The following is a 56002-nucleotide window of genomic DNA, read 5'->3' as shown; positions in this document are numbered from 1 at the left end:
CAGGCCAAGTCTGTGTGAACGCACGACCAAAAAGATATTTTCGCCAAATCTGTATGCGTATCTGAACCCTCACATCAAACTGGTATCGTCTGCTCAACTTCCAGACCTCCCGCAAAAATCACCTTAATCTTCTCCTTCGACTCCACCACCACACATTCCAGCACCTGCCTCACCAACCTGTCATCATATACCATCGGATGATTCTCCATTCCAGCCAGGATAGTAAAAATCTCATCCAGCCGGGACTCTGCATTCTCTTTTTCCTGCTGTGCATTGTCATACTGAGCCAATTGTTGCTCCATCTTGTTCCTCACCTCCCATGGTCTTGTGGTCTTGCCAGCGGCGTCACCTGATGCGCCCGAAGCACAGGAAATGGCTCTGCCAATAGTTACTCTCGGTGCTGGCGTAGGAGATGGGGTTGCCGCAGTGGATCATCATCCCATCGCCCACATAGATGCCCACATGGGTGGCGTCGCTGGGGTCCGGGGCGTCGTAGGTGTGGTGGAAGAAGATCAGGTCTCCCGGCTTCGCCTGGTCGGGCGGGATGATGTCGCAGATATTTTTCAGCCCCCTGGCGCCCAGCCGCCCCACGTTCCAGCCGTTGCCGCTGTGGTTGATGACCCACGACACGAAGCCGGAGCAGTCAAAACTTGTGCTGGGGGAACTGCCGCCCCAGACATAGGGGTAGCCCAGGTACTTCTCCGCCTCAGTTATCATCCTGCGGAATTTCTCATCGGTCAGCGCCTCGCCGGGGATGTCATAGTCCGTGTACTCGCCCCCGGACACGCCGTACACATCCTCCCCGAACAGCTCCGAACGGTTGCCGCTGGTGGTCATCAGCACATCATAGCGGTCGGACTGCTCTGTTGTCAGCCCGGAGGCCCGGATCACGGCCCCCAGCCCCTTGTTGGTCAGCTTCACATTGAGGATATGATAGTTGTACGGCACTTCCACATCGTAGTCGTTGCCCTCACTGTCCGTCCTTGTTTCTGTGCGGTAGCGAACCTCCACCTCCGGCGTGAGGGTGAGGGTGTACTGCTGGGCGAACAGGCTTTGCAGGGTGCTTTGGACCTCCGCCCTGGTGTAGTCCTCGAACAGGACGGTCAGGTAAGAGGCCAGCTCATAGGGGTTATGGCCGATCTCCGCCAGGTCGTAGCGGTACTCGTCATAGCCGGGGTGGGTGCTTTCGATATTGCTTATCTGGTTGTCCAGGCCACGCTGTATCTCGATGAGGTTCTGCGCCAGCGGCAGGGAGGACATCAGGCCCTGCTCCTGCTGGAAGTCCAGCCGCCGCAGGACGCAGTTGTGCTTCTGGGCGATGCTCTGGGACTGGAACACGTTGGTCTCCAGCTCCTGCTCGGTGCGCCCGGTGTTCATCACCAGGAACGTCACCATGAACATCCGCTCGTTCTGGCTCTGCAATTCCTTCAGGAGCGCCTTGGCGTCCCTGCCGTAGGTGGCGAGGTCGGAGGGGATGATGTCGATGTCGTACCCGGCGCGGACGGCCTTCTTCTGTTCCTCGATCTTGCTGCGGTCCAGCTCCGTGATGTCCGATTCATCCTTGCCGGTCGTTCTCAGGTCCCTATCCTCGTCGGAGATACGCAGATATTTTGCGATAGTCATGTTGACACCGCCTTATCCGCGACTCCCAAGAGCCGTGCCAGTTCCTCATATTCGTCCCGGTATTTCAGCTTGATTTCCAGGCGGTTATCGCTGTGGACCTCCACTCGCTCAATAAGCGCGTGAGCCAGCTCGTCCGTCAGTTCCTTTTCCTCCTGAAAGCCCGAAAAGGCTTTCAGCCAGGGGTTATTGACCGTTCGCCGTTCCTGTTCAAACTGCTGTTGTTCAAGCTCTGTGATAGCAGCCTGTGCCCGCTCTATCTCAGCCCGGTACTGGCGTTTCAAGTCCACATACTCCCCCTCATCCATCAGGCGGTCAACGTAATTTTGATATAAACTGCCGTACAGAGATTTGGCGCGAGCCAGCGCCTGTTTTGCGCTGGTTAGATTGCGTTCCTGCGAGTTGTACTGACGGACAGCCGCAGGAGAGCGTGAGTATTCCTTTATCAACTTTTGTGTGTCCGCGCACAGCTCTAGTTCATGGCACAAAGCGGACAATAGGGCCTTTTTCAGCTCATTTTCATGAATATACTTCTTTGGGCAAGCGGTGATGTCAGCGCTGTGGGAGGGGCAAATATATACATAGTACCGATTTGTGCCCTTATTTGTAACGCTCTTGTAACGGACAAGCGGCCTGCCGCAGTCAGCGCAAAAAATCAGGCCGCGCAAGATATTCGGGGTCGTGCCAAGATGGTCATGCTTGCCAAGGTTCGCATTATAGCTTTTGCTTGCCTGCTCCGACATGGCTTGTACCGCCCGAAAGGTATCTTCATCGATCAGCGGTTCATGGGTATTCTCTACAATTACCCAATCGGACTTTTGTGTGTGCTGCTGCTTCTGTCCCTGGCATAACCCCGATTTCTTTCTTCCCTGCACCGTGTGGCCCAGGTAAACCGGGTTGTTTAAGATACTTTTAATTACCTGGGGCTTCCACTGGCTTTGATTATACTTTTTGGTTTTTATCAGGCCAATTTGGTACAAATACCTGGAAGGAGTTATAATCCCATCATCATTTAACCGCTTTATCGAACTTTGCGACCACATCTTCCAGGAATATCCTGGGCTTTTAGCGGACAGCAGCCACAGGGCGGACCTTATCCGAGCCATGCAGAAATTGAAACAATACATCCTGAACATTGAGGGAGGATACACAGAATGAACACGAAAAATCTCTTTTGCCGGGAAGTGATGCTGGGCAGCGAGGAGCTTATCATTCCCCGCACTACTTACCAGCGCACCCTGAACGAGGACCGGGTCCGCAGGATCGCCGCCGAGTTCGATGAGCGCATCGCCAACGAGCCGAAGGTCAGCAGCCGGAACGGCCGCTACTATGTCTTTGACGGCCAGCACACCATCGCCGCCCGGAAACTGCTCAACGGCGGGCGGGACCTGCCCATCCGCTGCAAGGTGTTCTACGGCCTGACCGAGAGCGATGAGGCGCTGCTGTTCGCCCAGCAGACGGGCGCGTCCGCCAGCCTGACCGCCGGGGCGAAGTTCCGGGCGCTGGTCTACGGCGGCGATGAGGACGCGATGGCGTTCCTGAAAGCAACGGAGGCCGTGGGCCTCTATGTGGACTACAGGCAGACCAGGGGGGCGAAGCGGCTGGCCTGCATCAGCACCGCCTTCGGCCTGTTCCAGAAGGTCGGGGACGGGGTGTACCGGGAGGCGATGCAGTCCATCGTGGACGCCTGGAAGGGAGACCCGGACTCCCTCCGGGCGGAGACGGTGCAGGGCGTGGTGGAGTTCGTGGACCTCTACCGCGGGGAGTACAGCCGCAAACGGCTGGTGACACGGCTGCGCCAGGTGGACCCGGTGGTGATCTTCCGGGAGGGCCGGGCCATGACGAGCCTGCCGGGGTACAAGCGGTATCTCTACCAGGTGTACCGCATCTACAACGGCTCCAGCGCAAAGACCGCCCTGCCCATGAAGTTCTGAGACAGTTGACGGGAGCGTCTGCCCTCCGGGGCGGGCGCTCCCTGCTATTCCACGAGGAGGTGGGCTTTTGAAGATCGGGCTTATTGATGTAGACAGCCATCGGTGGCCGAACCTGTGCCTGATGAAGCTGTCCGCCTGCCACAAGGCCCAGGGGGACGATGTGGAGTGGTGGACCCCGGAGGGACGGTACGACCTCGTTTACAAGAGCCGGGTGTTCACGGACACCTACTCCAAGGACAGGATCACCGTCACCAACGCCGACAAGCTGGTCTGCGGCGGCACCGGCTACGGTCCGGGGCCGAACCTGCCGGACGCCGTGGAGCATACCCGCCCTGACTACGGCCTTTATCCGCAGTTCCCGGACACGGCCTACGGCTTTTTGACAAGGGGCTGCCCCAACCGCTGCGGCTTCTGCGTGGTGTCCGGCAAGGAGGGCGCAGAGAGCGTCCATGTGGCTGACCTGTCCGAGTTCTGGGACGGCCAGAGGGAGATCAAGCTGATGGACGCCAATCTGCTGGCCTGCCCGGATCATGAGCGGCTGATCGGGCAGCTTGCCGACAGCCGCGCCCTGGTGGACTTCTCCCAGGGGCTGGACATCCGCCTCATCACGCCGGACAACGCGGCGCTCCTGAACAGGGTCCGCACGAAAACCATCCATTTCGCGTGGGATAACCCCAATGTTGACCTGACCGGCTGCTTCCAGCGGTTCTCGGAATTGTCCAAGATCAGGGACTTCCGCCGCAAGCGGGTCTACGTGTTGACGAACTACAACAGCACCCACGAGCAGGACCTTTACCGGGTGGACACCCTGCGCCGTATGGGGTACGACCCCTATGTGATGGTCTATGAGCGGCCAACAGCGCCGCCCATCACGAGGCATCTCCAGCGGTGGGTGAACAACAAGCGGATATTCCGCACCGTGGAGCGTTTCGGGGACTATGGGCCGGTGAAGAAGCTGCGCGGGGATGGATAGGGCGGTCTGCTCCATGCCGGGGCAGATCGTTGTCATTTTCGGGCCTGTCCCTCCCATAAGATGTTGGGAGAGGCCAAAGGACGCAGTACCCAAAGGCTGAAAAGCCCTTTTGGGGGATCGGAGGTGTTGCCATGACAGAGGCGATGAAGGACATCGACCTCCGCAAGGTGGATAAAGCGGCGCTCCGTGACCGCAGTACGGTCCATATCGACCCGGAGGCTCCCACCGAGGAGCGCATCCGGGCGTGGATCGAGCAGCTCGGCAATCCCTATGTCTACCTGGACGGCGGGGTGGTGGTGAAGCTGAGCTTCGCGGACAGGGGCGAGACCATTGAGGAGCGTATCAACTCCCTCTAGTAGTCCAAATCTTCGTGCCACACAAGGTCTATTATCATGTCATAGGTGAGTACCCGGCGGGGATTCATGATGAGCAGGGCAAAGATGTCAAACTCTTTTACCGTCAGCATGATCTCGGTCTCACGGACATATACAATTCTGTTCTCCAGACAGAAATACAAACCCTCGGCTTGAACTTCTGTCAATCGGGAACCCACTTCAAGTGAAGGAATCGGGAACATTCTGCCGCTTGTGGAAATAACAGAACATTCCCGTTCTTCTTTTGTTAGGACATATTGGATCAATTCCTGCTGCTGCTTTGAGTTTAGAAGCGCAAATAATTTCTCACCAATCTGTTCACCCGATTTAGATATATCTAATACAGTTAATTTCCCATGTCACCACCTCCTTCAAATATCCAAGGCGTAAGGAATCATCATTCTGTATTCTCTGCGTTATATTTTAGAAATCGTATCCTATCTTTATTTGTAGGAATGCTATTTGTCATGGCTTTCCATTCACCATCTTGAAATATCTCATATTCTTCAAAAGCACAGGGCAAACCATTTGCAACGCTTATGTCGCAACTATCCATTAGTTGAAAATGCAAGTGCGGGGCAAAGGAGTTACCAGAATGACCTACTCTACCAATGAAGTCCCCTTTCTTTACAGTTTGCCCGACAGAGACTTGAATAGAGCCAGTTTGAAGATGCACGAGAGCAGCATATATGTTATCAGCATATTCAATTATTATATAATTGCCTGCGACTGATCGTACATCGTCTTTTGCTGGGTCGAAATAATGAGCATTTTTATAAGCGTTAGCTAAATCTGAAAACAAGTTCGTTCGTGCGCGTTCCTTATAGTCATCCTCCGCTTGAACGACAACACCATCACAGGGGGCATATACTTCTTGCCCCCAGCAATAATATTCATTTAAGGGGACTCCAAACAGAAGGTATTGAGGCAAACTGGCACGATAGGAAGGATAACCTGCTCTATCCCAATCAACCTGAATGAAGTCATAGGCATATCTTGTACCTAACTGATCTGTTCCGTGACTTGGGATTTTAGTTCCTGGCGTGTTTGGAGAGTACCATTCTCCCCTTAAAGGAAACGCAACAATTATCGGATTATACATTTCATTACTCCTATCTACCCATTGGTCATTAGAATAAATAATAGTGCATAATGTTAGAAGAATAATCGCAAAGAAGATACTCTGTTTTTTCATACCGCATTTGTTAATCTGTTCCTTCACGATCTGCCACATAGAAAACTTTCCGCAATTCGTCAAGGTAATCATCCAGTGTTGTAATGATATGGTTATAATCAGGATTCTTGTCTGCTGAATTCCTTATATTGTCCAAAATCTGATTTGTAAAACCGACATTCGCCCATAGAATAAATTGCTTGCACTTTTCGACATTAAGATCGACCCTAAATTTTGAAACATCAATCATATCAAAAATTTCAAAGGTTTTCTTTGCGCTGGCTCTATCTTCAAGAGCCTTATTGATTTCGTCGGACTTCGTTTTAGCAGAAAGTTTATTAAAGTCAATAATCCAAGGATATTGTTTCATTAACTCGATTTGAAGTAGATAGGATGTTCGCAGCCTTTCAAATATATCTTTGATTGAATAATCCATTCTACTGAAATACTCCCTATCAAGTAGCTCGTTGAAATAATCGTAGGTAAACAAAAAGAGTTCTTGCTTGCTACCTACATAATGAAACATGAGCGCTTTAGAAAAGCCAGCTTCTTTTGCTATTACATTTGTTGAAGCATTGTCATATCCTTGTATTGAAAATTCCTTTAGCGCTGCATTGAGAAGCGCATCCCGCCTTGAGGCGTCTAAATCTAATAATTTTGTCAATGGTCTTATCTCCTTTGCATAGTGGCATTAACCTGTTAGGTCAATGCTATTATATACCCATTTACCTAAAAGGTCAACATCAAGATGAGCTGAAAATATAAAAATTTGTGGCCCATCGGTAGAATGTATGGGCAACAAATTATGCAAAGGCCATCCATAGCAAAGCTTTTCTGCATTTTGAGTGACGCACAAAACAGGGCTGAAAATAGCACCGTTTCACAAGATTATCAAGGCATCACTATGTCCCACCTGCGGTGGTCTTGACAGTCTTGCGCCCCAGTGCTTTAGGGTAGTCAAGAGAGGCTAAGATCCTCCCTGACAAGTGTTGCCGAGTCTCAATTTGGGGACTCATCCACAGGTTACACTATAATCCCTTTGCTCGAAGAATACAGAGGGTTTCAATTTCTATTACTCATCTTGGATTATCGCCAGTATAGGAGCAGGACATATCCTGAATATCATCGGGTACAATACAAAATGAAGCGGCCAGTCGCTTGGCCGCTTCATTTTGTATCATTCAGCTTTTTCATGATGCCGAGGATGTATTCCAACGATTGGGAATCCAGCTTTTTCGCCTCTGCTATAAATGCCTGGAGCGCCTCTGGGTGGGCGTTCCCTTCATCAAAAAACTCCTGGGGCGTCACATCGAGGTACTCACAGATGTAAAAGAAAGCCTGCATGGAGGGCAGAGCCTTCTTGTTTTCGATGTTGTTGATATAGTTGTTTGCCTGTCCCAGCGACAGGGACATATCACGGGCAGATACGCCCTTTTGCGTCCTTAGCTTTGCCAGCCGCTCCGGGAGAAAATCTTCATACATCGCCCTCACCTCCACCTTGTATTAGATTGTACCTTATGAGACGGACATATTCGCAAAGTGAAAAAGGGTATTATCATTGACTTGCTAAATCATATCTACTATTATTGACAAGAGTAAAAGGTTATATCTACTCATGCGTGTTGCCCTGCGACATCCTTGACTGTGGGAGCTGTGGCCGGGTATGTTGAAACAGAGCCGCTTCAAACGGAGGGAACCGGCCAGTCCATCAATATCAAACGGAGGAAAGACAGATGCAGAAAAAGACTTGTTGTGTCACAGGACACAGGGATTTGCCCCAAAAGGAGATCAACCGCATAAAGGCGGCTCTGCGGAAGGCGATCGAGAAGGCGGTCGCTGACGGCTTTACTTGCTTTATGAGCGGCTTTGCCGAAGGCGTGGACCAGTATTTTGCCGAGATCGTGCTGGAAATGCAGAAGTCAAACCCGGCGCTGGAGCTTGTGGCCGTGATCCCCTACCAGAAGCGGCTTGCGATTTTGTTATAGCTCATTTTCTCCAACCGCCACATGAAAATATCTCTTACAACAGGTGCAGTGTCCGGGTTCGGCTCCACTCTGTGCTTGTCCTCCGCACATTTGCGGTAGCCGTATGCCGCCCAGGAACCGATAAACTCCCCTGCTTTTTGCTTTACAGCTAGGGCGCTACTCACTTTGCGGGAAATGTCCTTGCTGTATGCGTCGTTGATGATATTTTTCAGTGGGACAATGTAGCCGTCGCTCCCACGCTCGGCGGTTAGGGTATCAAAACTTTCGTTGATTGCCACAAACCGAACGCCCAGGAAAGGGAATACCTGCTCCAGATAGTTGCCGGTTTCGATATAGTTCCTGCCAAACCTGGACAGGTCTTTTACCACAATGCAGTCGATTTTCCCGGCGCGCACATCTTCCATTAACCGCTCAAACCCCGGCCTTTGAAAGTTTGTCCCTGTGCGTCCGTTATCACGGTAGAGGTGACACAGGTTCATATCAGGCTGGGCGGCGATATAGTGTTCTATCCACTCTTGCTGGACTTCAATGGTATCGGGGTCTTTCTTCCCGCTATCCTCAACGGAAAGACGGACATATCCGCCCACATTATAAATACGCGGCAGGGGAGCAGCCTGCTCCGCAACGGGAACCAATGGATTGACTTTTCTCTTTGTCCGTGCCATCAGCCCGCCCTCCTTTCGGAGAGCGCCTGCTCTACGAGCTCAGTTTGTAGTATAAACTCGTCCTGCCAACGGTAGACTATCTCCACACGCCGGTCGCGGAAAATCAGCACCCGCTCAATAAGCGAAACCACCAAACGCCGGTCCAAAGCGGTGATACTGCCCTGTCTGCTGAAATGCTCCATCCAGTCATGGGGCCGCAGTTCCATATTCATTTCTTTCTGCAATAGCTCAATTTGCCCTTCGGCTTCGTCCCTCTGCCGCTGGTAGGTCTTTTTCCATTCCAGGTAATCTTCACGGTCGATGATACCATCCGAAAGGCTTTCAAACAGGGAGCGCAGAAGGGTTTGGCAGCGGTCAATTTCCTGCTGTTTCCGTTCAATCCTGGTTCGTAGCTTCGCCGCTTTTGCCTGCTGTAAGCGGGCTGCATCGGCTAGTTTCAGCAGTTCCGCAAGGTCGATAACCTCCCGGATATGCTGCCCAAGCGACTTTAACACAATATCACTTAGTGCCTCAGTGCGCAGGCTGTGGGCATAACATGATTTCTGGTTCTTGTGGGCGGCACAGACATAATACACATATTTCTTGTTCCCGGAAGGGACTGTTTTGCGTATCATCGGCCCACCGCACTCGCCGCAGTATACCATGCCGGAAAACAGGTCTACCGGCTGACCCGCCTCGGCTGTGCGGGTGTCCATGGCGAGGACGCGCTGGGCAGTTTCAAAGTCAAATGTGTCAATAATCGGTTCGTGGCAATCCTCTACCACGGCCCACTGGTCCCGAGGCTTTTGGACGAGGCGTTTTACACGGTAGCTGGGTGTTGTCACCCGGCCCTGTTCCAACACGCCGGTATATACCGGGTTTTTGAGTATGCGCAGCACCATTCCGGCGCTCCACTCTGAGCGCTCCTTTATACGGAAAGCGGTGGTATAGCGCATACCTTGGGACAGCTTGTAATCCATGGGCGTGGGGATTCCGCTGGTGGTCAGCCGGGTGGCAATGTCAATGGCGCTGATACCGTCCAGTTTCCAGTTGAAAATATCCCGCACCACATCGGCGGCGAACTCGTCAATCACCAGCTTATGATGATCGCCGGGGTCCTTTTTGTAGCCGAAAACGGCAAAGGAGCCAATGAAATCCCCGCGCTGGCGTTTGATTTCAAGCTGGCTCCGAATTTTTATGGATGTGTCCCGGCAGTATGCCTCATTTATTAGGTTCTTAAAAGGGACGATAATTTCATCGGATTCAGCGTGGCTGTTCATACTGTCATAGTTGTCGTTGATGGCGATGAAACGCACACCGAGAAACGGAAAAAGCCGCTCGATGTACTCTCCTGCCTCCAGGTGGTCGCGCCCAAACCTGGATAAATCTTTGACAATTATGCAGTTTATCTTCTTGGCCCTGACAAGCTCCATCATAGATTGAAAACCGGGCCTTTGAAAATTGGAGCCTGTGAATCCGTCGTCCACCTTCATGCCGCACTCCCGGAGCTCCGGGTGGTGCGACAAATAGTCCCGAATCAAGTCCTTCTGACCCGTGACGCTGTTGCTTTCCTCTTTGTCGCCGTCCTCCTTGGACAAGCGAACATAGCCGCAGGCGTTCCACACCTGGGGTGTCATTTCTAGCATAATTCTCTCTCCTAACTGTTTAAGTGAATCAAGGAGACACCTAACAGCGGAGAGCACTGATTTGTCCTGGCTCCATCGTATCATAAGTGCTCTGGCCTGTCAAGTGCCTTTTTCCTCAACATTTTGAGCGGAGGTACGCCAAAAGGCAGTCCTCCAATGTCCTTTCGCTGTTTGAGAAGCTGACCTTTACCGCATATTTGCCACAGCGGTAACAATATGGGTTACCAATTTGCTGAAGGTAGGATTGTATTCGTTCTTCCTTCGGCAGAGCCTGATTGACCGTGACCTCCTGTATGTCCTGCAAGCTGGCAGGGTCGATAGTGCGTATGTCAGTATTCCTCATAGCTGAAAGTTCTTCATGAGTATAACTTAGCTGTTCCATATAGCCTCCGTCATTTTTTGAAACGGTCGGGCAGCATTTTAGCGCCCTGTTCGTTGTACTTCTTGCGTATCAGGCGGGCATAGCGCACGGCGGGGCGGTCCACATGGGTGAGCTGGGCTATCTCTGCCGGGTCCGTTTCCGACAACCGCCGGATAAACTCATGGTCTGTCAGCTCATTCTCATGGGTCTTGAGAAACAGCGTCATGCCCGATATCATGTCAGATTTTAACGAGGTCTGTGTACCGTGCCACGTCCCAGCCATAAGGCCCAGCATACGGCTGAAACCGGGACCGCCTAACTTCTGGTAGGCGCCGATTACAGCCCGAACAGGCTTAATCTCATAGGCCACGCCGGTGGGCTTGTCCAGCGCCCAGGTGAAGCCCTCCCGCTCAATGCGCTGTCTGATATCGATAATCTCCGGGTCGGTGCCGGATTCCAGCAGGGCTTTGATGGCGTTTGCCAGCTTCAAATGCCCGGAGGTCTTGTCCAGGAGGTAGTACATGGCGGCTTCCTGTTCGTAGGTCATGCCGGTGTAGACCAAGCACCTGGCTACTAAATCTTCGCCGCCGTTCATCCGGCGCATAGCCGCCAGACGGTGCTGGCCGTTCACGATGTTATACTTGCCGTCGCGGTAGCTCACTTCGATAGGGGTCAAATATTTGGGGTCCCACTTTCGTATGAGCCGGTTTACATGGGCCTGCCGCACAGGGCGTTGGTAGGGCAGGCCGGAATGAAGATGTTTTGAATATATGAGCTGGATTTTGCCGGGGTTGGAAAACCTGTCCAGTATTCCTTGCCCGTTATGTTCAATATTATTCTTCAATATTCATACTCCTTTCTATGTCTTGCAAGAGCTTCTCAATCTCTGTGACAACTCCCGCAAAGCGTTTCTTGATGTACTCTAGCTGCTCCCGGTTCACCTGTGGATAGGCCACGGTACACATGGGCGTACTGTACCAGGAGAAATTGTGATGAAAGTCGTCGATGAAACCGTCCATGCCTGCCAGGAGAGTATCAGCAGTATACGTTGCGTCCTTGTTGGGATTTTTGAGGTCGGCAACGGATTCCTCGAAAGTGGCGTAGCGTTTGCCGCCCAAGGAGTAGGGTTTTTTGTACTCGTCCACAGAACGGATTTCACCTGCCGCAAGCTGAGTGGCGGCTTCTTCCTGCTGGGGCGGCTCCAGGCGGGAGAGCTTGAGAGCGTCTTTATAGCCAAACTTGTTATCATGCACTAAGTTCTTCGCCGCAGGAGTCAGATTTTTCGCTGTCTGGATTTTTTCACGAATAGTTCGCGGCGATAGATTCAGTTTTTCAGCAGTATCTTCGACAAAGGATTTTAACGTGGTGGCGCTTAGCGCCGTCACGTTATTACCAATAGCCGTATTCATTCCAACTGCCTGCGACACCCCGGATTTGGTTTCCGGGTGCAGTTCCTCATAAATCTCTTTGCGTCGGAGCAGCAGGTCGCCAAACTCAATGGGCGATAGGTTCACGCGCACAAAGTTCTCGTCGATCTCAGCCAACTCAGCTAATAGGCCGGATAAGTCACTGACGGTACATTCAATTTCCGTCCACCCCAGCACCTTTGCGGCTTCCAGCCGATGGAGACCGGCAATGAGGGTATTGTCCGGCGTGACGGTGATGGGGTTGAGCAGTCCAATTTCTGAAATGCTCTTTGCAAGGTCATTTATGTCCTTGGCTTCGACTTCCCTCCTGCCGGGATTAACTTTAATTTTGTTAATGGATACAAGCATAGGCGCTCATCCTCTCTGTTATGTTCTCCCATGATATAGGGTGCAGCACGAAAACCATCGTTGGCACGATGCGCGATACATTTATATCCCCCTTTGACCCTGCGGTACGGGATTTGCGGGTGCTCCACTACGCTTCGGACAGTGCCGGGGCCGGTCAACAGCCAGGGGGCGCTCGTGCCTTTGAGATTATCTTTGGACGGCATACTTTATTGCCGCAGGCAGTCTTGGCGGCTGGGCTGTGGTGCAGTGGGGCGGTGTTTGGGTGCTGCTATGAATATTTCAAGGTCCAATAACGGAAAAGTGTTGATACCCCTCCATAGTCTTTAGGAACAAAGGCAGAGTTTTTTCAAAGAAATCATGAGTTTTTTTCGAGATATTCTTTCAGCTTCCTCAACACCTTTTTCTTGCGATAATAAATCGTGCCTACCGCAGTATGGAATAGCTGGGCCACTTCCCTTTCTGTTTTTTCCAGGTAAAACAGTTCTTGAACCAGCCGACGTTCTTCATCCGGCAGTTTGTCAAGTGCTTTATCCAGCAAAATGAGTAGTTCAATATCATCGACCTTATCATCAGGAGAAGGAGCTGATGTGTCAGGAAACTGAAGCCCACACTCTGTCAACCGCTCCAGAGAATCTTCTTTGCTGGGAGTGACTTGTACCGTTTCATTTTCCTGGTTGGCGACAAACTTCTCCTGCTTGAGCTTGCCCATAAAGTATTTCTCTTTCTCGGTATAGTGCCAATAGGCGCGGTAGACTTCCTCCGACACCTCAATTCTTTCATTGCCAACAGTTATGTACCATTTTTTCTGTTCGTTCATTTCTATTCCTCCAGGATTTGAATTTGTCGAAAATCAAATCCCGGAGGTGGTGAACGTGGGCCAAAGGGCCAATGAACTTGCTTAAAAGCATCAGTTGATACTCTTATGAGTCCAAATGGGCAAAAAAATAAAAGAGATATGAAAAAATCATATCTCTTTTCACGGCAAACTATTTTTGGGCATACCTCTATGCTGGCAGAAAAGATTTTTGCAGCGAAAGAGGCGGTGCTATAATACATATGGATTCATCTCAAAAGAAAAGCCAGTCAGGTGTGTCTCCTGACTGACCATTTCTGTTGAGCTTACTTCTGGAGCTCTTCGGGGACTTCGGGCTCATAGCCACACCCATTGGAAGTGAGCCCAGCACCCAAGTTCGCAAATGCCTCAATAATAGAGGCGATTGCTGCCCATACACTATTCATACTTATTTCTCCTTTCCTTTATTTTAGGGACTATCATCAATACGGCTACAGCCATAAGTGATGCAGATGAGTAGGCTATCCAAAGAAAATTGTTTGTTAAGAATGAGATGCAAGGGAAAAATAGCTCAAACACCACTACTAACCATCTTGCTACTTTTTGATTCCTTATGTAGACAGTTTCAGATAATGGATGATTTTTGTGGCGAATTGGAGAAAGCAAAAAAACGACTATACCTGAGACAATTTGTATGAGCAATGCCGGAAAGATAGATGAAGTCATAATAAGAATTTCAGAAAGTAGCACTACCAGAAGATAAATCGCGTTTGTTAGTATAAAACATTTCAAATAAGAACTAGCGTGAAAGCCGCCGGAAAACAACCTTACCCAAAAGAAAACGATAAAGAAGTTTAGAGCAGACAAAGGACGATCCAAAATGATTGCGACAAATAGAACAGAGATAAGTGAGCAAAAAGTCGATAACGCCAACTGAAAGCCATAAATAAATACTGGACGTTTTGAAGACAATATAACGCCTTTTTTATACATGAACTCAGTCAATATAGTTGCAGCTTTCTCTAACATGTGTATCACCAACTTTTCATCTGCGGTTCGATGACTTTATTCTACAACGGAATTGACAAGAAATCAGGTGTTTTGCGCGAATTGTTGGATTCTATGTATTAAATTGTAGGCGAGCAAATCAATACAGTGGATATGAAGAACCCTTCTGCATATTCATTCTTTAATGAGCCATTATACTTTTCTGCAATGTCTTGTATGTTTTTCAGCCCAAATCCATGTACTACTGTGGAATCCGGTTTTGTTGAAGCAAGATTTTTGTTATTCATAAAAGGGTCTGCGGCAACTCTATTTGTCACATTGAACAGCACAAAACCTTCCTGCTGCCGAATATCTATCTGAACTTCGCGCCCATTCTCTATCTTTTCAGAGGCTTCAAAGGCGTTTTCTAGTTGGTTAGACAAAATAGCGCAGATATCTGCCTGTTCAAATGAAGACAAATCTTCTACGCATACTATATAGCTGACATCTATTTTCTTTTGCTTGGCTTCACTTAGTTTTGCGTTTATCACTGCGTCTATAATATTGTTTCCGCTTTGACATAACGGTTCAGGAATGAGTGAGGCCGATAAAACTGAATGGATGTATTCTGTAACGGGGCCACTGTCCTCCTTTTTCGCAAGTGCATCAATAACAGAGAGATGATGATGAAAGTCGTGCATTGCTTTTGCGTTAGAAGTGATGCTTTCATTTAATATATAGTAATTGATTTCCATATTCTGGTTCAAGTTAGCTAACATTTGATTGGTCGCTTTCTCTTTTTCAGAAACAGTAACTGTTATCATAGAAAAAGCCAGAATGAGGAGAAAACATAACAAAATGAAAAGCGATACCATTGCGGCTCCTTGAAGTTGAATGAAATCCCCATGTAATACCATGGCGAACAAATACTGCATAACGATGTATGATAAGGTAGTGCATATCAGTAATTTAGCAATACTTCCTCTCCGCAACTCGGAAAGTTTCGTAATATATTTGCGAAGCCAACAATATAGGATTATATCACTCGATTTATCAACTGTAAGATAAATTATGCGCATCAGTCCGGGTTCCAAGTATCCATAGAAAAGTTCCCTGGGGCTCCCATGTAGTAACGTCAATCCAATTATAAGGATATAATCTATTGATTGAATAACGAAAAGAGCCAGTACACATGAGGTCGACCGTAATAGTATGTTTCCATCAGAAATCAATTTCCCGACTATAAAAATTGAGAACAACATTGTCCCGATCGGTGTTAGAAACGAGAAAGCAGATAAAGCGTTCATAAACATAAGATACAATGTTGACAAAGTAGCGCAGAGAACTGTAAGTAGAACGCTTTTCTTTATAGGATATTTTGGGCTGGATGCAGCAATTATAGTGCTAAGAATCAGAACGCTTTCAACAAAACTGGCAATGATTTCAGCACAGGAACAAAGCAATTCCATTTATTTACCTCCCCATAGTCGCATAATGGCCTCTTTTACTTTGGGCATCATAGGTCGGCTGATTGGCAAGCGTTCTCTATTCTTCATAACCATCCAGTTGCCGTCTATCGCACGAGCGAAATCAAGATTAATAAAACAGCTGCGGTCTGTAAACACAAACCGAGGATCGTTGATAGATTCAAAAAGTTCCTTGATTCCGCGATTATCAGACAGAGAGCCTTGTTCAGTGGTAACGATCTGCAGGCTGCGGTAACTCTTACGCACATAAATAATATCATTATAAGGCACTCGGGTCACGTTACTATAATGAGACACCAAGAAGCACAATTTGTCTGCCTTTGCCAAAGATGTTAGTGCTGTTTCCAGTGCCTCCGGTAAGTCTTCAGCCATCCTATTTTTCAGTATGTACCTAAGCGCTTTAACTGTATATCCCTTTGTGGCATACTCGAGATATGACGTTAGAAAAATTATTATAGCCAATGGTTGAACTTTTCGGATAACCTCGGCTACATCCATCCCATTTGACCCCGGCATATCCACATCCAACACATATATATCAAAGCGGTCTCCATCAATAATTGATGATATCAGGGCCAATGATTTGGTATACGCCTTGATTTGAAATGAATGACTAGCTGTCTCCATATACTTTTTCGTGAGGTCCTCTACCTCGTTCAGAATAACCTCATTGTCATCTACAATAGCGATTTTAGTCATCCAGATTATCTCCTAATATAAATTTGTATGTGCATCTTCTATTTATATCAAACCAGTACTTTACAGTATCTGTGATAATTAGAACGTATAAATCATTTAAGCTCCTCCGATTCTTTGGGTTTAGATTGCTGTTATAACAAAACATTCCCGGGGCACCTGATAGGAGCCTTCCTTGAACTTCGCTTAAAACACTATCTATGGTTGCAGAATGATATCTTGAGGCAGTCCACCGCGGTATAGCTCTACGAATATCACCTTTTGTAAATGACAGAATTGCCAAAGGCTTGCCCTGCTGTACCAGAGTTACACCCAGATTGACCGCCGTGGTGGTTTTGCCCACACCGCCTTTCTGATTGGTTAAAGCGATTACTTTGCAATTTGACATGGGTGCGTCCTCCTTTCGCATAGATTTAGCCGCTTTGTCAAAGGCGGCTATGTAACTGTACCAGAGGACGCAGGATGCAAAAAAGCCGCTTACTCTTAGCTTCAATAAGAATAAGCGGCTTCATGGTGATGTGCCTTAGACATATTCAATTTTTACTTTCTTGATGGGGGTATTGGCTACCTTAAAGATAATCTCGTCAACGCAGTCCCCGTATCTGCCCTGCTGTATGAGCTGATTTTTCAGCTTCACAAGGCTATGTAAAAGTAATGTTCGCTCCCTACTGTCTACATATAAGTGATAAGGTTTTTCCCTCATACAGTCCACCGTCCTTTCTTGGCTTCATTATACTGTTATGGGGAAGTCCCGTCAAAACTGTAACTTTGTATTTCTTGGTATTTTACCGTATCAAGGCTCATTCCCCAGTAGTAAATAAATAGTAAATAGGGGGTGCAATCCTCAAGAAATGCGGGGAAATGCTTTGTTTCGGGGAGATAATCACGCATTTACTTGATTTTTAGCTTCAAACATGATAAACTTCTAAATAGAGAGGTGTTGAAATATCTCTATAAAACAAAGCAAGGTGAGTATGCAGATTCAAAACTACTATTTCAGCCACATATATAGTGATGTTTTACTCTGTTACTATAGATGTCTGGCTTATAATAGTAGTTGATATAGGGGGTGAAACAAGACAAGGACAGAATAAAATTTGTAATCGTAACCTAACCAACTACATTTAGAAAAGGAGAAGAACATGAAACACTCTATGTCAGCTCAAATCTTTAGCTTACTGTTGGCGGTGCTCTTTGTCTTTTGCGGCATTCCAGCGATAGCCGCTGAACCGCAGCAGGAATCGACCGACCAAGTTGTCTCTACAAATATTCCTGCTATTGATAAAAATGGCCCCAGTATCGAAAAGGACCAAGGTAACATCGTTTTGCAAGAAAATATAACGAGTAGCACTGCGCGGCTCGAACAAATTGAGCTCTCTCCAGAGCTCAAAGAATCACTTTACTCAAAAAGCAATATTCAAACGCAAGGTGACAGCATCACTCCTCGGCAGGCTCCTATCAATAATTCTGATGTATATATTATTAATCAAGAATCACTCCGCGATGGTTTCCTGACTACTGGTACGAATCTGCTTATAGCAACCAAAATTGGTGGTGTCATATTGGCACCAGGCCCTGACGAAGCTCATCTAGAGACCTCTGTTTATGATGGGTTTGTTATAGGGTATGAAGATGATGGATCAACGGCTGGTTATATAGTCAATTTTTTTATCGAGGGCCACTATGAGTTTGCCTATGCTTTTGTTAATTCTAACGGGGAGTGGTCTGAGGCAGTTGGCTATGAATTCGATGTATTACCGCAAGGTGTTTTCGAAACCATTGAAGGTACGTTGCCAGATTCCGATACAGTTGATACGCATGAAATAACTGTAGATTACGATGCCAGCAGTTCATATACTATTGGAATGTTAAGGACAGGAACGAATGGCTTTGTAACAACTGTTTACGATGAAGCTGGTGAAAAAGTTAACTCGGCAGAATGCTCTGATCCAAGCTCGTCACAGAGGATTAGAACATCCATTGACTTACCAAAACCGGATGGTATCACTGGAGATTATACGTATACGGTTGAAGTAAAAGCTAAATCTTCTGGCAAAACTAATATTGGGTATAAGCTTGCATATGGTTCTTACACTGAAAAAGCACATTTATTTGAAGGCTTTTTTAACATGGTCTATTTGCCGTACTACCACACGGTAAGAGATACCTCAAAAGTGGAAGCAGAATATAGTAGTAGTCATCTCGCGAGTGATATTGGAGATTACTATTTGTTCGATGTTAGTGGCAATGAAAAAGAAACTATTACAATGACCACCACATATGATAACTATCGTTATAAAGTACTGAACGCACATACACTTGAGACAATAATTGATACAAAACAAGCTGCTGCATTCCGCGATCCTGATTTGGGAAGATCATACTATTTACGGACTGATCGTCCCCTTGACAAAGGGACGTATATACTTGTAGTATACAAGGTGCGTGATACTGCATACCCAGGTATTTATTCAATCGCTGTCGGACAGCCTAAAGTTAAATTTGCGGAAAGTAAAGTAACTATTTCACCCAAAAGTGTTGTAAAAGGGGAAACATACGAATGGGACTTAGAAATGGCATCCCCTAATGGCAGAGCGGCATATTTAGATGTGGTTTTTTATTCTGCATCTGGCGCTGGTTGGCCGATTGAGGGAGGATATTATTCATTTAGACCGTCAAATAGTAATACTTGGTTTAGAAATCCGCAAACATTTTTCCCGGAAATTAAATTTAACTTCCAAGACCCGTCCAAAGCGGTTTACAGAGCTGATGGAAAATTCTCTTTTGCTTTTACTGCAAATAAGACGGGAGCCTATAAAGGAAGCAAGCTTTCAATCCGATATTATTACGAAATTGGTCAGCCAGAATCGTGGCCACAGTAATAACCACAATAAAGAAGTGTTCGGTTATAAAGTTGTAAAAAGGAGATGATCGTATGTCCACGGTAGGAAACACCTCCCTTGACGCCTACCTCGGCCCGCCGAAGAAGATCAATGGGGTAGATGTCTATACAATGGACCGCTATAAGATGGAGCCGCCGCCAGGTGGTTTTAACAAAGACAGCTATACCTGGCATACCGTAGACTTTAGCTCCTGGACACATATGTCATCTGTCCAAAACGCGGCGGAGAGGTCTTTCTCCAGCACCCATATGTCACTTTCAGAGCATATCGGCTCCGTTGCCCAACCGCTTCTAAATGAGGTGGTATCTTCCGCGAAAGAATTCTTTTCCGGCAGGATATCTGCTGACAGCTTTGCAAAGCGTTTTACACAGCTTACTGATGAGTTTGTCAATGCCTGCAAGGAAAGGCAGTACCCCAATGCGCTGGCCGCAAGCTTCTCGGGTGAACCGGCGCTGCTGGGGTTTTATGAGGAGGCCCGGCGTCTGGTCTTGAAAACTGCGGTTTCTGCTAATTTCGAAGAAGGAAAGCAATTCTTGACCGGAGAGATGAATTCTCAGCGGATCATGATCTACTACAACTCGGATTACTACTATATGAGCGAAGACGCTATCAGTGCCATTGATGAAAATATCTTAAGCTATGCAAAGGGAAAGGGCATGGAGGAATTTGAGATCCCGGATTACAACGCGCTGGGATGGAACCAATACGATAACTTCAATTCCGTTTTTTCCTGCAATCCAAATGGCCGCTGGAATAATGGTATTCTCTATGACGATTATATTCTGGATTATGATATGGTCCCGCCAAAGGGGTTCCGCTGGTTTTACCAGTCCGGCGGCAGTGCAGGAGGAGATATACGGGAAATATCTCATTCGGATAAGCATGGCAAGCATTATATCGATTATAGCAAGTTTGACCCCACCAATCACCTGACGGCAACAACATGGGCCGCCTATACGGATTCGCGGGGAAAGCTGAATTACATCAGCACAGATTTCAATTTCGGTTCAATCGGGAAAGACCTCTACAACCTGAGCGAACTGCTGACTTTCCCGGGCGGTAAGAACAAAGAATTTGCAGAGGTGAATAACTTCTTAAAGAATTTCCGTGTGTTTCAACAGGGGTACTGCTCCTGGGACACCACGCCGCGTACTGGGTGGAGCGCCAAAGCCTAAAATAGTTTTAAAGAGCCGCCATCGGACTTTTGTTTCGGTGGCGGCTCTTTTTCAATCTGGAAATTTCTATCTCAAAAATGACTTCGCTAATCACATCATTTTCCAGTATACTGCGGCCAAGCCAGTTCCGCGAAATTTTGCCCTCCAATACCAGCGTCACCATTATGGTATAACGCCAAGTGCAAATGTGGCCCGGTAGAGTTGCCAGTGCTGCCAATATATCCAATGAGCTGCCCTTGAGTGACAGTTTCCCCGCTCGCAACCGCCAGCGCGGAAAGGTGCCCATATGCGGAAATCCACCCGTCCCCATGCTCAATAAAGACACTGTTGCCAAAGGACCACATTCCATCCACGCCATACGCCGGTGTCCAGCCGTCCTGCACATACCGCACGGTCCCAGCGGCTACCGCATAGACCGGCTCGCCGTAGCAGTTGGCAAAGGAAATATCTATGCCGTTGTGACCTGAGTAGGTGTCCCAGGGGTGCCCGGGGAGAGGGTAAGCAAACCGTCCATCAGCAATCGCGCTTGCGTCACCCATGCCGCCTACACTGGGCAGCTTGCAGGGTGACGTACTCGAACGTCTTGTTCTCGCTCTTTTTGCCCAGCGCTGCGCCGAAATTCTCATATTCTACGGCAACACCGCCGATCTGCTTTTCGTTACCAGCGGTCAGCTCCACGTCAGGGGAAAACTTCCCGGCAATCAGTACCTCGCTGTCTCCGGCAACAATCTTCTTGCCCTCGCTGGTACGAATCTCTTTATCGCCGCCAGAAATTACCAGCCCAGTGACAGAGAATTTCACGCCAGACGCAGCCTTGTACCCCTTTGGAGTAGAAGTAGGCCGCAGCTCATACTCGCCGGGTTCCAGGCTTCCCAAAAAGGTCTAATCCACGTTCTTGCCCGGTTCGTCATTTACAACCATTTTAAGGTTGATTACGCCAATTCGGATACTTCTCTTGCATTTCGGGCAGTAGAGCGGGAAGTTCAGCAGAACTGTATCCGGGTCAACTTTGGTATGCGTTTTGGCCCTACAGATAGGGCAGTGAATCCAATGTTCCTCTTTCTTTTTGTCCATATTCACACCTCCTGCGGCGCTGGCTCTGTATCTGGTAACTGGCTCGGGCCGCTTTTTTCTAAAATATAGCGGGTAAAAGTGGAGTACAGGTGGAGTTGAGGGGGAGTTTTGATAGAGTTTTTTAACGGTAGTGCGCGCCGCAGGAATAAGAAAAACAAAAAAGGAGTACAACCATCTTCGAACCGGTTGTACTCCTTCATTTTCCTTTTTTAAGAAAGGTGAACTATAAAACGCACCCCACCCTCTATATTGTTAATGTCATATACCATTCCATGCTGATCTAAAATCGCTTTAACAATATACAGCCCCAGCCCGCTGCCACCGGTCTTTCTGTTGTGGGAGGACTCAACCCGATAAAACGGCTCGAAAATGCGCTCCAACTCACCCTCTGGTATGCGTCCGGTGTTGAGGACTTCCAATACGTTCTCTTTCAGCGACGCCCTGATGACAGAATTATTTTCCGAATGGATGACCGCATTCCCAATAATATTCGACACAGCTTTTTCCAGTAAATCGCGGTCGCCCATGCAGGTGCATTCTTCGAGGTCAGCTATCAGCTGCTGCCCCTTATCCTCTGCCAGCCCCTTCCATTTCCGGAAGCAGGACTGGACGAGGGCGGTCATGTTTACTTCAGCCTTGTTCAAACTGAAATCACTGCCTGACATCCGGGAAACGGAGAGGATTTCTTTGACCAAATTTTCCATTTCTTTTACAGTCCGCATGGAGCCGCGAAGGTGCTTATCCCTGTCTTTATACTCGCCAACCATGTAAATCATCCCCTCCAACTCGCCTTTCAACACAGTGATAGGGGTTTTCAACTCGTGGGACACAGCCCGGAAGAAATCCATTCGTACTTTCTCCTGCCTATGTTCCTGCTCAATATCCTCCTGCAATTTTGCGTTGGCGGTGGTTAACTCCCGGAGCGCGATATCCAAGCGTTCCGCCATAGTGTTGAGATTCCTCGCCAGTATGCCCACCTCGTCCGTGCGGGTAGTATCGCATCGCCAAGTCATGTCCAGCTCGGCAAGGCGCTTGGAAATATCGCTGATCTTCAAAATCGGTTTTGCAAGAAAATGTGTGTACGCGCTGGCGGCGATGATGGAGATAGACAGGATCAGAAGGCTGATAATGGGTAGCAGATTCCAGAACGCTTTGGTAAGCCGATTTACCAGCCTGCCGGATATGGTAACGGAAAGCTGATAGGTTTCTTCGCCAATTTTCAAATTTGCGGTAGCGGTCTGAGCAGGCTGCTTTTCATCCGATGTGGATCCTTCTCCAAAGGTGACAGTATTTAGCTTTCCGTTCAGCGTGGCGACAGCATTGTGGTTCAGGCAAAATTCATAGATATGGTTTATGGCGTCATCCACAGTACCGTTTTCCAATTCCGTGACCAATCGGCCCATCTGTTCCGTGTAGCCCAGAGTCTGCTGTGAACGGTAGCTGGCTGGCATGACCGCCGTGACAATTCCATAGAGGAGGAAAGTGACAGCAAATAGCAGAATGGTCAGTGAGAGGAATGTTTTCATCCATAGGCTGTTCTTAATGGTTTTTATCAATGCGATATCCCACCCCTCTTATAGTTTCGATACAATCTACCCCCAGCTTTTTGCGGATATTTTTGATGTGGGTGTTGATGATTTTATCATCTCCCAGATAGTCATAATTCCAGATAATATCCAGCAGCTGCTCCCTGGTGAATACCCGACCCTGGTTCTCCATCAGCAGGCGCAGGATGTCAAACTCCCGGGCGGTCAAAGTTACCTCCTTGCCCTCAACAAAAACCTTATAGTTTTCTGTGTCCAGCTGGACGTTTTGATAGGCCAGCACACTGCTTTTCTCTCCGGACCGGGCTCTTCGAAGCACGGCCTCCATCCGTTTCAAAACCAGCGGCATAGAAAATGGCTTTGTGATGTAATCGTCCGCCAGCAAATTAAAGCCTTTCATCTGGTTATCCTCGTCATCCAGAGCGGTCAGCAGGATAACAGGCGTACTGCTCTCGTTGCGGATCATCTCGCAGACCGAATAACCGTCCAGCCGGGGCATCATGATATCCAGCAGCACAAGGTCGAAGCTGTCCTTGTGAAAGGCGGCAATACCGTCCATGCCATCATCTGCCAGCGTGACTTGATACCCGGCGTCCTCCAAAAATATCCGTAGGATGTTTTGGATGGACGCTTCATCTTCTATGACTAAAATGCGCTTTCCCATCTGATTCGCCTCCCATATCTCTCACCTTATTATAAAACATGATTGTGAAGTTGAGGTGGAGAAATCCTATATTTTTCTCTCGGACACAAGGGATTGTACCCTTATTTTATGGGCAAATCAAGCTATCAAATGTTAAGAATCAAAAACTCTATCGAATCTACCTCTTAACTCCACCGCAACTCCATCTTCACGGCGTATGATTGGGTCATTCCACTCAAGGAGGTCGATAAAATGAATTTGTGGAAACGGGCCTGCCTATATTCCATACGGAAAAAGGGCAAGGCAATCACGCTTCTGGCGTTTCTGCTGGTCATGGCAGCCATGATGCTGACCTGCCTCTCCATTCAGTCCGCCACAGAGACCGCAAACGCCAACATCAAAAAGGCCCTGCTGGGGTATTTTACCATCAACGCAAAGCATCTGGAAAGCGGTATCCCGGAGGATGCGGTGAGCAGCATTCTCGCCATAGACGGCTTGAGCGGCAGACATACCCTGCGTTCCTATTCTTATGCGAGTTACTATGACGCAAACGGAACCCCGCTGAAAATCAACACCGAGGGCGCGGCCCAGGTGCCAGAGGGATACGAGAACGCCGGTAAGATCGTGGCGAACTCCAATTCGCAGGAGGACAGCTATTTCACAGACGGGGGGTTCGTGCTGACCGGCGGCAGCGCCGTCACCGCCGGAAGCAGAAATGAGGTGCTGATTCATGAGAAATTTGCCCAGCGCAATGGACTGGCTGTGGGCGATACCATGCTGCTGGGAAATATATCGGAGAATGCTCATACAGTCCCGGTGACGGTGGCTGGAATCTTTACCAACACAAAGGAGCAGGATTCCATTGGAATCGCTCCATCCTACGATCTCTATGACAACATCGTGTTTACCGACCTCTCCACCGCTTCTTTCCTGCTCTATGGTGATGGCACGGACAGCAGCCAGTACGGAGACTTCTATGTGAACGACCCGGACAATCTTGACCGCATCATGACTGAGGTGCAGGAACTTCCAGGAATGGATTGGGAAAGCTGTACGATAACCCGTTACGACAACGATTATCAGAACGCAAAGGAATCCCTGGAGGGCCTGCGGAACATCGTCTTTATCGCCATCGTCGTGGTGTCGGTAATCTGTCTTTTGGTGCTGGCGCTGTTTCTGACCCTGCGGCTTCGCGGGCGCGTCCACGAAACCGGCGTCTATCTGGCAATGGGCATTTCAAAAGGTTCCGTGTTGCTGCAATATCTGCTGGAGGTCATTTTGGCGGCGGCTATCGCCTTGCTTCTTTCCTATGGCGTCAGTTCGGCTATATCCAATCAGATCGGGATCCGTCTGCTGTCCCAAGTGACTACGGAAACCTATGAAGCAGTAGATTTGACCGGGAACTCTGAAAGTGGCGGAGGACCTGCCGAGGATTTGGGACTGTCGGAGATCATAGTGGCGGTTTCGGCAAAGGACTACCTGACCGTGTGGGCCTTCGGCATGGTACTTTGCACGGCATCCACCGCCTTGGCCGCTTACCCGGTCATGAAGATGAAGCCCAAGAGCATTTTGTCACAGATGAGTTAAGGGGGCGCACAATGAATTTCATCACACGAGCGGTCTTGTATACCGCAAGAAAATGGAAAAAGACCCTGCTGCTGTTCTGCCTGTTGCTGGCAATCACCACTCTGGTTCTGTCCGGGCTTGCCATAGCAGATGTTCAGGAGGAACAGGCCGAGGAGGTCAGGGGAACGACAGGAGCAAGTTTTACCGTCAGCCGTAATACTGCGACAGGTGGCTGGAGCAGTGATAGAGGCGGCTCATTCAGCACGCAGGAATACCTTACGGCTGACAAAATGGAAAGCATCGCTGCTATCAATGGAATAGAGGGTTACAACGCTTCGATCCGCACCATTCTATGCCTGTCTGATCGTCGGGGGCAATGGCTGGAACAAATGGAACCTACAGGTCATGCGATTGTTGACTGTCAGTTTTACTCTTATAGCTGCATCAATTCAAAATACCATTCTCTTTTCCTGTCTGGGGCTTTGGTTATGTGCGAGGGGAGGACGATTGATTCCTCTGTTAAGAATGGAATCGTTATCAGTAAAGATATTGCGGATAAACATGATCTTAAAGTAGGCGATACCCTCCAGGCAGTCAATACCCCTCTATCCGATGACAAAACAATGGATTTGGAAATTGTTGGTTTATTTGAAGTCGTGGCTGATAAAACAGACGAGCGCAACCATTACAACGAATCTTCTTACTACGAGTATACGAACAATGCCTTTGTCAGTGAAGCCGCCATGAAGAAGCTGTTGGAAAATTACGCAGATGTGGGCTATGCCTCCGCAGATTTCTTTGTTTCCGACCCGGAACGGCTTGAAAGTATCCTCCATGAGGTGCAAAAAATCAATACAATCAACTGGAACAACTTTTTTATTACAGCCAACGATGAAGTGTACCAAAATATCTCCAGCGCCCTTTCTGACACAGGTACTTTGATTACTACCTTAATTGTTGTCATTACCGCCGTGAGCATGGTGCTGATGATTCTTATTCTATCCATGTCCGTTCGCAGCCGGAAAAGAGAAGCCGGAATCTTGCTGGCGGTTGGTATCGCCAAACCTGTGGTTGTTCTCCAATATCTGCTGGAAGTCCTGTTGATTGCAGCGGCAGCGTTTCCTCTGGCCTATCTGTCCAGCAAACAGGCAGCTGGAACCTTGGGAACACTGTTCGGCAAAACGGCTGAACACATCATCGTTACATCGGAGCACTTTATGCTGGTTGTTGTTGTGGGCAGCGTCCTATTGGTGACAGCAGTGTTAGCCTCCTGCATCCCCGCCATGCGGTTGAAGCCGAAAACAATCCTGTCACAAATGGAATGATTTTACGAAGAAATGAGGTAGCCTTATGAATATCATGGAAATTCAAAATGTGCAATATCCTATGACGGCAAAAAGAAAGTCCTGAAGGGCATCAACGCTCAAATGGAGCTGGGCAAGATGTACGCAATCCTCGGCCCCTCCGGGTGCGGCAAGACCACGCTGCTGTCCCTGCTGGGCGGTCTGGACAGCCCCACCAGCGGTCAGATTTTGTACCAGGGGAAGGACATTGCAAAGACCGGACTTGCCAATCACCGGAGCAGTCATGTGGCGTTCATCTTCCAGAGTTACAACTTGATCGACTATCTGACCCCGATGGAGAACGTGGCTTTGACCTCCAAACTGCCGCCACTTCCCATTTTAGAGCAGTTAGGGCTGACCGCAGAAGAAGCGAAGCGGAATGTGCTGAAGCTGTCCGGGGGCCAGCAGCAGCGTGTAGCCATTGCCCGCGCCTTGGCCAGTGATGCGCAGGTTATCCTGGCCGATGAACCGACCGGAAACTTGGACGAGGACACCGCCGCCGAGATTACCGCCATTCTGAAAGACAGCGCCCATAAATCCGGCAAATGTGTGGTGATCGTGACGCACTCCAATGAGTTGGCGAAAGAGGCTGATGCAGTCTTTCAGCTAACAAAAGGGGGATTGAAGTTAAGTAAGCTTTAATCACTATTTTCTATCTGCTTGTATTTCTTTTTCACTTGGGTAGTTCACTAGACCTGCCATGGTGACAGGTACCACCTTCCACCGAGAGGGCGCACTCCATTCTTGGCGGGAGGTGTTTTTTTCACAATTTATATAGCAACCCCTGGATATTTGCCGTTATACAGCCATTTATGGCTTTGTGCATGGCAAGGTTTATGAGGTGGAGCATGAAAACGTGGGAACCGAGGGGGCCCACCGCTCCGAGCTTATGGGCGAGGCCGTGGGCCGGGCGGCGGTGCATACCGTAAAAAAGCGTATCCGGGAGCACCCAGCCCGGGCCGTCCATAAGGCCGAGGCGCAGTACATCAAGGCCCGGGCGGACTACCAGTTCCGCATGGCCGCGCAGGAGAACCCGGAGCTTGCCAAAAATGCAGTTACCCGCTACTGGCACAAGCAGAAATTAAAAAAACAATACGCCAAACAAGCGCGGCAGGCGGCGAAACAGACCGCGAAACAAGGGGCCAAGGCCGCCGGGAAAACCGCCGCCGCCACGGAAAAGCTGGCGGAGCGGGCCGTGGCTTTCGTGAAACGGCATCCCGTGGGGGCGCTTATCGCGCTGGCCTGCGTGGTGCTCGTTTTATCCCTCCAGTCCTGCGCGTCCTCCCTTATCACTTTGGGGAACGCCGCCGCAGGCGCGGTTGGGGCCACCACCTACCCCGCCCAGGACGGGGATATGCTGGGGGCCGAGGCCGCTTATTGTTCGCTGGAGGCGGAGCTCCAGCATTATCTCGATACCTACGAAAGCACACACGACTATGACGAGTACCATTTTGATTTGGACGCTATTGAGCACGACCCCTATGTGCTGATTTCCTTATTGAGCGCATGGCATGAGGGCGAGTGGACGCTGGCGGATGTCCAGCCTACGTTGCGGATGCTCTTTGACCGCCAGTACACGCTGACAGAGAACGTGGTAAAGGAGCGGCGGTACTACATCGAAACGGATACATGGACGGACGAGGACGGCAACACCCACACCGACAGCTACCGGGTGTATTACGATTACTTCATCTGCTATGTGACGCTGGATAACTTTAACCTTTCCCATCTCCCTATCTACATCATGGGGGAGGACAAGGTTTCCCGGTATTCCCTCTACATGGCTACGCTGGGGAACCGCCCCGACCTCTTTCCCGGCTCGTCCTATGTGGGGAAATACACCAGCCCGCCGGAAGGCTACGAAGTGCCGGGGGAATATCTGGACGATGAAACATTCGCGGCGATGCTCTCCGAGGCCGAGAAATACCTCGGTTATCCCTATGTATGGGGCGGGAGCTCCCCGGCCACGTCCTTTGACTGCTCCGGCTTTGTTTCGTGGGTAGTCAATCATTCCGGCTGGAACGTGGGGCGGCTGGGGGCCCAGGGGCTTTACAACATCTGCACCCGCACCAGCTCCCCCCGCCCCGGAGATTTAGTTTTTTTCAAGGGAACCTATGACACCCCGGGAGTCTCCCACTGTGGCATCTATGTGGGGGACGGGATGATGATACACTGTGGGGAACTATTGGGAGCGGCTGGACGCCTATGAGGAGGAGGGACTGGAGGAGCTGAAACGGCAGACAGGGCAGCGCCGGGCGAAGCGTACAAAGCAGGTGAAAAAGGACAAGCGCCGTTCCCACAAGAAGGTGAGTAGTACCGACCCGGAGTCGGGCTACATGAAGCGGCCCGGCAAGCCCAGCGGTTTTTATTATCTGTCTCACCAGACAACCGACCCGGACCACGGTATCATCACCGCTGTAACCGTGACGCCGGGGGATGTCCATGACTCACGGCCCTATTTGGAGCAGTTGGAGTACGTCCATAAAAGTGTTGTGCCGCTGCAAGCCGCCGCGGCGGACTCCGCCTATGACTTCCCCCTGGCACACCGAGCGCTGGAAGAACTGGGCATCGACTTCTTTGTCGTGCCACAGCCCGCCCATGACCGCACGAAAGCTGAACTGAAGCGGGATGCATTCACCTATAACGAACAGCGGGACGTATACTTGTGCCCTAACGGGAAAGAACTGCGGCGCAAGCGGCTGTATCGAAGTGGCAGCGGGCTGTTCTGGGAATACTGGGCGGAAAAGAAAGACTGCGGCAGTTGTCCTTTGCGGCAGAAATGTTTGAATGAGACGGACAAGGCCGGCACCAGAAAGCTCCAGGACAGTTATTTCAAGACTGTTGTTCAAGAACATTTCTCCAGGCGATGGGAGCCGGATTACCGGGAGGCGCTGAAGCAGCGGCAGATCTGGTGTGAGGGTACTTTTGCCGCACAGAAATGGGGACACAACCTGACGCGTCTCCTGCGGCGAGGTTTAGAGGCAGCGGAGGACCACTGTCTCCTTTCCGCCGCGGCCTTGAACCTCAAAAGAATGATTAAACACTCAGTGTGATGCCGAAAGGCATCTTTTTTCTTGCCTGAAATCTCCCTTGTCCCTTTATTTCAGGCACTTTGTCAACAGCTCCAAAATGTCCCGAAGTCCGCCGGGCCGGAAAAGGAGGACGCGGAATGAAAAGAAAGAAATATCGTGTAGTGGCGGCGGCTCTGTGCGCCGCTTTTTTGCTGTGCGGCATCACCACCACGGCCTACGCCGGAGGCGGCGAGGAATGGGAGGACGGTACGGGCGGCCCGGAATGGGAGGGGCTTGACCCCGTGGAGCCCACGCCTGCGCCGGAACCCGAGCCCAACCCATTCACCCCGGACGGCCAGGGGACGATGGTGGATAACGCCACCGACCAGGACGGCAAGGAATTTTTCACCATCATGGCGGCAGACGAGTCCGTGTTCTATCTGGTGATTGACCGCCAGCGGGAGACGGAAAATGTGTACTTTCTGAACGCCGTCACCGTGGCCGATTTGATGGCCCTTGCGGAGCCCTCCCCGGAGGCTGTCCCCGAACCGCTCCCGGAGCCGGAACCCGAACCTGCTACCGAGCCGGAGCCCGAGCCCGAACCGGAAAAATCCGGCGGGGCGGGGACGCTCCTGCTGGTGCTGGCGGTGCTGGCCCTCGGCGGCGGGGCCGGGTGGTACTTCAAGATTTACCGCCCCAAACAGCAGGCCGCCGCTCCCGGTGAGGATTTTGACGAGGCCGGGGAATACGGCGAGGACTATGGCGGCGGTGAGTATGACGACCTCCCCCCGTGGGATGAGGAAGAAGAAAAGGAGGACGGAGAATGAATTTCACATCGAACCCTTTGGAACGGGAAATGAAACGCCGCCCCCGGCCCCGGGCTCCCCGCCCGGAACAGCCCCGGGAGGGCTCCCGGTGCTGTGGCTGTCCCTACTGGCGCGGCATCCCCTGCGGCTCCTGCTTTCAGAGCCTTTTGAAAAAGCCGGGCGGGAGGTGATATTTTGCGCGAGCTGACCCGTGAGGAAAAGGCGGCCATCCGCTCCCTTGTAGTGAAATGGTGCGCCAACTATGACCGGGAATACGGCTGTCTGCCCCTCGACTGTGAGTGCTATATGCTGGGGAAATGCTGGACTTCGGGCTACTGCCGCTACTTCCGGGAGGCGGTGCTCCCCTTAAACCCCGCACTGGAGGCCGCGCTGACTGACGGCCCGACCCCCGACCTGCGGCCCTGTGCCGTCTGCGGGCGGCCCTTTGCGCCAGAGGGGAAAAAGGCGTTCTGTTCGGCGGCCTGCGCCGAAAATGCGCGACGGAAACGCCAGCGCGGCTATATGCGGAAAAGGCGGCTGGACTGTTAGCTTTTGCCGCTTGAAAACCCGCTTGTATCAAGGCTTTCCGGGCGCGGTTCATGGGGGCCCGGTATGTTTCTATGTCCGGCCCCCGTTTCCCGGCCCAAAAGCTAACATCTGAGAGGAGGTAACCGTGGAAAAAGCGAAAGAATACAAGTATTATTCTACCCAGCGTCCGGTAGATATTGGCACGTTCCCCAAGGACAAGGACAGCAAGGGCCGCTTTCTCCACTATGGCCAGTGGGTGGGGGAAAAGCCGCCCTCCGCGCAGCAGCGGGTGCGGCTGGCAATCATCGCGGCTCTTGAAAAAAAGCCCGCCGACTTTGCCGCGTTCCTCCGGCTGATGGAGGAGTCCGGCTTTGCCGTCAAGCGCGGGCGGGGCGGCGTGGTGTCGTTCCTCGCGCCGGGGCAGGACAAGTACACCCGGCTCCGGGCATCCACCCTCGGCGCGGGCTTTGACCCCGAGGACATCCGGGCAGTGATCGCCGGGGAGCGGCCCCTCCCGGAGCTCCCCAAGAACGCGCCGCCCCCGGCCCGGCAGGTGGGGCTTATCATTGACATTCAAAAGCGCATGGCCGAGGGCAAGGGCCCGGCTTATGAACGGTGGGCGAAAGTCTACAACCTAAAGCAGATGGCCGCCGCCCTCCAGTTTTTGCAGGAGAACAACCTCACCGACTATGACGCGCTGGGGGCAAAGACCACGGCGGCGGTTGACCGGGCCCACGCGCTGGCCGGGGAGCTCCAGACCACCGAGGCCGCCCTCTCGAAAGTCTCCAAGCTGATGGGGGCCGTGGTGGACTATGCCAAGGCCCGGCCCGTGTTCGATGGCTACAAGGCGGCCCGGTACTCGAAAAAATACCTTGCCGAGCACGAGGCGGAGCTTGCCACCTACCGGGCGGCCCGGGCCGCTATGAATGAATTGTTGGGCGGTGCAAAGCTCCCCAAAATGGACGCGCTGAAAAAACAGCGGCGGGAGCTGGCGGACAGGAAAAAGGCCCTCTATGCCGAGTATAGGCAGGCCCAGCGGGATATGCGGGAGGCCGTGGCGGTCAAGGCCAACATCGACCATCTGCTCGGCCTTACGGACGGGCGCACTGATAAGGAACAGACGCGATAGCGGCGGTGACGCAGCCAACCTCTTTGGGACATTTTGTCCCAAAGAGCCGGGTTTGGGGAGGCTCCCCAACAAGCATTTTTGCGGGCCTGCGGCCCAGTAAAAATTTCGGAGTGTGGCCACACCCGAATTGCTTGCCGAAACGCGCAACCCCCGAAGTGGCGCGAAAAAACGGAGGCGCGTGCTTCTCTTTACGCATCCTCCGTTTCACGGGCTTTTTGCAGTCCCTCTGCTGTGTATTTCATTACGGTTAGCTCTTTTTCGTCCATCGAATTGAGCATAACATCGATCTGTTTCCGGCAGGTGCTCTCTCCGTTGAGCTTGTCCGGGAAAAAGAATTGATCCACGGAAATCTCCAGCAGGGTGACAAGCTGGTAAAAAACATTGAGGCTTGGTTTCTGGCCCCGGTTCTCCATATACATGATGGAGCGCGGGGTGCGATCCACAAGCTGAGCCAGATACTCCTGCGTCCAGCCTTTTGCTTCCCGTTTGCGTTTGATCTCACGGCCCAAGGCGTGAAAATCAAGATGTTTGTCGTATTGGTACATTCTCATATCACCCTATATTATTCTACATTTCGGGTAAGACTATGAGAACGAAATACAATTTTACTTATAGTAGTATTTTATTTCCTTCTGTGATTTGCTAAATGGAATATGACATCAATGTCTCTACGATCTGAGCCATTTCTTCAGGTGTTTCATGCCCACCACGTCTAATCCATTTAATTGATATGTTCCAAAATCCTCCGGTAAAAAACGAGAGCGCATATTCAGAATAATAAACCGGATTGTCATCTATTCTTTTGTCCTCAAACATTTCATGTAGCATAGGAAGATAATCATCAAATGCTATCAGTAATAATGGCAAAAGATCATTTTTATCAAGTAGAATTAAAAAATCTGAATGTTGCTTACAAGTTGAAAAAAAGGCTTTTGCGATTGCAAAGATTGTAAGTTTATTCTCTTTGTTTAAACGAGCGATATAGTCTTGGCATGTCCTGTCTAAATAAAACCGCAACACATCTTCTTTGCTCTTGAAATTCCTATAAAAAGTTTTTCGATCTACCCCGGCCTTTTGCGCTAATTCCTTAATTGTAATATCAGAATATTTTTTAGTTTTCATTAAAATTTGCAAAGCCTTTACAAGCCATTCCTTAGATTGTAAAGATAAAAAACTATTACTCTTATTACCCATACTCCCACCTGCCACATTTTATATATGTTTGGGACACTTCGCCTTGGCGTAGTTGACCGCATATAGATTTTACATTATAATTTTAGGTGCCGCAAGTGTGGCATCTAATTTTAAGAATTGGAGGTGTGAAAATGCCAAATAAAATTGAAAATGCTTATAAGCTCTCCCAAAATATATACGATGACGCATTAACGCAAAAAAAATGGTGGGCAAAATTATACAACTATGTTTTTTGGGGAGGAGTAGATAATCTGGAAATCTCCAAAAAAATATTAAGCATCATTCCCAAAGACTTTTCAGGCGTATTATTAGATGTTCCTGTTGGAACGGCTCAGTTTACAGTTGAAAAGTATGCTGCTTTGCCGTTGTCCAAAATAATATGTTTAGACTATTCAGAAGATATGCTCGTTCAAGCCAAATCAAGATTTGAAAAGCATCATATTTCAAACGTTCAGTGTATTCAGGGCGATGTTGGTAATTTGCCCTTTGAAAACCAGATGTTTGATGTATTAGTATCAATGAATGGGTTTCATGCTTTTCCCGATAAGGAGAAAGCCTTTAGCGAAACATTCCGCGTTCTGAAAAATGGCGGTATGTTCATTGGGTGTTTTTATGTTAAAGGGGAATGTAAACGAACTGATTTTTTAGTTAAAAATGTACTTGCTCCCAAAGGCTGGTTTACCCTTCCATTCCAGACTTTTTCGGATTTAAACAGTTTTTTGGAAAAGAATTATTCAACTGTTAATATTTATCACGAACATTCCATCGCATATTTCTGGTGTAAAAAATAGATAATGTATAGGCAGATCAAATTAAATAAACTGTCGCTCAACGGTAAATAAAAAAAACCGTTGTTTCGGCGGCTGAATATTTGCGCGCCAAAACAAAATACAGTAGCCTAACGGCGGTTTTGAAATAACAAATTTCAAGCCGCCGTTTTCTTGTAAAAAACAGAAAATCGGAGGGTGTATTAAAGTCGCCCATTTTTAAGGACACGGCGGTATCCGGGAGGTATCGTTGTGTCCTTTTTTATCTGCACTCAACTTAATTTGTTAAAAAAAGTTTAGCTCCTCCACCGGGTTACTCCGGCCATCAATGCGAAATTTGTAAGTATATAAAGAACTGCGTCATTTCATGCGCCCGCACAGTACAACGCTGTGCGGGCGTTGTCGTTTCTTGTCGTTTCTGCTTTGGGACAAACAGTCCCAAGGTGCGGGACGGTTCTCCCGGGTGCCGCTCCCCGCCGCCCTCCATATCGTTTTCCGCAATCCGACCACAAAAACGATATGGAGGTACATACAATGACTATCATCAACTTGCGCGACTTTTACTACTGGTACACCCAGGACGAATATATTGAGGTTACTGACGATGTGGCCGAGGCGCTCCGGGCCAGCGTCCGCTATGAGGCGGCCTACCAGCGGCGGATTTCCCGTCACAAGGCGCAGTATTCACTGGACTGCGAGGACGGCATCGAGTATTCCGCCTGCCTGCGCGAGCTCACCCCGGACGAGGTTTTGGAGCTCAAGGAGCGGTTCTGCCGTCTGTGGAACGCGCTGAACAGCCTGCCCCCGGCCCAGGGCCGCCGGGTGGATGCCTGCATCATCCTCGGCAAGAGCTTTTCCGAGGTGGCGCTGGCCGAGGGCGTTGACGAAAGCGCGGTGCGGCGGGCCGTGGAGCGCGGGCTGGAGAACATGAAAAAGTTTTTGAAAAATTCCCGCTGAACCAGTCCGAAAACCATCCAAAAATGTCTCGGTATATGAGAGGAAGTTTTTTCTTCTCCACAACTGAATAGCGGGCGGCCCCGGGTGAACGCGGGGAGCCGGGCGGCGGGTGCGCGGTGACTTCTCCCACGGGAGGACGAGCGACCAACACCACCGCCGCGTGTGGGGAATTTGCCAACCCCACGGCCACGATCCGCGAGGGACAAGCTGGCCGCTTGCCGCTTGGGGCCGCCGCACAAAACAAGGGAACGCCGGGCCGCTACCTGCTGTCTTTTGACGGGCCAAACATACGGGCCCGGCGCTCCCCATTTCAAACAAGTTCGAGACAAATTGTCCCAAGGTGAGGACAGGCCAAAGGGCAGCACTTTCGCGGTGCTGTCCTTTCGCGTTTCCCCACCAACCCAAAACGCAAAGGAGGTTTTACCGTGAAACTGACCGCACAAGAGCTGGAACAAATGAAAAGCGTGGACATCGGCGCGGTGAGCGCGGATGCGCTGGCTGACGTGAGCGGTATGGCCTTTGACCGCACCCTCCCCCGGGAGGAGCGGCTGGCCCGGTTTGTGAGACGGGCCGTCAATCCGTACTGCTTTAGCGTGGGCGGCGTGGGCGTGAAAATTGAGTTTGCCGAGGGCGGCCCCTCCCTCCAGGATACGCTGACCGCCTTTCTTATCCGGCAAAAGAGCGGGCTGTAACTGCTGTTGCGGCCTGCTCCCACTTCGAGACAAAATGTCCCGAGGCATCGGCATCCTTGTTGATACCCCGGAACAGAGTTATAATATAAGTGTAATGTGATAGGGAAGGAGGAACAATGGCACGAGCTAAAAACAGAGGGTATCAGCAGACTTTAACCCCTACCTATACAATCCGGCGCTGGCGTTTAGGCGCATACATCCGCCTTTCCAAAGAGGATTTGAAAAAGGGCAAGGACGACAGCAACAGCGTGAAGAACCAGCGCGACCTGCTGGGGGATTTCTACCGGCGGCACATGGACGAATTTGAAAGCGCGGTTGAATATGTGGACGATGGGCACACCGGGACGGATGCCAACCGCGAAAACTTCCAGCGGCTCTTGGCCGATGTGATGAGCGGGAAAATCAACTGCGTGATTGTGAAAGACCTTTCCCGGTTCGCCCGGAATTACAGTGACGCGGGGAGTCTGATTGATAACTTGTTTGTACAGATGGGCGTCCGCTTTATCTCCCTTGCGGAGAACGTGGACAGCTACCTAAACCCCGACAGCGTTTCAAACATTATCGTTCCGATAACTAACGTGATGAACGATAACTATTGCTACCAGACCTCAAAGAAAATCCGGCAGGTTTTTGATTACAAGCGGCGCAACGGCCAGTACATCGGCTCTTTCGCTCCCTATGGCTACATCAAAGACCCAAAGGACAAGCACCAGCTTATTGTGGATGCGGATGCGGCTGAAATCGTCAAGCGCGTGTATACCATGCTCCTGCAAGGCTCGTCTAAAAGGGCCATCGCGCTGTATCTGAACGAACACGGCATACCCAGCCCCACGGCCTACCGCCGGAAAAAGGGCCTGCCCGTTTCCTCGGCTGTGGCGGACGACCCCATGTGGGGAGCCCGCATGATACATGAAATCCTCACCAACCCCATTTACACCGGGGATTTGGTACAGGGCCGCCGCCGGGTGAAAAGCTACAAGGTACACCAGATAGAGGCTGTGCCGGAGGAAGAATGGGTGCGCGTTCCCGATACTCACGAGGCTATCATCACCCACGAAACCTTTGACAAGGTGCAGGCCCTGCTGGTACGCGATACCCGGACATCCCCCAAAGGGCGGGAAGTTCACTTGTTCAGCGGTTTTCTGAAATGTGCGGATTGCGGGAAATCCATCACCCGCAGCCAGAGCGGGAAAAATATCTATTACGCCTGCTCCACTTACAAGAACCGCTCCCGGACGGCCTGTTCCATGCACTCTATCAAGCACAACCGTCTGGAGGCCGCCGTCCTGTTCGCTATCCAGTATCAAGTGAACACCGCCGTTTCCTACTCGGAATTGATAGCCCGTATCAACTCGGCCCCGCTGAAAAAAAGTCAATCCCACCGCCTTAACGACCAGATAGCCGCAAAGGAAAAGGAATTGACCCGGATAACCCGCTACAAGCAGTCACTGTATCAAGATTGGAAAGACGGGGAGATCACCCAGCAGGAATACCGGGATATGAAAGCCGATTATGAGCGGCAGGCCGCCGAGCTTGCGGATGTGCTGGCCCGGCTGAACGCGGAACGTGCGGAGCTGGCAAACGGCGTTGACAAGGAGCATCCCGCGCTGGTAGCCTTTGCAAAGTATCAAAGCATCGAAACGCTGACCCGTGAAATCCTCACGGACTTGGTAGACCATATCAAGGTTTACGAAAACGGCAATATCAGCGTTCATTTCAAGTTCGCGGACGAGTTCCGCAAGATTGCCGAGTACATTGAAATCAACACAACCGATACCGCCGAGGCGGGCTGACCCCCGCCAAAAGCAAAACCCCTTTTGACAGTGTGTTTTCCTAATAGGAGTTAATCATATGCGGTCTGGGGACGTTTATTGCGATTGGGGTAAACAAAGGGGTAAGCAATCATAGCGCACCGTTTGTGGTCCTGGTGTGCGGAATTGTTACCTCACTTGGAGGAGGGCTTATATCATCACTCATTTGCAACGACACCATAAAAGGTGTGTTTGCTTCAGCTTTGAAATACCGTCTGCTGACTATCTTAGGAACCATTTTATATACATATCTTGTATATGTAGACGTCTTGGTGACTGATGCACAGACTATGGTGATATTATATACGGTAATTTCTCTTTCTTTGTGTAATATAACCTTACGGAATCGTTGGCCAAGTAGCTCCAAAATATTATGGACTTATGATAAACTGAATTTTGAAAGTTTATTCGTGGTAAAAATAAACTTATGTATTGTAGCAAACAGATCGATACCACCCATTAAAAAAATGTTCACTCTTGAAATATACCATCATCGCCAGTACCGCCAAGGGAAGAAGTTCAACCTTCACACATACCGCAAAACTAGTAGAATTATGTCGATATGATACAATTTCTCTCCAGTATTATACACCATCAGCTCGGCAAAGTCAAATTAAAATTGAAATTAATAGCAAAAATTATTGAAATTTGAGCTGAATTAATAACTATAATGCTGGCTAACTGGCCAGCATTATTTTTTAACCTATTCCTTACTTGTTATACGAGAGCTCAATTTCTGCCAAAACGCCAAATTTTCATCTGTAAGCGTAAAAATTGAACCTACGCAAGAAGTGGAAAAGCGGTAGAACAAAGGTGAGAAAAGCAAGAAGGGAAAGAGGATAAAGAGATGGGAGCAGATCGGGGAGCGGGGTCGGTGGAAACGTTTTACAGCAACCGTTGCCGCCAAGAGTACTATAGGAAGCAGAGGCAGGAAAAGCCGCGGGAGCAATGACGAGTAAAACAGTTTTGCCCAAATTGCGGATGGAATTTGAACTGGACTGGAGCTGCAAGACCCGGCGTTTTTGCAGTGAGGAGTGTCGGAAAGAATTGTGGAAAGAGTATCACAAGGCAAACCCACCCAAGGTACCGGGAGCGCGCAAATGTTGTAAACTGTGGGAAAGAATTTACCAACGATAGATGGTCTGGCGGGAAGTATTGTAGCCAGGATTGCTATTTGCATGCCATAGTGCAGACAAAGGAAGATCGAATCTGTGTATGGTTCGGAGAGCTTTTCAGCATTTACGCAAGGAACTTCTCTCTGACGAGATGCTCCACGCGAACGAGACCACACTGACTGTGCTAATGGAGGATGGCAGAAAGGCCACACAGAAAAACTATGTGTGGGTTTACCGGATCTCTGGAGACAGCAAAAGCTCGGTGGTGCTGTATGACTACCAGCTCAGCTAGGCGAAGGAACACGCTAAAAATTTCCTGACCGGTTTCTCTGGACTCCTCCACACCGATGGCTATAAGGCGAACCACTGCAAACTGCCGCCGGAAATAACGGCTGTAGGTTGCTGGGCCCACATGAGAAGGAAATTCACGGATACCCTAAAAACCCTGCCAAAAGAGGCAAAGGAAAAGCATCCTGCACAGACAGGTTTGCGTTATTGCAACAAATTATTTGAATTGGAGGCTGGGTATACGGTTTCTTTCCAGGAACAGTTTCAGGTAAGGAAAGAGCATTCTGTAACCCATAGCAGAGGAATTCTTCGCTTGGGCCAGAAATGAATATGACCATAATCCCGTGCCAAAGTCTGCCTATGGCGCGGCGCTGACTTATGCCGTGAAACAAAAAGACTGGTTAATGCATGTGTTCCTGGATGGACGCTTGGAACTGTCCAATAACCGTGCAGAACGGGGTGTTAGACCCTAGAACTGGCTGTTTTCCAATACGCCCAGAGGGGCCAGCGCCAGTGCGGCAGCCTACTCTATTGTAGAGACCGCGAAAGCCAACGGCCTGCGACCTTTTCGGTATTTCCAATTCTTGCTGGAGCGATTGCCTGTGGGAATCCCCATTGAAGATTGCCTGCCCCGGGAACAGGCGGCTCATACTTTGTGCAGATAGCCGGGCAGTTCATTTACCTTAATATTTCAAAGAGCGCTTCTTTTTTGAGAACCGCTCTTGTTTTTCTTCCCGTTACGAGGGTTCGAATCTATTTTACGCTTACATTCATCTACGAATTTGACTTTTGAAATCCGGCCCCTTTGGATGCAAAAAACCGCGCAACCGCGCGGTTTTTTGCCCAAATATCTTTTTGGTTTTCCTAGGATGGCAGGGGCAGAAGGACTTGAACCCTCGGCACGCGGTTTTGGAGTGGATGTGGAAAAGACATGAGCGGACATATAACAGCCAGTTTTCCGCACGGTTGAGCCGTTTGTGTTTCCAAAAAGGTGCTCAAAAAAATTTTTGATGATTTATTGATGATATCCGAAATTATCCCCGCAGAAAAGAGGGAATTACGCCTCGAAATCGAAGAAACTTATGTTAAGGAGAGGGTAAAATCTTCTCCTCCTGACAAGTTCTGTTGGAAAAGTCTAAAAAGGTTATCCCGAACTCCATTAGCTGACTGAATGGTAGCAATCATCAGTTCATCAGGATCAATAGCAGAGAAATCAATATCATATCCAGCATAGCGGATCAACTGAGAAATAAAAATACGTTGTGTTCGCCCATTTCCTTCGCGGAAAGGATGTAGCATATTGGTAACGTAATAAAAATCGACTATTGCATCGCAAAATGTATCAAACGAATAGCCTCTGAAAAAATCCTCTGATTTCAGCCGCGTGAAACAACTGTTTGCAATTTGCTCAATGTCCTTTGCTAACACAAAAACTGTACCTTTCTTAGAAATATCGATTGTGCGAATCGTACCAGCCCAATCATAAATATCTCCGAAAAGATGTTTGTGAATAGCTTTATAATGTTCAAAATTAAATGAACCCTTGATGGGTAAATGTTCCAGTTCAGCAGATTTTGCGAATGTAATGGCCGCTTCCATCTCGGCAAGCTGAGCGCTGTCGCGGATACCAAACTTATTGATCAGGCAAGTTGTACTCTCATAACAGTCATCGGTTAGTGTATCTAAATCATAAGCCATTAGGCAGGCACTCCAATTTTGTCTTTCGTCAGTAGGATATACTGCTCCATGCTGATTTCCCCCTGGAGAAACAGTTGGCACCACTCTCGGCTTTTCTCGTCAATGTTGAATCCTTCCATCTCAACCGAAGCTGCCGCAATTTCGATAGCTTTCTCAATAGACATGAAAATCCCTCCCGCTTGTAGTGTACCACAAAGTGGATGTTTATTCAAGTTGTTTTTTTCTCATAGATTTTTTTACTGATTTGATTTCCAAATCTACGGAAAGTCGAAACAGCAAATGCATAGCTCAAAATTTGAGCCGCAAAACAAAGAAAGAACTTTATTGACACAGGTAAAAAGCAAGTCGGATATTTCGGTAGTTTTCACGAAGAAAAAAGTCTGGACTTCCGCAGAGGTTTCGGGTATTGTGGTGGCAAAAGCAGAGAAAGAGTCTCTACCACCAAGGAGGAAATCATGAAATGAAAAGCGTAATCAGCAAGCTGTACAACGGTGAAATATTTCCAGCAGAAACTGTGGTGCCTACAGATAGCGGCTATCGTTCCAGTGTGAATAAGGTCGGTCAGGAAATCAATGGATTGCAGGAAGTGCTGACCAGAGAGCAATACGAAAAATTAGAAAACGTAATGGATATGAACGCAGAAATAGTCAACATGGAGAACAAAGCAATTTATGCAGAGGGTATCCGATTCGGGATCGAACTCATGATTGAGGTTTATAGGATGGATGAAAACGCAAGGCGTTGAAATTTGAGAAAGCCGTGGTAAGGGTTTGCGCCGAAAGACGCAGCCCTTTAGCTTTTCAGAGGGGTTGAGCTGTGTGAGAACCGTGTCAGGCACTTTAGAGAAACAGTTGAGGAAGTTAACGACCGTAGGAAAAGAACGCCGTGTAATGGCGTTTGTGAAAGCCGCGTTTGTTGAGCGTAATAACGTGGTCGCAGGAAAGCCAATATCCTGCACAAATAGCACAGATTCGCAGTCGTCCGATTTTCAAGCAGGAGAAAGAGTAGGGGTCGCGGTGCGTCCCCTACTCGATTCACAACGCCCGGCAACGCCGGTCGTTTCAAGGGATTCCAGGATTCTTAGTGCAAAATCACGATAGGGGTTGCTAATGCGGATTTGGAGTGAAAGGTGGGGTTGCTGTCGCGAAAAACGGCGGTATTGCGAGGAATTTCCAGGGGTTGCAAATGAAGTGTAAATGTCCTACAAAAATCCTCCCCTTTTGGGGAGGGCAGGCAGAGCGTTCGTCCGACGTTGTCGGACGGCACGATTACCGGGCAGTAGCCCGAACCCACTTTTGTAAGGGCAAGATACCTGGCTCAAAATTTGCGTTGCAAAACAAAGAATACGGCCTTTAGAAATCCGGAAATGCCAGAGCAAAAAGTAAGAAAAAAGTCAGTGGACTTTCGAAACAAGGTGTGGTATGTTGTGTTGTTGACGAAAGGAGGCTGACAAGCATGGCACAAAAGAAACTGCTTACGAATGGAAAACCTTTACAATCACTATGAAGTACTCAAATCTTCCACACAATCTCAACGGTATCTTTTGTAGCATTTACTTGAGCAATCAACAGGTCAACTACGCTTCTTTTGTCATCAATGGAAAGCTCCTCCCACTTTGAAAAATAGCCTGTGAGGGTTTTAATGTCCGTCGATGGCGTAGACGCAGTAATTTCACGGATTTCTTTTTGGATTTCCTTAAGCTCCGCATCCAAATTAGATGCTCTTTGATTGATGAGAGCCATTAGTGCACCATCAGCATGGACGACCTTCTCCAGGAGTGTATCTATATCTTTGCTTAATTGATGCTCTTTGATTCGGAGTTCATCCAATTTGGGATTTACCCTTGCTTTTGTGGAAGAAGTAAGGGTTTCAAAAGCTTTCAGCCTTTCACGTATTGCGTTCAAAACAAAACTTTCAAGCTCTGGTGCGCGTAGAGCGCCAAAACCTTCGCATCCCCGGGCATTCAGACGATAGCCGCACATAAAGTAGCGCACGCCATTCTTTTTGGAATATCGGATACTTAGGGCATGACCACATTTTCCACACTTAGCTTTACCAAGCAGCCAAGAGTTCTTAACCTTTGTGGGTATGCCAACATTTCTATTGTTGAGGCATTTCTTACGAGCCGCCAGCCATATGTCGGACGGAATGATTCCCTCGTGTGGAGCAAGCACCAGCGTTTGCCCTTCCAGCGACAGAGTTTTGCGCTTGGTCTCCTGGGTTTCATAAAGATAGCATCCATTGGTCCCGATAAAGTCGGAAGGGTCATTGACTATAATGGTCCCTTGGCCTTTATAGAACTCGTAAATATCCAGGTCGGCTCGAAGATATATCGGGTTTTTGACTATCTCGGCTATCCTTGTCCTGTTCCACCCTTTGTCTCGCCGGGTGCGAATCTTATTGTCGCCAAGGTACCTCATGATGTCTCCAAAAGAAACTTGTGGTTGGGCATACATCTGATAAATGACTTTGACAACTTCCGCCTCTTCCGGGGAAACTACATACCTGGAAGTCTTCACTCCATCAATAGCACACGGTTCAATGGAATATCCATAAGGGACAGGGCCACCCATAAAGAATCCGTGCTTGGAGCGGGAAGCATAGGCATCAGCTACTCGTTTTTGGATAGTTTCTCGTTCAAGCTGTGCAAAGACGATACAGATGTTCAGCATAGCCCGTCCCATAGGGGAGGATGTATCAAACTTCTCTGTGGTGGATACAAACTCCACGCCATATTTATGGAATTCTTCCATCATTGCGGTAAAGTCCAGAATAGAGCGGCTGATTCTGTCCAGCTTGTACACAATAACGCGTTTAATTTCCCCGCTTTTAATGTCGTTCATCATTCGCTGAAAATCCGGCCTGTCAGTGTTTTTTCCAGAGAAACCTCTATCGCTATAGTGCCTGTATTCTCCGCCTCTCGTTTCATATTGACAGAATTCCTTTTGGCTTTCAATGGAGATACTGTCAGCCCGGTCTACAGACTGTCGGGTGTAAATGGCGTCAAACATATTTCAATTAAACCCCTTCCAATTATTGAAAAGGGCTGCTAACGGTACGATTATACCGCAGCAGCGCCTTTTTTTCAACTCACATATTTTGTGAACACCTGATATAATCCTTGTTCGATTTCCGTATGAGCTTTCTCTTTCTCCCGCTTATCATATTGAGGAATGGAATTTACTAAAGTGATTTCTCTTCCATCAAGGATTGCGGTCGATGTCTTTTTAGAATATGTGATGTGTTGATGTTGTGTAAACGTTATATTATTTAGGTTCATTTGTATGTCACTTTCTGAAGATGGTGTTGTTTTGGCTGCGATTTTCAACAAATCCGTAATAAACACCTATGCTCACTTTATCCTCCTCCATAAGTCGTGCTATGGCCTGAGAGGAAAGGCACAGTATTGTCATCCGAAGCAAAGCCTCGGCTTTTTTCTCTTGTCATACGTCTTCCTCACTTTCTATTTCATCGAGAGATAAGTCGGACTGTACGCTCTTTTCAACCATTTTTTCGATGAAATTTGACAGTATCGCTTGCCTATCCATTAGGAAAATGTGCGCCCAGTTTTTGGCCTCCGGATGCGAGATGCAGTAGTACGGGTTTCCCCGAACCTGCAGCACGCCTTTTTCATATTGGGCTTCTGTGTATCCTATGATGTAGGCTGCAATTTCATCCTCACGCACCGCCTGTGGTTTGACCAGATACTCGTTGCAATAATGGATTTCCACTTCGCCAGTAATAAGTATCATGTCATTGACGTACTCGAACTCATCTGTTATTTCTTCTGCATGGAACTCCATTTCAACCTGGGTTTCATCCGGAAGGTTTAGGACATCCTCTATTGTAATGCCGACAAATTCTGGATTGTCGCTCAATCGGTAGAGTGCGAGCGCCGCTCGCTCAAGGGTAGTCCGTACAGACAACGAGCCAGTGCTGTTTACTCTGAAAACCCGCTTGGTGCCCGACCAGCCTACTAATATGTTTATCATATTAGTTGCTCCTTTCTGTTTGTTTTGTGTTGAACCGTGAACCCAAACCGGAGTGGGCCCTTATCCAGATGGGTTCTTTGTTCATTGGGGCAAGTATAATCCCATTTGGCGGATTTGACTATTCCCCTCTTATGCGGGTTTCTATATAAAAAACAAAAGAGTTTTATAGGTGAGTAACGAAAAAAATAGCGTGAAATTGGCAATATATTCCAACAACACGCTGCTTTTTAGTATATATTCTGTTGTAATTTTACCGTTCGAAATTGGCGGATTTATTTTTTGAGTTTTCCTCTATTTCCCTTTTATCAGAAAGCCCCTGTTCAATCGAGGCTATTAGTTTCTTACACTCAAAAATATTGTATGAACTGTACGACCTCAAAACAAAGTCATATGCCAGATGTTTCGGTGATACCGTCAGTGCAAATCCTGCCAATTCAATGAGCCTTCGGCTTAGTTCATACGGTAATTGAAGTCCTATACATAAGTAAACAACGGTATCCAATTGAATTGATTTTTTACTTTTGGGGGACAAACAATCTTGAAGTTTCCTTAAGGATACATCGCTCTTCTCTGAAAGTTTTTCTTGCGTCAAACCTCTCCATCTTCGCAAATTATCCAAAGCTGGCTTGAAGCTATGTAATTCTTTTAGCTTTTCGCTGATTAGTTGGATGTGTACTACGATTTCCTCAACAATATCGTCAACGATATCGTTCTTATTATTACCTGATGTGTTATCTTCCTTGGATGCAAACTTTGTCATAATGTTAACGATATTATCTTTTGTCTCTGTTTCGGCTCCGCTATATGCACCTTTGAGCGGAGACCAAACCTTTTCAGTCTCGCCTTTCCTGGTAGGGGAAGATATTGCCTTTTCTACCAACCTAAGTCTTACTTGGAGAGCGTCAATCCGGCACATTACCACGTCCAGATTAAGCGATTTCCACTCATCCTTCGTGCCGCCCCATACCGCCGCAAACTTCAAACAGCACTCATCCACATGAAGCCGCGCATATTCAGTCAGCATGGGCATACCGCCGCCCAGACCAAAGACATAGCGCGGGTCGTTCAGGCAGACATGGGATTCCACCACCGTGTACTCGCCGGATTGCAGGCACTTCCTCAGCTCCTCGCTCTCGTCATAAAGCTGTGCCAGTTCCACCGCACTGATAGTGAATGTCTGATTTTTCTCCAGCGCCCCCGGCGCAAAGGCGTAGGGCCTTAGATATCGGCCATCCACATACTCCAGCACGCCCCTGGCTTCCGGGTATCCCACTTCCAGCAAGCGTATCTTAACAGCCAGCTTTGATACTCCAAACAGGTCTGCTAACACCGCTATGACGGGAGGAAGCAGGTCGATAGTGGGCATATCCGGCGCACTTTGGCGCTGTAAACGAATCAGCTCCTTGGCCTTCTTTTTAAACGCTGGATACGGCATCTGTATCTTGGGGGCCAGGGCGTTGGCCTGCCATTCTATCCCTGGAAGGCGGTCTGTCACGCCTCCGGCCATGCCGCCATCCACCAGACAGGAGATAGGCTGTCTGCCGGCAATCAGTCTGGCTAAGTAATACGCCTTTCGGTGCCTGTGCCAGTGGAGGCATTCGTGGACAATTGTGTTGTTTATAGAGCCAATGGGACGCGTTTGGGACGCCTGTTCATCAACGATAATAGTACCCGCCCGGACGTTCTCCTGTACCATAGCGTCCTCGTTGGGGCGATAGAACGCGGCTTCGCAATCGTCCATAAATACCGCGCCAAACACCCTTTTTTCTTTTGAGAGGTGCCGGTACTGTATGGTAAGGCCCATCCTCTGGGCCAGCAAGTCCGGGTCAAGTACTTGCGGCGTATGGATGCACTGGCCGAACCCAAATTCCTTCAATACCTTCAAGGCATCCCGCTCAAGCTGCCTTTCCAAAACAAAGGGCAGAATTACTTCCATGGGGCTGTCCTCGCTGCGGGTGACCGCTTCTATAAAGATGGCGCCCACAGAAAAATCCTGTAGTGATTCTTCCAGGTTTGCATGGCATTTAAGGGTGAACCATTGCTGGTACACGTTTGTTTGCAGAGAGCCCTTTTTGCTGCGTTCCGTGGCGCTGATTTCTGCCGCCGCTACGATTTCAAAACCGATGTCCATGCCCGGCTTGTCCTCTGCGTTGCCAGCCCAAGTGATGTCTAAGCCGCGCAGGCTTGCACCCTCTGTCTTTTCCACCCATGGCGGGGAAGGCAGCCGCAAAGCGTCTGGATGGGCCGAAATATAGGCGCTCAAAGCTGCCTTAACTGCGTCCTGATGTGTATGTATGATAATGCCCCATATGCTATCGTCCTGATACCTTTTCTCCGGTTTGATACGTATCGTGCGCACTCGAAAATCATCCAACGCCATGTCTTTAGACAGCGTGCCAGAGCATGATACCACAAAGGTTTGGCGGCATTCCCAAATACAATCTGGTATCAGGGTTCCGTCAGTGTCATACCGAGGCCCGGTGATTATTACTGCCGAAAGTTCCACATCAAAACCAATCCGGCTTCCACTTTGCCATATGACCGGCGGGACGCCGCTGACAGTGACATTTTTCAATTTCGCGTACTCCACTGAGACCTCTTGCGGCACATGGAGATGCAGCCTTTCCGGATTGCTGAAGACGAAACTTTTTAGAATGGCCGTAATCTTATTGATGTGTTCATCTCTGAGCAGGGCTTCTGTGTTCAACACCATTCCTGACCTCCCGCGTATAGCTTGGTATACAAGCAATTATACACACAGGGGCGCAGTATGTCAACAAAAGGAGAACCCTCTGGAATCCCATCCAGAGGGCTCTTTTTCCTGCTTTGTTTTGCTGCCGGTTACGCGACGGCATCGCGGCTGTAATGGTACGTCTCGCAGCCGCATATTTCGGGGCACTCCGTGTCATTCCAATAATGGATGACAATCAGGCCCGGATACTTCCTGGCCAAGGCGTCCAAAACCTTATGGGGAATGCCTCCTTCCGTGGTAAATGCCAGATGCGCGGCATAGTCGAGGGTATAGACGCAGGAACAATTCTCCGGCCCGGCCGCAACGCCCCAAAGGTCTGCCAGGAATGCCTGGAAAGCCGGAGAATCAGGCCGGAAAGCCTGGCGGAACCGCTCCTTGCTGTCTTCCCACCTAGCCATACTTATGGTGTTCCCGCGCTCTTGCAGATAGGTTCTTTCGTGAGAAGCAATGAGCTCAAGGAAACTCTCCGGGTCATGGTGGCAGCTGGCAAAGGCTTCCTCCAAACACCAGAATGCCGCGAAGCCGGAAAACGGACGCGTAAGGTGGCAGAAGTAGTAGAACCCTTCCTCGGTAACATTGCGGAAGCCTTGCAGAAAAAGCTCCTTCCCGCGAAGATACGGGCCGGCTTTTACTTCCTTGTGCCTGTCCAGGTATTCCCGTTCTTCCCGCAGCATGGCTTTTGTGTCCAGCCCCTTGCCGGCAAGAAAGTCTTGCAGGAAATGCCTGGCCGCGTACCCGGCATATGGCTTCATATCGGGCACATCCACCGGCAAATGGGCCGGCGCAGGCAGAATGCTGGCAAAGTCCAGCCGGGAGTTTCCGACTACGTTTTCTTTGACCGCTCTACGCACCTGGGTGACCCTGCCTGTGAGTTCAAGCCGGCTTTCCATAGTGTGGAAACCCGTGGCATCACATTCGACTGCCATAGGGCATCACTCCTTTTTTATAAATATTCAGAAAAGAGAAACCCGTTCTGCACATTGCACCAAACGATGAAAGCGTGTGGGCCATATGCCCGGCTTGCCCCTTCTGTTGTGCAATCTCGTTATTTTTTACAGGGTATAATCCCTTTTCTGTAGTTATATTATACCATAAACCGGCTCGCTTGTCAAAGGTCGGAACACTTTTCCAGGGAACAGGAAGTTCCGCTGCTGACGCATTAAGTCGTACATATATGCAAAATGTTCATAATTTTTTAACATTTAATTTTGCAAACTTTTGCAAAATTTATGCGGCTTCTCGCCGTATGTCCATACTCTTCCACCGAAGAATCTTCCTGCAAAACCCTTCCGTAAACGCCCGCACCTCTTTGGGCGCGGAGCAGTCCCCAAAGCCGTACAGCTGGATAATCCGCCCGGTGTCCGTGTCGATTTCAGCGGTAAAGTAGGGCTTGTCAGGGGCCGAAACTTTGCGGATAAAGAACACCATCTGATGGCCCAGGATGTGCCTTTCAAAGTAGGCTTGCCCGCCCACACAGTGATTCAGGCACTGGCCCTCGGTGGTCAGGTCGCTTCGCTTCATGGGGTAGACCACGCGGTAGCTGTCATTGGCGTATTCCTGGGCCCACCAGTACAGGCCCTCGTCAACGGCCTGCTGGAAGCGTTCGTTGTCCGGCCTGGACTTCAGCTCGTTCACCCGCGCCGCCAGCAGGTCATGGCGCTCTTTCAGGTCCCGAGGCTCCAGGATGGCCCGCTGGCTCATGTCGCTTTTCAGGCTCTGGGCCATGTCGAGATAGTCCCGGTAGAGCCGCAGGAAGTAGGGGAGCTTGTTGCGCCGCATCCGGCCGGTGGAAGCCTCTTTCTGGGCCCGCACGTACCGCAGGGAGCGGCCTATGCCGTTGAAACGGGCAATTCTCTCCAACAGAATCAGGCAATCGCCGTCCAGACGCTGGGCGCACAGCTGGCGTAAATCCTCGGGGCCGGCGTTCCGCTGGGCAGCTATGGTCTTTATTTCCTGGAAGCTGGCCTGGCTCTCCCGCATGGCGGGAAGGAAGTGCTTGCCCAGCCCGGTCAGCTCCGGCAGGTTCTTCGCGCTGGCATCCGGCAGATTCCCCGCCGCAAGGACCGGCAGTCCGGCCTTCATCAGGTACTCGGCCTGGGGGATATTCTTGAGATTGTCCAGCAGACGGCGGAAGGAGATAGGGCGGCGCAGTCCCGCAAGGGGTGCTGGAGGCGGGTAATATAGTTCTTACCGTCGGAGTAAAAGCGGTACAGGAGTTCCCGCTTGCGGCTGTATACGTCTACGGCCAGCACATCGCCGCAGCGCCCGGCGTGGTGGACAGTGGCGCCGGCGCAGAACTCCACCTGTTTTGGCAGGCGCTTGGGAGCGGGCGACAGAGGCAGGGCGGCCAGAATCTTCTTAATCAGCATAGATTTCCTCCTTAGAATAGCGACAATTGGATGCTCTCGGGTTTGGCCGGGGCGGGCTTTGGAGCCGGAGCAGGCGCTGCCTTTTTGGCGGACACCTTCGGCGCGGGCTTCTCCGGGAGTTTCGCCATTTCTTCCTCGGAGGGGGCCGCGCCGTTTATCTCAATGTCCATCAGGAACCGGACGTCGGCGTTGGGGAAGTATGCCCGCACGATGCCGCGGTACACGTCAATGTCCGACACGCAGTTACCGGTGCCCTTCATGACTTCCGCGCAGCAGTCAGAGAGGGTGCGCCTGGTCTTGTAGACTACTTCTGCAAACAATGGCGATTCCTCACAGAAGTGGCACAGCTGGGAGGCGGCGAACTGGGCCCTTGCCCTTAAAACCGAAACGATTGGCAGCTTTATCGTTTCGGCTGTGGCGGCTGTGCCGCTTCAGGGCACCCTAAGAACAGTCCGGGGGACTGTTCTTAGGGCAAGCGTAGCGCAGTAAAAGCCTCGGAGCGAAGCGGAGAGGTTGCCCGCCAATGGCGGGCAACGGCGTCGGCTATGCCGACCGTCACCCCGCAGGGGTGGCGTCGCCGCTTTTATGCCCTTTTTCCCTTTTTGGTCTTCTCGCGGGCCATAAGGCCCCGGAAGGCCAAGTTGGCCCATGAATAGCGGCATTTCGGGCGGTGACAAGCTGCAAAATTTGGCCAAAATTTTGTCATCCGCTGTCACCGTTGTCATCGGCGCCGCGAAAATTCCTCGTTTCATGGGCCTTCTGTGTCCTGTGTTGTCACCGCGAATTCGTAAAAAAAACGCGCCGGTGATAAGTCAAAAAATTGGGAGCAATCGCCCCGGCATTGCGACGGATAGTCGTGAGGGGCCCTCGTCCCGTTCGCAGCCTCGGGCAGTTTGCAAAACTGCAAAGCAGGCGGAGGCGTGCTGCGGGGTTGCAGGCGAGCAGCTTTGGATAGTTTGCTGATGGGCTGAGAACCTTGACGCGAGTTCCCACCCCTGGCTGTCGCTGGAATGGGGCCGCTGGCTCCCTATAAAAAAGAGGGCTCCCGGATGGGAGTCCTCTTAACATTCGTAAGCAGGCTTCAGCTTGGGCATTGGCGGGCAGGACAGAGGCAGGGATGACAACCGTGCGACCATGGTGCGACAGGTTGTGGGACATGGAAGCATATTGCCAGAAAAGGAAAGCTGGAAGTTTGTCGCACTGTCTCACCTATTTTTGAAAACTTTTAAAAGTAAGGAAAAATAGGTAGGGTTACAGTATTGGGAAAAAGTTTTTTTGGCAGGCTGCGACGGTGCGACAATGCGACAGCCAATCCGCATATCATGGCTCTGCTGTTATCATCCTCCCCCTTTGTCCAAAGCCCGCATTGGGGGGCTGCCTCGGCGCTGGCCCATTCGTGGGCCTTTTAGGGGTCATTTTTGGCCCTTTTAGGGGCCAATTTTGGGCTGAAAGTACCCGTGGCCCATTCGTGGGTCTTTTAGGGGCCATTTTTGGCCCATTTCGGGTCCACTTTTGGGCCAAAAAAAGAAGCAGCCCCAGCCAAGTTCTGGCCGGGACTGCTCTGCGTGTTAGCTTTGAATCAGGAACCTGTTGGCCTGGTAGCTGCCCTCCTTGGAGACCGCTGCCTCCCCGTCCAGGCTGTCCAGGTACTGCGCCCCGCCTTTGGACTTGGAAATGAAGATATGCAGCCGGGTCTGGGTGAAGCCCTGGGGACTGTAGTCCGCGTAATCCTGGCTGAGTACCAGCAGGATGCCCAGCTCTTCCGCCTTGCGCTTTGCCAGTTCTACCAGCGCCTGTGCCGCCTGTGTTTTGGCCTCCGGCCCTAGGCCGCTGATATATGGCCGTTCCAGGAATAGGGTCATCTGCTCGCGCTCCTGCTGGCCGGTTCCCCCAGCCTCCAGGTCCACAAAGGTCAGGCTGCCGCCCCCGGCGCTGGTCCTGCGGCACTTGGTCAGCCGCAGGAATGCCCGGCCCACGATACGTCCGTCCAGGCGGGCATACAGCACCTTCTTATTGCTGTCAAAGGCCGAGAGCAGGCACTTTCTGTACATGCCGTCCAAGTAGGACAGGCAGGTCCGCTGGGGCTGGCAGCCCAGGAGCATGGTGTCAAAGAAGCCGTCATGCTCCCCGGCCTCCATGCCGCCAACCGTCACAGCAAGATTCTCCGGCCACTGGCTCTTAACCCGGCTGGGGATATTCATGTCCAGCTCCCGCCGCAGGTCGCCCTCATGGTACTTCACTTCCCGCAGGCGGCCCATCAGCTCGGCCTTTACCACCCGCAGGTACGCTTCCTGGTGGGCTTCGTCCAAGCAGCGCATATACGCGCTGGCAATAGCCGCACCGTCCTGACTCAAGAATCCGGCAATACTTTCTCTGTGCTGTTCTATGAAATCAGCAGTCAGGCCCATGGTCTGGGCCAATGAGCGCCAGTCACCGTCTACCTCCATAAGACGCGCCTTGAACCCGTCCATAGTCTGAAACTGCCCCAGGGCATCCAGGCTGCGCAGGGCAAGCAGGACGTCGCTGCGGCTCTCCATGCCCGGCAGCAGGTGCCGAACGCCGTCCAAGTGGACCAGCAGCCGCGCCGTGTCCGCCGGGGACAGGCCGTCAATATGGCTGAACAGTTCCTGCCTCCACACGCTTAGCGGCTTTTGGTCCAGCAGGGCGGCGAGAGCGTCTATTGAACCGGCGGCAATATCTCTAAGCGCCTCCCGCTTGCACACTTCCTTGAACACCCGCAGCCTATAGTCCTGGCTTTCCGATTTCAAGGCGTGATAAAAGTCCAAATAAGGCTTCCGGACGCCGTACAGCGCCCGCAGCTCGGGGAATGTGTAACGCCTGCCGGGGACAAGGTGCTGGATATCCAGCTTTGCCCTGCGCATCCAGGCACAGCAGGCCAGGTCTTTGGCAGAAAGTTGGTTGAGGTTGAAGTGCTCCCGGTAGAGCTGCCCTTGCAGTAGGAAGGAGTAAGCCGGCAGGTCAAGGAACGCCCCCGGGTTCCCATCTACCAGACGGATGAAATGAGCCTTGCCGTTGGCCATGGCGTAGAGCAGGACGTCCTCCAGGTGCTGGGGGAGGGCGGCGAGGTCCAGGTTCTTGAACTTTACGCCGGAAATCAGATTGACATAGCCGCTGTAGCTGCAAAGGGCCTTTTCCCAATCCATATCCCCATGCAGGGCCGTGCGCCGGACCATCTGGCCCAGGGCGTTCAGAGAGCAGCCGTCGTGCTGCCAATGGTCCAGAAACCGGGCGGCGGCAGCGGGAAGCAGCTTGTCCGTCAGGCGGGCCAACAGGCGGATGTGCTCCCCCGGAGCCTCCGCAAAGCGGGCATACTCCGGCATACCCAGGTTTTCTTTAATTTGCAGGTTGTGCAGAAGCCAGGGTATCTTCCGCAGGTCCGGGCAGCGTTCCAGCAGCTCCCACACCTCGCGAAACGGCGAACTGCTGAACAGGGTGCTGCCAGGCACGTAAGGCTCCAAAAGCTGGTCCTGCTGCTGGCGGGTAAGCTTCACGGGCACATCCCGGCATTGGCGCAGGCTGTTAATGACCGTGTCGCGCTGTTTATAGGGCAGCACCATGGAGGCAAAGTTTTCCAGGTAGACCAGCCGGGCGTTGGGTTCCAGGCCGTCATATACCAGACACTCTACCAGTTCTTTCAGGCCATAGCGGGTAACAGCAACTCCGTGTTCCTGGCAGGAGGCCAGCAGGCTGTCCAAGCGGTCAAGTTGCCCCTGCTCCAGCAGCGGCAGAAGCCGCGCCAGATACCGGGCAAAGTCCTGCCTTTGAATCAGTTCCCGCTGTATGTGCGGGCCCATGGCCGCGTCCCCGGGGAGTTCCCGCGCCACGCGGCCGCAGGCTTCCCCCAGCTGGGGAAGGCCATACTCTTTCAGCCAGTCCAGCGATAAGTGACGTTCGTTTAAGTCCAAAATGGCGGCGGCCCGCTCTTTTATCCGTTTTCCCAGGTCAGCAGGCCGGACACATTGCGCTGTCATTGTCATGCTCAAAATCCTCCTTTATTTTTTGAATCTGCTCCTGTACATCCGGCCACTCTATGGCATTGTTTTTCAAAAGCAGGGCGTAGACAGCCAGCAGGGCGGTCAGTTCCTCATGTTCCAGCTGGCCAGCAGCCAGCCGGCTGGGAAGCCCCTCGCGGGCGATGCGGCAGGCCAGAGATTGCTTACTGTGGTAGTCGCGGTAGCTCTCCAGAAATTTGAGAACGCCCTGCCAGTTTTCCGCGCTGGTATACCTATCCCGCATAGCTTGCAGTTCTTCCCGCTTTTTCCGCTCCTCTGCCTCCTGCTTCCTGGCGGCGATTGCAGCGCGGTCAGCCTGCTGTTCTTGCTCTGTCAGATACCGTGATTTGAGTTCCCGGACAACATAATCTGGGACCTGTACCCGGCTGATTGCCAGGTCGAATAGTTCCCGCTGTTCCGCCGGGGAGAGCAGCTCCGGCGCGAACCCGTCCCGCAGGATTTCCGACACAAGGCCGGCGTATTTTTCCGGCTCGTAGCAGAAGCAGTAGTCCTGCAGCCAGTCCAGCAGCTGCCGGTGGCCGTCTATGTCCAGAAAATCACGCTTCAGGTGCAGGGACTCCGAGCGGGAGTAATAGCTATAGTTAGGACGATATAGACTTTCCTTAAAATCCCTGTGCTCCCAGTTCCAGAAGCGCTTCAAGCCGGGCATACCGTACTCGGAGAAGAATTTCTCATAGAACCGGTATGCCTGCGCGGTGGATATGCCTTTCAGGTATCGCCGGATATTGCCCATAGCGTCCGGGCTTTTGACATTCCCCTCGCTGTCCAGGCTTTCCTGGAAGCAGGCCCATAGGTCAACGAGGCCGTTGTTCACCAGTAGGGAAAAACAGGAACTGTACGCTTCTCCGGTACAGGCGGTTTTGTAATCGCCGCCGGTGAGCTGGTCGTAGCGCGTTATCCGGGCTGTTAAGTCCTCCGGAGAAAGACCGCTGTGCAGGTCCCGCTCAAAAAGGCCCTTGTATTTGTCCTGGTCCATAGAACCTGCCAGGGAATCCCACTTGGAGTCCAGGATGTCGAAGCCGTCCAGGGCCGGGTGCCCTATCCCCGCCAATTTTGTGAACCAGGCGAAAGTGGCAGGCTCCTGGATTCGCGCCCCCTCTTTGAGAGCGTCTGCAAGGGTCCCGCAGCCATAGCACTTGATGCGGAACCGGCTGTACTTACGAAAGAGCCATTCAAGGGCCGGGTACACTTCCTCCGGGAGAGGGACAGGCTGGCCCAGAGCCGTCTGGAACAGCCCCACCACGATTTTCTCCGTCACCAGGGAGTCAGGGCCCAGCTTGCTCTCTGGGGCCAGCGCCGCCTGCATATTCAGGCAGGCGATTTCCAGGGGCGTGTAGCCGTGGGATTCCAGCACAATATAAGGCTTGCTCCCCGGCTTGACATTCGAGGCGGGCAGGGCACATATGGCCCGGAACAGGGCCGTGTCCTTGCCCCGCAGGGTCTTGACGTGGGGTGCGGCATGGGCAATCAGCCAGGCGAACAGGCGCATATTGCCTATGGCGGGCACAGTGCGTCCGCTCCCCAGCAAAACGGACAGCTGAGGGCGTAAGGCGCGCTCGGCCTGGGCGAAGTCCGGCAGGACGCTCATGGCGAAGAGCAGTTCCTCGGTCTTGGCGCACTGTGTACCCAGTAAAATCCTCTCCCAAAGGCCGGCGTCCTTTTCGTCCTCCAGCAGATAGCGGGCGGCGGTCAGGTAGATATCGCCCCGGAACTCCTCCCGCACTTTCCGCATGAAGTCCACCCGCTGGGGGCCGACGAACATTTCATCTGTCAGCAGGTCTTTCACATAGCCAAGGGCCAGGGCAATAGCCCGCAGGTCGGGGAGGGCCATGCCAAAGCGGGATTCGTAGCGTTCCAGCAGCTCGCCCAGGTAGAGGAAGCCGTACTTGTCCTGGAGGCCGCTGGCATTGGCGGTATTATCGTAAAACAGGCAGCGCTCTTTTACAAACTCCCTCTGGGCGTGGCTGGCCCCGGCTGTTTCCAGCACAAAGGCGATAATATCATTGAGCAGGCTGGTGTTGACCTCTCCCTCATAAATTTTCAGTTGCGTCATTCTGTCCTCCTTGTTGCAGCCGCAAACGCAGCCAGTCGTTATAGTCTTTCCCCTGCGGGGGCGGCAGGTCGTAGAGCGCGTACCGGCCCCGCAGACAGTCCATGATACA

60 protein-coding genes and 5 pseudogenes (1 of these 65 only partly in view) are annotated in these 56002 nt (G+C 50.6%); 27 read left to right on the top strand and 38 right to left on the bottom strand.

Annotation, left to right across the window (positions count from 1 at the left end; genetic code table 11):
• Positions 1–74 precede the first annotated feature (74 nt).
• The 3 genes and pseudogenes from ADH66_RS11010 to ADH66_RS11000 form a co-directional block, all read right to left on the bottom strand.
• A complete protein-coding gene (locus ADH66_RS11010) occupies positions 75–302 on the bottom strand; it encodes a hypothetical protein (RefSeq protein WP_066540915.1) in 228 nt (75 codons plus the stop codon).
• Between the two features lie 43 nt (positions 303–345).
• Positions 346–1551, bottom strand: a pseudogene (locus tag ADH66_RS21420) (CD1108 family mobile element protein); the annotation flags it as partial.
• 68 nt (positions 1552–1619) lie between these two features.
• Positions 1620–2600 carry a recombinase family protein gene (locus ADH66_RS11000; RefSeq protein WP_162288751.1) on the bottom strand — a complete coding sequence of 327 codons (981 nt, stop codon included), beginning with the start codon at positions 2598–2600 and terminating at the stop codon, positions 1620–1622.
• 174 nt (positions 2601–2774) lie between these two features.
• Here ADH66_RS11000 and ADH66_RS10995 point away from each other — a divergent pair, with 174 nt between their 5' ends.
• The 3 genes from ADH66_RS10995 to ADH66_RS10985 all read left to right on the top strand — a co-directional run bounded on the left by ADH66_RS10995 (position 2775) and on the right by ADH66_RS10985 (position 4883).
• Entirely contained in the window at positions 2775–3554 is a 780-nt protein-coding gene (locus tag ADH66_RS10995) for a DUF6551 family protein (RefSeq protein ID WP_066540918.1), read from the top strand.
• Between the two features lie 67 nt (positions 3555–3621).
• Complete coding sequence (locus tag ADH66_RS10990) at positions 3622–4527, top strand: radical SAM protein (protein ID WP_066540919.1); 906 nt, start codon at positions 3622–3624, stop codon at positions 4525–4527.
• 131 nt (positions 4528–4658) lie between these two features.
• The gene (locus ADH66_RS10985) at positions 4659–4883 is read left to right on the top strand and encodes a DUF6870 family protein (protein WP_066540920.1); all 225 of its coding nucleotides are present in this window, start codon (positions 4659–4661) and stop codon (positions 4881–4883) included.
• On the opposite strand, the gene ADH66_RS10980 is transcribed toward ADH66_RS10985, so the two are convergent.
• From ADH66_RS10980 to ADH66_RS10965, 4 genes are all read right to left on the bottom strand, one after another.
• The gene (locus tag ADH66_RS10980) at positions 4880–5068 is read right to left on the bottom strand and encodes a winged helix-turn-helix domain-containing protein (protein ID WP_236757021.1); all 189 of its coding nucleotides are present in this window, start codon (positions 5066–5068) and stop codon (positions 4880–4882) included. The two genes, ADH66_RS10985 and ADH66_RS10980, sit on opposite strands and share 4 nt — an antisense overlap.
• A 230-nt stretch (positions 5069–5298) precedes the next feature.
• Entirely contained in the window at positions 5299–6123 is an 825-nt protein-coding gene (locus ADH66_RS10975; RefSeq protein ID WP_236757018.1) for a M23 family metallopeptidase, read from the bottom strand.
• Complete coding sequence (locus ADH66_RS10970; protein WP_066540921.1) at positions 6107–6739, bottom strand: TetR/AcrR family transcriptional regulator; 633 nt, start codon at positions 6737–6739, stop codon at positions 6107–6109. The genes ADH66_RS10975 and ADH66_RS10970 overlap by 17 nt, the downstream gene beginning before the upstream one ends.
• 503 nt (positions 6740–7242) lie before the next feature.
• Positions 7243–7557, bottom strand: a complete 315-nt coding sequence (locus tag ADH66_RS10965) for a helix-turn-helix domain-containing protein (RefSeq protein ID WP_066540922.1) — start codon at positions 7555–7557, stop codon at positions 7243–7245.
• A gap of 251 nt (positions 7558–7808) precedes the next feature.
• On the opposite strand from ADH66_RS10965, the gene ADH66_RS10960 reads away from it, so the two are divergent.
• Positions 7809–8060: an SLOG family protein gene (locus tag ADH66_RS10960; RefSeq protein WP_407922895.1), complete on the top strand. Its 252-nt coding sequence runs from the start codon at positions 7809–7811 to the stop codon at positions 8058–8060.
• Here ADH66_RS10960 and ADH66_RS10955 read toward each other — a convergent pair.
• The 5 genes from ADH66_RS10955 to ADH66_RS10935 all read right to left on the bottom strand — a co-directional run bounded on the left by ADH66_RS10955 (position 8030) and on the right by ADH66_RS10935 (position 12486).
• Complete coding sequence (locus tag ADH66_RS10955) at positions 8030–8725, bottom strand: recombinase family protein (protein WP_084384533.1); 696 nt, start codon at positions 8723–8725, stop codon at positions 8030–8032. The two genes, ADH66_RS10960 and ADH66_RS10955, sit on opposite strands and share 31 nt — an antisense overlap.
• Entirely contained in the window at positions 8725–10350 is a 1626-nt protein-coding gene (locus ADH66_RS10950) for a recombinase family protein (RefSeq protein ID WP_066540923.1), read from the bottom strand. Before ADH66_RS10950 ends, ADH66_RS10955 begins: the two co-directional genes overlap by 1 nt.
• Before the next feature lie 115 nt (positions 10351–10465).
• Complete coding sequence (locus ADH66_RS10945) at positions 10466–10732, bottom strand: DUF6870 family protein (protein WP_066540924.1); 267 nt, start codon at positions 10730–10732, stop codon at positions 10466–10468.
• 10 nt (positions 10733–10742) lie between these two features.
• Entirely contained in the window at positions 10743–11555 is an 813-nt protein-coding gene (locus ADH66_RS10940) for a DUF6551 family protein (protein WP_088364433.1), read from the bottom strand.
• Complete coding sequence (locus ADH66_RS10935) at positions 11545–12486, bottom strand: ParB/RepB/Spo0J family partition protein (RefSeq protein ID WP_066540929.1); 942 nt, start codon at positions 12484–12486, stop codon at positions 11545–11547. Before ADH66_RS10935 ends, ADH66_RS10940 begins: the two co-directional genes overlap by 11 nt.
• 68 nt (positions 12487–12554) lie before the next feature.
• Between ADH66_RS10935 and ADH66_RS20655 the strand changes: the two genes are divergently transcribed.
• A complete protein-coding gene (locus tag ADH66_RS20655) occupies positions 12555–12779 on the top strand; it encodes a hypothetical protein (protein WP_207652981.1) in 225 nt (74 codons plus the stop codon).
• Positions 12780–12841: 62 nt separating this feature from the next.
• Here ADH66_RS20655 and ADH66_RS10930 read toward each other — a convergent pair whose 3' ends face one another.
• The 6 genes and pseudogenes from ADH66_RS10930 to ADH66_RS10905 form a co-directional block, all read right to left on the bottom strand.
• Positions 12842–13303 (bottom strand): RNA polymerase sigma factor, encoded by a 462-nt coding sequence (locus ADH66_RS10930; RefSeq protein WP_066540823.1) that lies wholly within the window; start codon positions 13301–13303, stop codon positions 12842–12844.
• 302 nt (positions 13304–13605) lie between these two features.
• Positions 13606–13725: a cyclic lactone autoinducer peptide gene (locus ADH66_RS21775; protein ID WP_084384525.1), complete on the bottom strand. Its 120-nt coding sequence runs from the start codon at positions 13723–13725 to the stop codon at positions 13606–13608.
• Positions 13718–14308 (bottom strand): accessory gene regulator ArgB-like protein, encoded by a 591-nt coding sequence (locus tag ADH66_RS10920; RefSeq protein ID WP_066540932.1) that lies wholly within the window; start codon positions 14306–14308, stop codon positions 13718–13720. Before ADH66_RS10920 ends, ADH66_RS21775 begins: the two co-directional genes overlap by 8 nt.
• A 98-nt stretch (positions 14309–14406) precedes the next feature.
• A complete protein-coding gene (locus ADH66_RS10915; protein WP_066540934.1) occupies positions 14407–15735 on the bottom strand; it encodes a sensor histidine kinase in 1329 nt (442 codons plus the stop codon).
• Entirely contained in the window at positions 15736–16452 is a 717-nt protein-coding gene (locus ADH66_RS10910) for a LytR/AlgR family response regulator transcription factor (protein WP_066540936.1), read from the bottom strand. It lies immediately after the preceding gene.
• A gap of 268 nt (positions 16453–16720) precedes the next feature.
• Positions 16721–16837 (bottom strand): annotated as a pseudogene (locus ADH66_RS10905) (ParA family protein); the annotation flags it as partial.
• Between the two features lie 754 nt (positions 16838–17591).
• Between ADH66_RS10905 and ADH66_RS10895 the strand changes: the two are divergent.
• Both ADH66_RS10895 and ADH66_RS10890 read left to right on the top strand, forming a co-directional pair.
• Positions 17592–19331, top strand: a complete 1740-nt coding sequence (locus ADH66_RS10895) for a hypothetical protein (RefSeq protein ID WP_066540942.1) — start codon at positions 17592–17594, stop codon at positions 19329–19331.
• Positions 19332–19462: 131 nt separating this feature from the next.
• Positions 19463–20527: a hypothetical protein gene (locus tag ADH66_RS10890; RefSeq protein ID WP_157767210.1), complete on the top strand. Its 1065-nt coding sequence runs from the start codon at positions 19463–19465 to the stop codon at positions 20525–20527.
• Positions 20528–20622: 95 nt separating this feature from the next.
• Here ADH66_RS10890 and ADH66_RS10885 read toward each other — a convergent pair whose 3' ends face one another.
• The 5 genes from ADH66_RS10885 to ADH66_RS10865 form a co-directional block, all read right to left on the bottom strand.
• Positions 20623–21066 carry a M23 family metallopeptidase gene (locus tag ADH66_RS10885; protein WP_066540948.1) on the bottom strand — a complete coding sequence of 148 codons (444 nt, stop codon included), beginning with the start codon at positions 21064–21066 and terminating at the stop codon, positions 20623–20625.
• Positions 21059–21403 (bottom strand): hypothetical protein, encoded by a 345-nt coding sequence (locus tag ADH66_RS20035; protein ID WP_066540950.1) that lies wholly within the window; start codon positions 21401–21403, stop codon positions 21059–21061. The genes ADH66_RS10885 and ADH66_RS20035 overlap by 8 nt, the downstream gene beginning before the upstream one ends.
• A gap of 6 nt (positions 21404–21409) precedes the next feature.
• Entirely contained in the window at positions 21410–21601 is a 192-nt protein-coding gene (locus tag ADH66_RS10880; protein WP_066540952.1) for a cysteine-rich KTR domain-containing protein, read from the bottom strand.
• A gap of 209 nt (positions 21602–21810) precedes the next feature.
• Positions 21811–23157, bottom strand: a complete 1347-nt coding sequence (locus ADH66_RS10870; protein WP_066540954.1) for a HAMP domain-containing sensor histidine kinase — start codon at positions 23155–23157, stop codon at positions 21811–21813.
• Positions 23141–23809 (bottom strand): response regulator transcription factor, encoded by a 669-nt coding sequence (locus ADH66_RS10865; protein ID WP_066540956.1) that lies wholly within the window; start codon positions 23807–23809, stop codon positions 23141–23143. The genes ADH66_RS10870 and ADH66_RS10865 overlap by 17 nt, the downstream gene beginning before the upstream one ends.
• A gap of 231 nt (positions 23810–24040) precedes the next feature.
• Here ADH66_RS10865 and ADH66_RS10860 point away from each other — a divergent pair, with 231 nt between their 5' ends.
• From ADH66_RS10860 to ADH66_RS10825, 10 genes and pseudogenes are all read left to right on the top strand, one after another.
• Positions 24041–25375 (top strand): ABC transporter permease, encoded by a 1335-nt coding sequence (locus ADH66_RS10860; protein ID WP_066540958.1) that lies wholly within the window; start codon positions 24041–24043, stop codon positions 25373–25375.
• 11 nt (positions 25376–25386) lie between these two features.
• Positions 25387–26679 (top strand): ABC transporter permease, encoded by a 1293-nt coding sequence (locus ADH66_RS10855; RefSeq protein WP_066540959.1) that lies wholly within the window; start codon positions 25387–25389, stop codon positions 26677–26679.
• Positions 26680–26796: 117 nt separating this feature from the next.
• Complete coding sequence (locus ADH66_RS10850; RefSeq protein WP_456236480.1) at positions 26797–27339, top strand: ATP-binding cassette domain-containing protein; 543 nt, start codon at positions 26797–26799, stop codon at positions 27337–27339.
• A gap of 178 nt (positions 27340–27517) precedes the next feature.
• Positions 27518–28906 (top strand): C40 family peptidase, encoded by a 1389-nt coding sequence (locus ADH66_RS10845; protein WP_456236479.1) that lies wholly within the window; start codon positions 27518–27520, stop codon positions 28904–28906.
• Complete coding sequence (locus ADH66_RS10840; RefSeq protein WP_066540963.1) at positions 28872–29750, top strand: transposase; 879 nt, start codon at positions 28872–28874, stop codon at positions 29748–29750. The genes ADH66_RS10845 and ADH66_RS10840 overlap by 35 nt, the downstream gene beginning before the upstream one ends.
• 116 nt (positions 29751–29866) lie before the next feature.
• Positions 29867–30535, top strand: coding sequence for a CD1107 family mobile element protein (locus ADH66_RS10835; RefSeq protein WP_066540964.1), 669 nt, complete (start codon positions 29867–29869; stop codon positions 30533–30535).
• Positions 30532–30705 carry a hypothetical protein gene (locus ADH66_RS20435; protein ID WP_169714846.1) on the top strand — a complete coding sequence of 58 codons (174 nt, stop codon included), beginning with the start codon at positions 30532–30534 and terminating at the stop codon, positions 30703–30705. Before ADH66_RS10835 ends, ADH66_RS20435 begins: the two co-directional genes overlap by 4 nt.
• A gap of 4 nt (positions 30706–30709) precedes the next feature.
• Positions 30710–31063 (top strand): cysteine-rich VLP protein, encoded by a 354-nt coding sequence (locus ADH66_RS10830; RefSeq protein WP_084384538.1) that lies wholly within the window; start codon positions 30710–30712, stop codon positions 31061–31063.
• Between the two features lie 124 nt (positions 31064–31187).
• A pseudogene (locus ADH66_RS21770) lies at positions 31188–31238 on the top strand (hypothetical protein); the annotation flags it as partial.
• A 27-nt stretch (positions 31239–31265) separates the two neighbouring features.
• Positions 31266–32171 (top strand): annotated as a pseudogene (locus ADH66_RS10825) (relaxase/mobilization nuclease domain-containing protein); the annotation flags it as partial.
• Positions 32172–32359: 188 nt separating this feature from the next.
• Here the strand turns inward: ADH66_RS10825 and ADH66_RS10820 are convergent.
• Both ADH66_RS10820 and ADH66_RS10815 read right to left on the bottom strand, forming a co-directional pair.
• On the bottom strand, positions 32360–32722 hold the full coding sequence (locus ADH66_RS10820) for a helix-turn-helix domain-containing protein (protein WP_430667077.1): 363 nt from the start codon (positions 32720–32722) through the stop codon (positions 32360–32362).
• A 91-nt stretch (positions 32723–32813) separates the two neighbouring features.
• Complete coding sequence (locus ADH66_RS10815; RefSeq protein WP_066540973.1) at positions 32814–33365, bottom strand: TetR/AcrR family transcriptional regulator; 552 nt, start codon at positions 33363–33365, stop codon at positions 32814–32816.
• Positions 33366–33496: 131 nt separating this feature from the next.
• Here ADH66_RS10815 and ADH66_RS10810 point away from each other — a divergent pair, with 131 nt between their 5' ends.
• The 8 genes and pseudogenes from ADH66_RS10810 (at position 33497) to ADH66_RS21755 (ending at position 39660) form a co-directional block, all read left to right on the top strand.
• A complete protein-coding gene (locus ADH66_RS10810) occupies positions 33497–34156 on the top strand; it encodes a class I SAM-dependent methyltransferase (protein WP_066540975.1) in 660 nt (219 codons plus the stop codon).
• A 510-nt stretch (positions 34157–34666) separates the two neighbouring features.
• Positions 34667–35089, top strand: a complete 423-nt coding sequence (locus tag ADH66_RS10805) for a sigma-70 RNA polymerase sigma factor region 4 domain-containing protein (protein ID WP_066540977.1) — start codon at positions 34667–34669, stop codon at positions 35087–35089.
• A 425-nt stretch (positions 35090–35514) separates the two neighbouring features.
• On the top strand, positions 35515–35781 hold the full coding sequence (locus ADH66_RS10800) for a DUF6870 family protein (protein ID WP_016316805.1): 267 nt from the start codon (positions 35515–35517) through the stop codon (positions 35779–35781).
• Positions 35782–35897: 116 nt separating this feature from the next.
• Positions 35898–37574, top strand: coding sequence for a recombinase family protein (locus ADH66_RS10795; RefSeq protein ID WP_066540979.1), 1677 nt, complete (start codon positions 35898–35900; stop codon positions 37572–37574).
• A 53-nt stretch (positions 37575–37627) separates the two neighbouring features.
• Entirely contained in the window at positions 37628–38158 is a 531-nt protein-coding gene (locus tag ADH66_RS21765) for a TRIC cation channel family protein (protein WP_084384539.1), read from the top strand.
• Between the two features lie 649 nt (positions 38159–38807).
• Positions 38808–39323, top strand: a pseudogene (locus ADH66_RS21025) (IS66 family transposase).
• Positions 39289–39468 (top strand): IS66 family transposase, encoded by a 180-nt coding sequence (locus ADH66_RS21760; RefSeq protein WP_084384541.1) that lies wholly within the window; start codon positions 39289–39291, stop codon positions 39466–39468. Before ADH66_RS21025 ends, ADH66_RS21760 begins: the two are co-directional and overlap by 35 nt.
• Before the next feature lie 6 nt (positions 39469–39474).
• Complete coding sequence (locus ADH66_RS21755; protein WP_084384542.1) at positions 39475–39660, top strand: transposase domain-containing protein; 186 nt, start codon at positions 39475–39477, stop codon at positions 39658–39660.
• A gap of 415 nt (positions 39661–40075) precedes the next feature.
• Here the strand turns inward: ADH66_RS21755 and ADH66_RS10765 are convergent, their stop codons facing one another.
• Positions 40076–40693 (bottom strand): Fic/DOC family protein, encoded by a 618-nt coding sequence (locus tag ADH66_RS10765; protein ID WP_066540981.1) that lies wholly within the window; start codon positions 40691–40693, stop codon positions 40076–40078.
• On the bottom strand, positions 40693–40857 hold the full coding sequence (locus ADH66_RS20030; RefSeq protein ID WP_157130711.1) for an antitoxin VbhA family protein: 165 nt from the start codon (positions 40855–40857) through the stop codon (positions 40693–40695). The genes ADH66_RS10765 and ADH66_RS20030 overlap by 1 nt, the downstream gene beginning before the upstream one ends.
• A gap of 296 nt (positions 40858–41153) precedes the next feature.
• Here ADH66_RS20030 and ADH66_RS10760 point away from each other — a divergent pair, with 296 nt between their 5' ends.
• Positions 41154–41438, top strand: a complete 285-nt coding sequence (locus ADH66_RS10760; protein WP_066540983.1) for a DUF6809 family protein — start codon at positions 41154–41156, stop codon at positions 41436–41438.
• A gap of 766 nt (positions 41439–42204) precedes the next feature.
• Here ADH66_RS10760 and ADH66_RS10755 read toward each other — a convergent pair.
• The 8 genes from ADH66_RS10755 to ADH66_RS10725 all read right to left on the bottom strand — a co-directional run bounded on the left by ADH66_RS10755 (position 42205) and on the right by ADH66_RS10725 (position 50126).
• Positions 42205–43704 (bottom strand): recombinase family protein, encoded by a 1500-nt coding sequence (locus tag ADH66_RS10755; protein WP_066540984.1) that lies wholly within the window; start codon positions 43702–43704, stop codon positions 42205–42207.
• 74 nt (positions 43705–43778) lie between these two features.
• Positions 43779–44021: a hypothetical protein gene (locus tag ADH66_RS20650; protein ID WP_207652980.1), complete on the bottom strand. Its 243-nt coding sequence runs from the start codon at positions 44019–44021 to the stop codon at positions 43779–43781.
• A 115-nt stretch (positions 44022–44136) separates the two neighbouring features.
• Positions 44137–44685, bottom strand: coding sequence for a hypothetical protein (locus tag ADH66_RS10750; protein WP_066540987.1), 549 nt, complete (start codon positions 44683–44685; stop codon positions 44137–44139).
• Between the two features lie 250 nt (positions 44686–44935).
• Positions 44936–47398 (bottom strand): ImmA/IrrE family metallo-endopeptidase, encoded by a 2463-nt coding sequence (locus tag ADH66_RS10745; RefSeq protein WP_066540989.1) that lies wholly within the window; start codon positions 47396–47398, stop codon positions 44936–44938.
• A 128-nt stretch (positions 47399–47526) separates the two neighbouring features.
• Positions 47527–48363 carry a hypothetical protein gene (locus ADH66_RS10740; protein ID WP_066540992.1) on the bottom strand — a complete coding sequence of 279 codons (837 nt, stop codon included), beginning with the start codon at positions 48361–48363 and terminating at the stop codon, positions 47527–47529.
• Positions 48364–48664: 301 nt separating this feature from the next.
• Entirely contained in the window at positions 48665–49519 is an 855-nt protein-coding gene (locus tag ADH66_RS10735; protein WP_066540993.1) for a PcfJ domain-containing protein, read from the bottom strand.
• A complete protein-coding gene (locus ADH66_RS10730; RefSeq protein WP_066540997.1) occupies positions 49519–49806 on the bottom strand; it encodes a hypothetical protein in 288 nt (95 codons plus the stop codon). Before ADH66_RS10730 ends, ADH66_RS10735 begins: the two co-directional genes overlap by 1 nt.
• An 11-nt stretch (positions 49807–49817) precedes the next feature.
• Positions 49818–50126 carry a hypothetical protein gene (locus ADH66_RS10725; RefSeq protein WP_066540998.1) on the bottom strand — a complete coding sequence of 103 codons (309 nt, stop codon included), beginning with the start codon at positions 50124–50126 and terminating at the stop codon, positions 49818–49820.
• Between the two features lie 328 nt (positions 50127–50454).
• On the opposite strand from ADH66_RS10725, the gene ADH66_RS20645 reads away from it, so the two are divergent.
• A complete protein-coding gene (locus ADH66_RS20645; protein WP_088364431.1) occupies positions 50455–50769 on the top strand; it encodes a hypothetical protein in 315 nt (104 codons plus the stop codon).
• Positions 50770–51374: 605 nt separating this feature from the next.
• Here ADH66_RS20645 and ADH66_RS10715 read toward each other — a convergent pair.
• The 3 genes in view from ADH66_RS10715 to ADH66_RS10705 are tightly spaced (each overlapping or abutting the next) and all read right to left on the bottom strand, a layout consistent with a single transcriptional unit that may run on beyond the window.
• Positions 51375–53804: a hypothetical protein gene (locus ADH66_RS10715; RefSeq protein ID WP_066540999.1), complete on the bottom strand. Its 2430-nt coding sequence runs from the start codon at positions 53802–53804 to the stop codon at positions 51375–51377.
• Positions 53770–55893, bottom strand: a complete 2124-nt coding sequence (locus ADH66_RS10710; protein WP_066541000.1) for a hypothetical protein — start codon at positions 55891–55893, stop codon at positions 53770–53772. The genes ADH66_RS10715 and ADH66_RS10710 overlap by 35 nt, the downstream gene beginning before the upstream one ends.
• On the bottom strand, positions 55871–56002 hold the 3' portion of the coding sequence (locus ADH66_RS10705; protein ID WP_236757016.1) for a DUF3991 and TOPRIM domain-containing protein. 840 nt of this gene lie beyond the right edge of the window; only the last 132 of its 972 coding nucleotides appear in the window; its start codon lies beyond the right edge, outside the window; the stop codon is at positions 55871–55873. Before ADH66_RS10705 ends, ADH66_RS10710 begins: the two co-directional genes overlap by 23 nt.

Source organism: Acutalibacter muris (assembly GCF_002201475.1).
In the GTDB taxonomy this organism is placed as follows: domain Bacteria; phylum Bacillota; class Clostridia; order Oscillospirales; family Acutalibacteraceae; genus Acutalibacter; species Acutalibacter muris.
The sequence above is the reverse complement of the archived record's forward strand: the minus strand, read 5'-3'. Positions and strand labels throughout refer to the sequence as shown.

Bases quoted from the DNA above. Each gene is read 5' to 3' on its own strand.
- ADH66_RS11010 (WP_066540915.1), bottom strand. From the start codon at position 302: ATGGAGCAACAATTGGCTCAGTATGACAATGCACAGCAGGAAAAAGAG.
- ADH66_RS10995 (WP_066540918.1), top strand. From the start codon at position 2,775: ATGAACACGAAAAATCTCTTTTGCCGGGAAGTGATGCTGGGCAGCGAG.
- ADH66_RS10985 (WP_066540920.1), top strand. From the start codon at position 4,659: ATGACAGAGGCGATGAAGGACATCGACCTCCGCAAGGTGGATAAAGCG.
- ADH66_RS10965 (WP_066540922.1), bottom strand. From the start codon at position 7,557: ATGTATGAAGATTTTCTCCCGGAGCGGCTGGCAAAGCTAAGGACGCAA.
- ADH66_RS10960 (WP_407922895.1), top strand. From the start codon at position 7,809: ATGCAGAAAAAGACTTGTTGTGTCACAGGACACAGGGATTTGCCCCAA.
- ADH66_RS10955 (WP_084384533.1), bottom strand. From the start codon at position 8,725: ATGGCACGGACAAAGAGAAAAGTCAATCCATTGGTTCCCGTTGCGGAG.
- ADH66_RS10950 (WP_066540923.1), bottom strand. From the start codon at position 10,350: ATGCTAGAAATGACACCCCAGGTGTGGAACGCCTGCGGCTATGTTCGC.
- ADH66_RS10945 (WP_066540924.1), bottom strand. From the start codon at position 10,732: ATGGAACAGCTAAGTTATACTCATGAAGAACTTTCAGCTATGAGGAAT.
- ADH66_RS10935 (WP_066540929.1), bottom strand. From the start codon at position 12,486: ATGCTTGTATCCATTAACAAAATTAAAGTTAATCCCGGCAGGAGGGAA.
- ADH66_RS20655 (WP_207652981.1), top strand. From the start codon at position 12,555: ATGCGCGATACATTTATATCCCCCTTTGACCCTGCGGTACGGGATTTG.
- ADH66_RS10930 (WP_066540823.1), bottom strand. From the start codon at position 13,303: ATGAACGAACAGAAAAAATGGTACATAACTGTTGGCAATGAAAGAATT.
- ADH66_RS21775 (WP_084384525.1), bottom strand. From the start codon at position 13,725: ATGAATAGTGTATGGGCAGCAATCGCCTCTATTATTGAGGCATTTGCG.
- ADH66_RS10920 (WP_066540932.1), bottom strand. From the start codon at position 14,308: ATGTTAGAGAAAGCTGCAACTATATTGACTGAGTTCATGTATAAAAAA.
- ADH66_RS10915 (WP_066540934.1), bottom strand. From the start codon at position 15,735: ATGGAATTGCTTTGTTCCTGTGCTGAAATCATTGCCAGTTTTGTTGAA.
- ADH66_RS10910 (WP_066540936.1), bottom strand. From the start codon at position 16,452: ATGACTAAAATCGCTATTGTAGATGACAATGAGGTTATTCTGAACGAG.
- ADH66_RS10895 (WP_066540942.1), top strand. From the start codon at position 17,592: ATGAAACACTCTATGTCAGCTCAAATCTTTAGCTTACTGTTGGCGGTG.
- ADH66_RS10890 (WP_157767210.1), top strand. From the start codon at position 19,463: ATGGACCGCTATAAGATGGAGCCGCCGCCAGGTGGTTTTAACAAAGAC.
- ADH66_RS10885 (WP_066540948.1), bottom strand. From the start codon at position 21,066: ATGGGTGACGCAAGCGCGATTGCTGATGGACGGTTTGCTTACCCTCTC.
- ADH66_RS10880 (WP_066540952.1), bottom strand. From the start codon at position 21,601: ATGGACAAAAAGAAAGAGGAACATTGGATTCACTGCCCTATCTGTAGG.
- ADH66_RS10865 (WP_066540956.1), bottom strand. From the start codon at position 23,809: ATGGGAAAGCGCATTTTAGTCATAGAAGATGAAGCGTCCATCCAAAAC.
- ADH66_RS10860 (WP_066540958.1), top strand. From the start codon at position 24,041: ATGAATTTGTGGAAACGGGCCTGCCTATATTCCATACGGAAAAAGGGC.
- ADH66_RS10855 (WP_066540959.1), top strand. From the start codon at position 25,387: ATGAATTTCATCACACGAGCGGTCTTGTATACCGCAAGAAAATGGAAA.
- ADH66_RS10850 (WP_456236480.1), top strand. From the start codon at position 26,797: ATGTACGCAATCCTCGGCCCCTCCGGGTGCGGCAAGACCACGCTGCTG.
- ADH66_RS10835 (WP_066540964.1), top strand. From the start codon at position 29,867: ATGAAAAGAAAGAAATATCGTGTAGTGGCGGCGGCTCTGTGCGCCGCT.
- ADH66_RS20435 (WP_169714846.1), top strand. From the start codon at position 30,532: ATGAATTTCACATCGAACCCTTTGGAACGGGAAATGAAACGCCGCCCC.
- ADH66_RS10820 (WP_430667077.1), bottom strand. From the start codon at position 32,722: ATGAGAATGTACCAATACGACAAACATCTTGATTTTCACGCCTTGGGC.
- ADH66_RS10815 (WP_066540973.1), bottom strand. From the start codon at position 33,365: ATGGGTAATAAGAGTAATAGTTTTTTATCTTTACAATCTAAGGAATGG.
- ADH66_RS10810 (WP_066540975.1), top strand. From the start codon at position 33,497: ATGCCAAATAAAATTGAAAATGCTTATAAGCTCTCCCAAAATATATAC.
- ADH66_RS10805 (WP_066540977.1), top strand. From the start codon at position 34,667: ATGACTATCATCAACTTGCGCGACTTTTACTACTGGTACACCCAGGAC.
- ADH66_RS10795 (WP_066540979.1), top strand. From the start codon at position 35,898: ATGGCACGAGCTAAAAACAGAGGGTATCAGCAGACTTTAACCCCTACC.
- ADH66_RS10765 (WP_066540981.1), bottom strand. From the start codon at position 40,693: ATGGCTTATGATTTAGATACACTAACCGATGACTGTTATGAGAGTACA.
- ADH66_RS20030 (WP_157130711.1), bottom strand. From the start codon at position 40,857: ATGTCTATTGAGAAAGCTATCGAAATTGCGGCAGCTTCGGTTGAGATG.
- ADH66_RS10760 (WP_066540983.1), top strand. From the start codon at position 41,154: ATGAAAAGCGTAATCAGCAAGCTGTACAACGGTGAAATATTTCCAGCA.
- ADH66_RS10755 (WP_066540984.1), bottom strand. From the start codon at position 43,704: ATGTTTGACGCCATTTACACCCGACAGTCTGTAGACCGGGCTGACAGT.
- ADH66_RS10750 (WP_066540987.1), bottom strand. From the start codon at position 44,685: ATGATAAACATATTAGTAGGCTGGTCGGGCACCAAGCGGGTTTTCAGA.
- ADH66_RS10745 (WP_066540989.1), bottom strand. From the start codon at position 47,398: ATGGTGTTGAACACAGAAGCCCTGCTCAGAGATGAACACATCAATAAG.
- ADH66_RS10740 (WP_066540992.1), bottom strand. From the start codon at position 48,363: ATGGCAGTCGAATGTGATGCCACGGGTTTCCACACTATGGAAAGCCGG.
- ADH66_RS10735 (WP_066540993.1), bottom strand. From the start codon at position 49,519: ATGAAGGCCGGACTGCCGGTCCTTGCGGCGGGGAATCTGCCGGATGCC.
- ADH66_RS10730 (WP_066540997.1), bottom strand. From the start codon at position 49,806: ATGCTGATTAAGAAGATTCTGGCCGCCCTGCCTCTGTCGCCCGCTCCC.
- ADH66_RS20645 (WP_088364431.1), top strand. From the start codon at position 50,455: ATGAATAGCGGCATTTCGGGCGGTGACAAGCTGCAAAATTTGGCCAAA.
- ADH66_RS10715 (WP_066540999.1), bottom strand. From the start codon at position 53,804: ATGACAATGACAGCGCAATGTGTCCGGCCTGCTGACCTGGGAAAACGG.
- ADH66_RS10710 (WP_066541000.1), bottom strand. From the start codon at position 55,893: ATGACGCAACTGAAAATTTATGAGGGAGAGGTCAACACCAGCCTGCTC.